The organism is Microbacterium sp. bgisy189 (genome assembly GCF_965345345.1).
Lineage (GTDB): Bacteria > Actinomycetota > Actinomycetes > Actinomycetales > Microbacteriaceae > Microbacterium.
This window is the reverse complement of sequence record NZ_CBDRMZ010000003.1, coordinates 55,620-110,935: the sequence shown is the minus strand read 5'-3', so window position 1 is coordinate 110,935 and position 55,316 is coordinate 55,620. Positions and strand designations below refer to the sequence as shown.

The following is a 55,316-nucleotide window of genomic DNA, read 5'->3' as shown; positions in this document are numbered from 1 at the left end:
CGAGGTCATCGGTCGTGAACGCTTTGTAGACGAAGTTCAGGCCGAGCTCGTCATAGAGGAAATTGTGGAACCGCGTGCCGATGTTCGACGGCCTCGCCGCCAACGAGATGCAGAGGGTCATGTCTTTGTTGAGAATCGGCATACCCACATCCTCCCGCACGGGTCGCCGCGCGCTGTCAAGCCCCCTGCTCGCGCTGCGGAGCGGCGCTAGGTTCGCGGCATGGGCAAGTTCATCTACGAGGGGTCGATCAAGGTCGACTTCGACGACCGCGTGCTCGCGCATCTGCAGGTGGTCATGCTCGACAAGCTGCGACGCGGCGAGCCGTTTCCGTTCAGTTGGAAAGACGATCGCAGCATCGGCAACGGGCGCACGACAGTGTGGGTGCACCCGCACGCGTCGCTCGTGTTCAAGTTCTACGGTTCTCGGCCGCCATCGATGAACCGCGCCTGGGTGGATGCCATGAGCCAAGCGGCGAATTCTGCCCGCGGCCTGTGGATTCTGCCCGAGGCGACCGAGGACTCGGCAACGGAGGAGACGGCACGATGAAGCGGATCGACATCGAGTACGGCGGGCGGCTGTACAGCATCGGCGGGCGGGAACTGGTCGATGTGCTGAAGGAGGTCGAAGACGGCGTCGCCTCGGGCGGGGCGACGTGGATGAAGGTGAACGACGGCGAGGGTGAGCGCCGCGACGCGCTGCTGCTGATCACCCCCGGTGTGCCGTTCGCCGTCATCCCCGTCCCGGCGCCCGAAGAGGGCGACGACGAGGATTCCGTGCCACCTGGGCTCGCCTGAAGGCGGGCCGCCCAGACGCTCACGGGGAAGTCAACCCCTACCGGATGTCGCAGGGATGAGTAAGACTCTTATCCGGGGGTGAGTGCATGAACGGTGTACTCGGTGCGCAGACCACTTCTGCGCGGAACAGTCTCGTCATCGAGGCGCTCGGGCAGGACGACGCGTGGCGACTGTGCGACGGGCGGGTCGGCCCGCGCGACGCCGAACACGTCATTGGCTACGCCGAGCGCACGGCCGGCGGCTTCGACGTCGTGTGGTTGTGCGGCGCGGAACACCGCGGCCGCTACGACGTGTGGGAGTCGGTGATCGCGGCAGCCGAATGGCATCTGTCATCGCGCGGCACCTCTGGCGCCACCCGGCCCATCCCGATCGCGTCGAAGGCGCCGCGCCGCGCCTGACGGGCGCTCGGCCGGCAACGCGCGGCGCCTGACGGGCGCCCGGCCTGACGCACGAGAACGGCGCCCCACCCGAGGGTGGAGCGCCGTCACGACGGGTCAGTTGTTGAAGGCGTCCTTGACCTTCTCGCCGGCCTGCTTCAGGTCGGCTTTGGCCTGATCTGCCTTGCCTTCGGCTTCGAGGTTCTCGTTGCCGGTGACCTTGCCGGCGGCTTCCTTCGACTTGCCGCCGAGGTCCTCCGCCGTGTTCTTGATCTTGTCGTCGAGGCCCATGGCATCCGTCCTTTCGTCTGAGACCGCCCGGTGTGGCGGTGGCTTTCCACGCTAGGCACGTCCGGCCGGTGAGCCGAGGGGGTTGACCGGGGCCGGGTCGTCGGTTACGCGAGTACCGCGACGACGTCCCCGGGCCGCGCGTCGCAGATTCGGAGATTGTCGTCGGAATCGGATGCCGCGGGCCCTCGCATCCGAATCTGCGGTCATTCTCCGAATCTGCGACCGTAGGCTGGAGGTATGGCTGCCGGGGCGACGATCCACACGTTCGATGTGCAGTTGGCGAACGTGGATCGCGGCGTTTATGAAGACCTGACGCTGCGGGTCGCGCGGCATCCGTCCGAGACCGACCAGTTCATGTTGACGCGGCTGCTGGCGTACTGCCTCGAATACACCGAGGGCATCGCGTTCAGTGAAGGCATCTCGGCGACCGACGAGCCCGCCGTCTTCGTGCGTGACCTCACCGGCCGCCTCACCGCCTGGATCGAGGTGGGCGCGCCGGATGCCGAGAAGCTGCACCTCGGCAGTCGCCAGGCCGAGCGCACCGTGGTGTACACGCACCGCGACCCCGCCAAGGTCGCCGCGCGGTGGGAGGGTGCTCGCATCCACCGTGGCGAAGCCATTTTGCTGTACAGCTTCGACCCCGGCTTCATCGACAGCGCCGTCGGCTCGCTCGAACGCCGCAACACCCTGACGGTCTCGGTCACTGAACGCCAGCTCTACCTCGTCCTCAACGGCGTGACGACGTCATCTGCCGTGCACGAGCAGCCCGCGGCCTGACGCCGAGTCGCTGGGATTCGATGATGTGCGCGGGAGCGCCCGTGCATTACGCTGTGATCGCATCCAGCGGTCGACCGGGTTCGGGGTGGGGTCTGATCTCTCATCGGTGACGCTGACTCGTGCGGCGCGCGACCCGGCATCCGGGTGGCGGGCCGGGCAGATCAGCCCACCGAACGAGAGAGGCACCGTCATGCCCAACCCCCGAAAACTCACGACCATGTTCAGCGCCGCGATGGTCGCAGTCGCGCTGACCATCACCCCGGCGCTCGGCGCATCGGCCGCGACGAACCCCCCGTACGTCACGAAGACCGAGTTCGGACAACTGAAGTTCGGCATGACGCGTAGTGCGGTCGCGAGTCTTTTCGGCACATCCGGCCGCACCTACGCCGAGAACGAGGACTACATTCTGAAGGAGTACCGGATCGCGTACGGCAAACGTTCGTACAGCGTAGACCTCACCTTCTGGGTGGATGACCGCGGTGTCTACCGCATGGTGGACTACAGCGCGATCTGGACCTACAAGCCCAACCGCACGCAGGACCCGGCAACGAAGACCGAGTACAGCAAGATCAAACTCGGCCACTCCCTCGCTCAGGTGCGAGCGACGATCGGGTCAGCGGGCACGATCTGGTTCGACAATCACGCCGACCTCGAGTCGCAGGAGGACTTGCATATCAAGTCCTTCCTCTGGCCGGTCTCGTACAACAGCTACGGCGAGGTGCAGATCACCTTCGAACGCAACGCCTCAGGAACGTACGTCGTGACCGACAAATGGGCGTTCTGGAGCTGACCGGAGGGTCCGAGACGCCCGCGGCCTGACCGTTCGCACCGTCACCGGATTCGGAGATTGTCGCCGGATTCGGGGCGGATCAGGCTCCCGGGTCCGAATCCACGACCTTCGTCCGAATCTGCGACACCTCGGGCCGCACGAACAGCGCGACCGCAACGGCAGCGCCCACCGCGGCGCCCACGAGCTGTGCGGCGATGAACGGCAGGACGGATGCCGGGGCGATGCCGGCGAACGTGTCGGTGAACGCGCGGCCGATCGTGATCGCAGGGTTCGCAAAGCTCGTCGACGACGTGAACCAGTAGGCGGCGCCGATGTAGGCGCCGACCGCCGGCGCGACCCATGTCGAGCGCCCGGCCCGCACGAGGCCGAAGATCACGAGCACGAGGCCGGCGGTAGCGACGACCTCGGCGAGCAGCGTCGTGCCGGACGCGCGCTCGGTCGTGCTCCAGGCGACGGCCGGCAGGCCGAACATGGCGTTCGCGAGCATCGCGCCGGCGATGCACCCGGCGATCTGCGCGCCGATGAACGTCATCACCCGTGCGGGCTTCGGGGGCCCGCCCCGCACCGCGAGTGCCGCATCCACGAGCGTCACCGCAGGATTGAAGTGTGCGCCGCTCACCGGCTGGAACACCGCGATGAGGACTGCGAGTCCCAGGGTCGTCGCGAGCGAGTTCTGCAGCAGCTGCAGCCCGACGTCGCCGGGGGAGAGGGATGCCGCTGCGATGCCGGATCCGACGACGATGGCCGACAGCAGCAGTGCGCCGGTGAACTCGGCGCCGGCCGCACGGGCGAGACCGGTCACGTCGTGACGAACAGGCCGGACAGGCGCTCGAGCGCGCCGGGCACGATCGCGTAGTACGCCCAGGTGCCGCGCTTGCTGCGGGTGAGGAACCCGGCCTCCGTGAGGATCTTGAGGTGGTGCGACACGGTCGGCTGGCTGAGGCCCACCGGGTCGGTCAGATCGCACACGCACGCTTCGCCGTTCTGGGTCGCGGCGACGATCGACAGCAGCCGAAGGCGCGTCGGATCGGCGAGCGCCTTGAGGGTGTGGGCGAGCTGCTCGGCATCCGCTGCCGTGAGCGTCTCCCGCACGAGCGGCGTGCAACAGGCGACTGTCGAGATGTCGGTGACGTCGAGCGTGGTCATGCATCGATGATAGTCGATATTGACAAACTTCGATACAAGGTGGAAGCTCGCTTGCATTGACGATCTTCGATATAGAGGAAGTTGGCATGACGCTTCTCGATCTCACCCCCACGCGACCGCACGTGGCGACCATCTCCCACCCGGTGGTGATCATCGGCGCCGGACCGGTCGGGCTCGCCGCGGCCGCGCACCTCGCGACACGCGAGATTCCCTTCGAACTGTTCGAGGCAGGCGACATCGCTGATGCCGTCGACCGGTGGGGGCACACACGACTGTTCTCACCGTGGCGCTATCTTGTGGATCCGGTGGCGGTCGAACTGCTGGAGACGACGTCGTGGGCGATGCCTCCGGCAGATATCGCCCCCATCGGCACCGAGTTGCGCGAGGCGTACCTGCGCCCGCTCGCCGAGCTCCCACAGCTTGCCACTCACCTCCACACCGGCGCTCGCGTGACGGGGGTATCGCGACAGGGGATGGATCGCACGCGAACCCGCGGCCGCGCTGCCGCACCGTTCGTCCTCAGAGTTCAGCGGGGAGATCGCGAAGAAACGGTGCTCGCGAGCGCCGTCATCGACGCGTCGGGCACGTTCGACCAGCCGAGTCCGCTTGCATCCGACGGACTGCCGTTGCGCGGTGCCGATGACATCGGCGATGCGCTCGTCGGGCCGCTCCCCGATGTGCTCGGTAGTGATCGGCACCGCTTCGAAGGACGGCGCGTCAGCGTGGTCGGCGCTGGACACTCCGCCGCGAACACACTGTTGGCACTCGTCGCGCTCGCCGACGAAGCGCCCGCGACCCGGATCGCGTGGGTCATCCGCACCGCCGACGCCGTGCGGGTGTCGAGTTCGAGCGACGATGAGCTTCCCGACCGCGCCGCGCTCGGGCGACGCCTCGATGCGCATATCGCCGCCGGCAGGATCGACGTGGTCGACCGGTTCGAGACGGATGCGGTGCGACGTGTCGACGGCGGGATTGAGCTCATCGGACGAAGCGGGCCGGTGTCCTCGGTGCACGCCACCGATGTGGTTGTCGCGTCGACCGGCTTCCGACCCGACCTGGGCATGCTGCGCGAGCTCCGTCTCGACTTCGACGAGATCGTCGAGGCGCCGCGTCGACTCGCGCCGCTGATCGACCCCAATGTGCACAGTTGCGGCACCGTCGAACCGCACGGTTTCCGAGAGCTCGCACATCCCGAGGAGCACTTCTTCGTCGTGGGAATGAAGTCGTATGGGCGAGCTCCGACCTTCCTCCTCGCGACCGGTTACGAGCAGGTGAGGTCGGTGGTTGCGGCGATCGCAGGCGACCTCGAGGCCGCCTCGCACGTGCAGCTCGAACTGCCCGCGACCGGTGTGTGCTCGACGGGTGGGGTGGGCGAGGGGTGTTGCGGGTGAGTGTCACGACGAGGTCGATGGATGCGGGGGATTGGCCGGCCGTCGAGCAGATCTTCGCACAGGGGATTGAGGACGGAGAGGCGACGTTCGAGTCGTCGACACCCGAATGGGAGGCGTTCGATGCGGCGCGCCGATCCGACCTCAGGCTCGTCGCGGTCGATGCCGACGGCGCGGTCGTCGGCTGGGTTGCGGCATCCCCCGTCTCATCGAGGGCGGCGTACCGCGGCATCATTGAGCATTCGGTCTACGTCGCGCGCGGCGCGCGGGGCCGAGGGATCGGTGGCATATTGCTCGCTGCATTCATCGATGCCGCTGAGGCTTCGGGGGTGTGGACGATCCAGTCGTCGATCTTCCCCGAGAACGCGGGAAGTGCTGCGTTGCACGAGCGAGCGGGCTTTCGTGTCGTGGGCCGGCGAGAGCGTATCGGCAGGTCGGAGCGCGGCGTGCACGCCGGGCGGTGGCGCGACACGCTGCTCATCGAGCGACGCAGCCGGACCAACGGGGTTGATGGTCAATAGACTGTGATCTATGCGTCAAGCGCAGGATCTTTCGGTGCTCGCCGATCCCAGGCGCGCCGGCATCCTGCGGATGATCCGCGACGCTCCGGATGGCCGGGTGCTCGTCGGTGATGTCGCCGAGCGCCTCGGACTTCGGCAGCCGACCGTCAGTCATCACATGCGCGTTCTGCTCGACGACGGGATCGTGACGCGGACGCCGGACGGGCGGCGTGCCTGGTATGCACTGGCACCAGCGCATGCGGCGCGGGTCAGTGCCCTGCTCGAACCCGGTGATGAGCCGCTTGCGCCGAGCCGTGACCGTGCCGTTGCAGACCTCGCGAGACGCTACGCCGGTGTGTACGGTGCTGAGACCGTCGCCGAACAGTTCGCCGACAGCATCGAACAACTGCGTGGCCTCGGGCTGGACGACGCGACGTTGCTCGCGCGGGCTGCAGCGTTCACGGTCGGGCGGCTCGATATCGCGGCCGACAGTGCGAAGCCCGAGGTGCTGACCGTGCTGTTCGTGTGCGTGCAGAACGCCGGGCGTTCGCAGCTGGCGGCTGCGATCTTGCGGCGGCTCGCCGGTGATCGGTTGGTTGTGGCGACGGCAGGGTCGAACCCAGCGTCCGAAGTGCGTCCGGTTGTCTTGCAGGCGCTGACCGAAATCGGTATCGCGGCCGAGGGGGAGTTTCCCAAGCCGCTCACCGATGACGTCGTGCGGGGCGCCGATGTCATCGTCACGATGGGATGCGGCGATGCGTGCCCGGTCTATCCGGGGCGACGCTACCTCGACTGGGAGGTCGACGACCCCGCAGGGCTGCCGCTGCCACAGGTGCGCGCGATCCGCGACGACATCGATCGTCGGGTGCAGGCGTTGGTCGACGAGCTGGTCGGGTGAGCGTTCACCGCTCGTTCATCGACAAATAGATAGATCTGCATCTATGCTTTTGGAAACACCAGAAGGGATGCCCCGATGTCTCACACCCCCACCGTCCTCTTCGTCTGCGTGCACAACGCGGGCCGATCGCAGATGGCCGCAGGGTTCCTGCGCGAACTCGGCGGCGATCGCGTCGAGGTGCTGTCGGCGGGCTCGGCACCGAAGGATGAGATTAACCCCGTCGCGGTCGCCGCGATGGCTGAGGAGGGCATCGACATCGCCGGTGAGCAGCCGAAGGTGCTCACGGTCGACACGGTGCGCGAGTCCGACGTCGTCATCACCATGGGATGCGGTGACGCGTGCCCGATCTTCCCCGGCAAACGCTACGAGGACTGGCAGCTCGACGACCCCGCAGGACAGGGCATCGAGGCGGTGCGGCCGATCCGCGACGAGATCCGCGCCCGCGTCGAGGGCCTGCTGGCAGAACTCGTCAATGGGCGGGCGGCATCATGAGCGGGAGTGATGGGCAAGGGTCGCTCCTCGCGCCCGAGCAGTTGCTGCATCGCGCGGCCGAGCGTCTCGCCGACGCCTTCGACGGATCGATCTCGGCCGAGACCGTCGAACGCGTCGTGTTCGAGTCGTATACGGCGCTCGGACGCACGGCGACGGTCCGCACCCACCTGCCGAGTCTCACCGAGCGGTTCGCCAAGGACCGGCTGACCGCGCTTGCGCAGTCGCGCGGGCTGAGCGCGAAGCCGGTGCCCGAGGTGCTGTACATCTGCGTGCACAACGCCGGCCGCTCACAGATGGCGGCGGCACTCACCGAGCACCTCGCGCGCGGGCGAGTCCATGTGCGATCGGCGGGTTCGCAGCCGTCGGGCACCGGCATCCTGCCTGCAGTCGTCACCGCGCTCGCCGAGATCGGCATCGACGTGACAGAGCAGTACCCCAAGCCGCTCACGGACGACGTCGTGCGAGCGGCGGATGCCGTCGTCACCATGGGGTGCGGCGACGCGTGCCCGGTCTACCCGGGCAAGCGGTACCTCGACTGGCAGATCCCCGACCCCTCCGAGCTGGATTTGGGCGGGGTGCGCCGGATCCGCGACGAGATCCGCGCCCGCGTCGAGACGCTCCTGGCAGAACTCATCGGCTGACATCGCCCCAAGGTCGTCGGTCGGGACTACCGTGACGTCATGACCGACGCGTTCACCCCGGCCCAGCGCCTCACGCTGACGGTCGCGGTGCTGGCGTCGTTCGTGTCGTTCCTCGACGGCACGATCGTCAACGTCGCACTCCCCGCGATCAGCACCGAGCTCGGCGGCGGGCTCACGACGCAGCAATGGGTCGTGGATGCCTATCTGATCACGCTCGGCGCCCTCATCCTCGTCGCGGGTTCGGCCAGCGACGCGTTCGGCCGACTGCTGGTGATGCGCATCGGGCTGGTCGGATTCGGGGTCGCCTCGGTCGCGATCGCGCTCGCTCCCGACCCGGTGTTCCTCATCGTCGCGCGCGCCGTGCAGGGCGCGGCCGCCGCCTTCTTGGTGCCGAGTTCGCTCGCCCTCATCACCTCCACCTTCCGCGATGCGGCGCAGTCGCGCGCGATCGGCATCTGGACGGCCATGACCACCGCCGCGATGCTCGTCGGCCCCCTGCTGGGTGGCGCACTCATCGACCTCGCATCGTGGCGGTGGGCCTTCCTCATCAACGTGGTCCCGATCGCCGGGACGCTCGCGCTCATCCCGCGCACCGGACTGCGCGACGTGCGCACACCGGATGCCGCGGTCGACGTGCTCGGCGCCGTGGTGTGCACGCTCGGGCTCGGCGCGACGGTCTTCGCGCTCATCGAACAGCCGAACCTTGGGTGGGCGCACCCGGCGGTGTGGGGGTCGCTCCTCGGCGGTATCGCATTGCTCGCCGTCTTCCTCGCTCGACAGCGCCGCGTGCGGGCGCCGATGCTGCCGCTGTCGCTGTTCCGGGTGCGCAACTTCTCGGCGGGCAACCTGGCCACACTGTTCATCTACGCCGCACTGTCACTTGTGATGCTCGTGCTCACGGTCTATCTGCAGCAGACCCAGGGGTTCTCGGCGACCCTCGCCGGGCTCGCGAGCCTGCCCGCGACGGTCCTCGTCGCGATGCTGAGCTCACGCGCCGGCGCGCTGGCTGGCCGTTACGGGCCGCGGGTGTTCATGACGGCCGGGCCGCTCATCATGGCCGGGGGACTGCTGTTGCTGCTGACCGTCGGCGAACCGTTCTCGTATTGGTGGCAGGTGCTGCCCGGCATGCTCGTGTTCGGCGTCGGACTCGCCGCGACCGTCTCGCCCCTCACCTCCACGATCCTCGGTGCGATCGGGCCGGAGCGGGCCGGCACCGCCTCGGCCGTGAACAACGCGATCTCGCGCATCGCCGGCCTGCTGGCCGTCGCGGCGCTGGCGTTCATCGTCGGCGGCGCGCTCGATCTCGAAGGCCTGCACCGGGCCGTCATCGCGTGTGTGCTCCTGCTCGTCGCCGGTGGCGTGACGTCGTGGTTCGGCATCCGGATGCCCGTCACTTCACCTGGCGCTTGACGCGGCTTCGCCCTCGTTCGCCTGTCGCGTTGTGCGCCATGCGGGCGCCGAAGCGACCAGACGCGCCAGGCGAACTGAATGCAGGGCGCGTGCGCGCGCCGAAACGACAACACGCGCCAGGCGAACGGCGCGCGCAGATGCAGGACGCGTGTGGCCGCCTCGACACGCGCGACGCGACCACACGCGTCCTGCAGAGACCGATGCCGGGGTCAGCGCACCTCGAAGCCCGCGACGAGCAGTGCCTCTTCGCGCGAGGACGGGCCGACGAGCATCTCGAACGCGCCGGGTTCGACGATGCGGTCACCGGCGGTATCCACGATCGTGCACGCGGCGACCGGCACCTCGAACGTCACCGTCTCGGCGGTGCCGGGCGCGACCTCGTCCCGACGTCGCGGTCTGACGCCGCGCGTTCGCTGGGCGCGTGTGGTCGCTTCGGCGCGGTTTACAGGACGCATCTTGTCGCCTCGGGCGTGCTGAGCCGACAAAACGCGCCCTGTAAACGAGGGGATTGGGGCCCGTCGCGCCTCGTCGGGCATACCCCCAGGGGGTACCATGGCGGCATGGAGACGACGCAGCGCACGCGGGCCGGGTGGGCCGTCGCGCTGCTGCTGGCCGTTGCCGTCATCGCGGGCCTGCTGGGCATGCACGTGCTTTCGCCGCCTGGTGGGCACGATGCCCACGGAGCGACCACCGTGGCCGCGCCAGCCCATCACGCCGCTGACCCCGCCATCGAGGATGCGGTGGGGGCGCCCATGGGCGCCGACGCGGCGGCCGTGCTGTGCCTGTTGGCGCTCCTGGCGCTCGTCGCGTTGGGTGCACGTCGCGTCGCACGACTGCGGGTGCGGATGCCGGTGCGCAGACCCGCGGCATCCACGCGACCGGCGGGCGTGATCGGTGCCCCTGCGCCGGATCTCGCGCTGCTCTGCATCAGTCGTACGTGAGGCCGTGCCGCGCAGCGGCCTTTCGACGCGTCCCGTTCCGGGCGCGTTCCTTCGCGCGCCCGCGAAACGTCGGCGCGCCACGACGACACCACGAAAGCAGAACCCATGAAGATGAAGACCCAGATCCGTGCCGCACTGGCGGCGACCATTCCCCTCGTGCTCGCCATGACCCTGGCGGGCTGCTCGGATGCGTCGACCACGCCGGCCGACCCGTCGGCGACCGGCGAAGCGCAGAGCCCCGGCATGGCCGACATCATGTTCACCACGATGATGATCCCGCACCACGAGCAGGCCATCGAGATGAGCGACGTCGTGCTCGACAAGGACGGCATCGACCCGCGCGTGGCCGACTTGGCGGAGCGTATCAAGGCGGCCCAAGGCCCCGAGATCGACATGCTCCGCGGGTGGCTCGACGCGTGGGGCGTCGACGAGGCCGGCGACATGTCGGGTATGGGGCACGGCGACGGAATGATGTCGGATGCCGACATGACCGCGCTCGCGGATGCCCCAGCCGACGAGGCGTCGCGACTGTTCCTGGAGCAGATGATCGTGCACCACGAAGGTGCCGTCGAGATGGCCGAAGTGCAGGTCGCCGAAGGACAGGATGCCGGCGCCATCGCGCTCGCCCAGGCGGTGATAGACGCGCAGACCGCGGAGATCGCCGAGATGCGGGAGTTGCTCGAAGACCTGTGATCCGGCGCTGGGGGTGGGGGTGCACGGGTGCTCCCACCCTTGGCCGGGAATACCCCCGGGGGGTATTCTGGTTGTTGCGGAGAGACGACATCGGAAGGATTGCACCATGAGCGCTCACGACCACCACGGCACCCACACGCCGGCCGAGCCCGCATCCCCGAACGCGCACGCGTCGCAGGATCACTCTGCGCACGACCACGCCGGTCACTCCGGTCACGCCGGTCACGCCGGTCACGCCGCTCACGACCACGCCAGTAGCCACGCGGCGCACGCCGGGCACGACCACGCTGGGCACGAGAGCCACGGAGGTCACGAGAGCCACGGAGGTCACGACATGGCGGGCGGCCACGGCGGCCACGGCGGGCACGGGGGCCACGCAGGACACGGCGACCACGTCGGCCAGTTCCGGCGCCTCTTCTGGATCAACCTCCTCCTCGCCGTCCCGGTCGTCGCGTTCTCGGGCATGTTCGGCATGCTGCTGGGCTACCAGATTCCGGCGTGGGCGACGTTCGTGTCTCCCGTCATCGGCACCGTCATGTACGTGTGGGGCGGGCGCCCGTTCCTCACCGGCGCCGTGTCCGAACTGCGCTCCCGCAAGCCCGGCATGATGCTGCTGATCGCCCTCGCGATCACCGTCGCGTTCTTCGCGTCGTGGGGAGCGAGCCTCGGCATCCTGCACCACGAACTCGAGTTCTGGTGGGAGCTGGCGCTGCTGATCGTCATCATGCTGCTCGGCCACTGGATCGAGATGCGCTCGCTCGCGCAGACCACCTCGGCGCTCGACTCGCTCGCGGCCCTCCTGCCCGATGAGGCCGAGCGGGTCGAGGGCGACACCATCGTCACGGTCTCGCCCACCGACCTGCGGGTCGGGGACGTCGTCGTCGTCCGCCCCGGCGGCAGTGTGCCCGCCGACGGTCGTGTCGTCGACGGTGCCGCCGATATGGACGAGTCGATGGTCACCGGCGAATCCCGCCCGGTCGCCCGCACCGTGGGGGACACGGTGACGGCCGGCACCGTGGCGACCGACTCCGGCATCCGCGTCGAGGTCACCGCGATCGGCGATGACACGGCGCTCGCAGGGATCTCGCGCCTCGTCGCCGACGCGCAGGCGTCGTCGTCGCGCGCCCAACGCCTCGCCGACCGCGCCGCCGGGTGGCTGTTCTGGTTCGCACTCGGCGCCGCCGTGATCACCGCGGTCCTGTGGTCGGTGCTGGGCGATCCGGATGCCGCCGTCGTCCGCACCGTCACGGTGCTCGTGATCGCCTGCCCCCACGCGCTGGGCCTCGCGATCCCGCTCGTCGTCTCCATCGCGACCGAGCGCGCGGCGCGCGGCGGCGTGCTCGTGAAGGACCGCCTGGCCCTCGAGAGCATGCGCACCGTCGACACCGTGCTGTTCGACAAGACCGGCACCCTCACCAAGGGTGAGCCGACGGTCACCGGGGTCGACGCCGATGGCGATGAAGACCGGATGCTGGCGCTCGCCGCATCCGCAGAGGCCGACAGCGAGCACCCGCTGGCCCGCGCCATCGTGCGCGCCGCGACCGAGCGCGGCCTCGATCTGCCGCGGGCGACAGGGTTCACGTCGTCGCCCGCGGTCGGCGTGACCGCGACCGTCGACGGCGCCGAGATCCGGGTCGGCGGCCCGAAGATGATCGAAGAGATCGGGGCGTCCGAGCGCGCGATCGCCGACACGTGGCGTGCGGACGGGGCGATCATCCTGCACGTCGCCCGCGACGGGGTCGTGATCGGTGCCCTGGCCCTCGCCGACGAGATCCGGCCCGAGTCGCGTGAGGCGATCGAGGCGCTGCACCGCGTCGGGGTGCAGGTCGTGATGATCACCGGTGATGCCGAGGCCGTCGCGCGCGCGGTCGGCACCGAACTCGGCATCGACCGGGTCTTCGCCGGGGTGCGCCCGGAGGACAAGGCCGCGAAGGTCGCCGAGCTGCAGCGCGAAGGCCGCAAGGTCGCGATGGTGGGTGACGGCGTCAACGACGCACCCGCGCTCGCGCAGGCCGACGTCGGCATCGCGATCGGCGCCGGCACCGATGTCGCGATCGGCTCGGCCGGTGTCATCCTCGCCGGGGACGACCCGCGCGCGGTCCTGTCGATCATCGAACTTTCGAAGGCGAGCTACCGCAAGATGCAGCAGAACCTGTGGTGGGCGGCGGGGTACAACCTCATCTCGGTGCCGCTGGCCGCCGGCATCCTCGCCCCCATCGGGTTCGTCATGCCGATGTCGATCGGCGCCATGCTGATGTCGCTGTCGACCGTCGTCGTCGCTGTCAACGCCCAGTTGCTGCGCCGCCTCGACCTCGCCCCCGCCGCCGTGGTCGGCCGCATCCTGCGGGGCTGACCGCCCCGCCCCGTTCAACATTCAGTCTCCGCGACGCCCGCCCCGCGCCGCACCCGCGGAATTCCGCGGGCCGGGGTGCGGCACGTCGCGCAGAGCCTGAATGTTGCACGCCATCGCGCGCCTCGGGGTCTTGTGCCCCGGCGCGGGCGGCCTTACCCTGGCGGCACGCACCACCGGACGACCCGACGACCGGACGACCCGACGTGAGCGACATGGGGACGCACGCACGCAGAGCGACATCGACCACGGCGCGCGCACTCCGCGCGCTGGTCGTGGTCGTGTTCGCGCTCGCCGTGGTCGTGGCGCCCGCGTGGACAGCCTCCGCTGCGACCACGCAGCCGGTCACGTGCGACGACCTGGTCGACCAGCAGCTGCGCGCCGAGCTCGCCGAGGCGCAGTACACCTTCTTCGACACGTCCGGCGCCGACACCGGCGGTGTGGAAAACCACCCCGACGCCGAGGACTGGACGGCCTGGGGACACCTCGGCGAAGGCGGCGGACTGACGTGCTGGTGGTTCCAGATGGACGGCTCCGAGGCCGCAGCCATCGGCTACGCCCTGCTCGACGACGAGACGGACCTCGTCACCCGCCTGACGGATGCCGGCTACGCACCGTCGCAGACACCCGACGGCGCCGTGTTCTCGCGCTACGAACCGCTCGACCTGACCCAACCCGAAGTGTCGTATCCGGCGCAGGAGGTGCTGATCGGCGAGGGTGTCGTCATGGCCGGACGGGGGTTCGCGCCCGAGCTGCTCGCGCAGATCCGCGCGAGAATCCTCCCGCTGCTCGACATTCCCGAACCGTCGACGCCGACACCGCTGCCGACCGAGGAGCCCGTCACCGAACCGGTCGCCATCGAACTCGCCGAGGAGGAGCCGGTCGTCGCCGAACCGATCGCGGGCGGGCGGCTCGCAGAGGGTCCCGGGGCGCCGTCGACCTATGACGGGCTCAGGACCGGCGCGCAGCTCGATCTGCGTCCGGTGGTGCTGGCGTGCACGGTCGCGCTCGTGCTGGTGTTCGCGGCAATCCTCGCCTTTCCGGGCAAGCTGCTCGAGTCGGCTGTGCAGGAGCACTACGACCGGGTCTCACGGCTGTGGGCACCGGCATCCCGACTGATCGGACGTATCGGACGCGGCCTGCATCGGGGTGGCCAGTCGCTGCCGATCTGGATGCCGGTTGCCTTCGGTCTCGTGGCGGCGGCCGTGATCGCGGGCTTCGTGGATCCGTCGTTCGGCTTCAACGCCGGATCGGTGCGGATGGTCGCGTCGAGCCTGGTCTCGTTCATCGTCGAAGGCGTCGTCGCGGCGCTTGTGGTCGGCGCTGTCGCCGTGCGGTGGGGCGTCGCCGAGCGGCCTCGCGTGCGACTGCTCGGCGGTGCGCTGGTCCTGCTGGTCGTGACGGTCGTGCTCTCCAGGGTGACTGGGTTCGTGCCGGGCGTCGTGTTCGGCGTGCTGCTCGGCGCGGTGCTGCCGGCGACCGTTTCGCAACGGGACACGCTGCGCCTCGCCCTCGTCGAGGTCGGGTACGTCGCGACGCTCGCGATCGTCGCGTTCGCCGGCTACTCGGCGCTCGCCGAACCGCTCGGCGAGACCGGCGGCGTGCTCGACACCTTCGCCGTCGAAGCCCTCGCCGCCACGGCGGTGGTGGGGTTCTCTGCGCTGCCGGTCATGCTGCTGCCGTTCGCCGGGATGCCGGGAGGTGTGCTGTTCGCGCGCAGCCGCTGGTGGTGGCTGGCGACGTGGACGGCTGCAACGATCGCGTTCATGATCGTGCTGCTGCCGTTCCCGGCGAGCTGGGAAGAGACGAGCACGCCGTTCTGGCTGTGGATCTCACTGTTCGCGGTGTACGCCGCGGTGGCGGTCGGCGTGTGGTGGTGGCTCACGGCGACGGCGACGGCGAAGACGGTGGCGGCGAAGCAGGAGTCGAAGCGGCCGTCGCGCTGAAACGTGGGAGACCCGTGCCGGTTCGTCGGATCGCTGTGGCTGGTGTCATCCGGTGAGGAGCCGGCGACGGTCGCGGGTGCCGTGCGGGAAGTGCTCGCCCTGCTGCGCGCGATCGACACTCTCGAGAAGCCTGAATGTTGAACCGGAACCCGGGTCAGACCTCGATGCCGACGGTGGCCGTGCAGCGTGCGAGCTCGTCGTCGGTGAGGCTGAGATCGGCGGCTCGTGCCGAGTCGCTGATGGATGCCGCGCGTCGCGCGCCCGGGATCGGCACGACGTGGGGGCTCAGCGACAGCTCCCAGGCCAGCACGACCTGCTGCGGGCTGACACCGTGCGCGTCGCCGATCTCGCGGAATACGCCGAAGCGTTCGCCGACCGACCGCCCGCCGCCACCGGTGCCGCCGAGCGGGCTCCACGGCAGGAAAGCGATGCCGTGGTCGTGGCAGTAGCGCAGTTCGCCGTAGCTGCCGGGGTGGCGGGGCGAGAACTCGTTCTGCACGCTCACCAGGCCGCCCTCGCCGAGCACCTCCTGGGCGATCGCGATCTCCTCGACGCTCGCGTTGGAGATGCCGATCTCGCGCACGTGGCCTTCGTCTCGGAGCGTCCGCAGGTTCTCGATGATGTGTCCGTAGACCATCCAGCGGTCGGGGCGGTGGTACTGGTAGAGGTCGATGACGTCGACGCCGAGATTGCGCTTCGATGCCTCGACGGCACGGCGCAGATAGTCGAGCGAACCGTCGCGGCCGAAGTCCTTGTGCTCGTCGCGTGTGATGCCGCCCTTGGTCGCCACGAGGACCTTCGAGGTGTCGCCGTGCCACGATGCGAGTGCGTCGCGGACGATCTGCTCGTTGTGGCCCATCGTGTCCCACGAGGGCGCGTAGATGTCGGCGGTATCGATGAAGGTCAAGCCGGCGTCGAGGGCGGCGTGCACCGTCGCAATCGCGTCGTCGCGGTCGGGCAGCACGCCGTCGCCATTCATCGAAACGGGCATCGCGCCCAGTCCGATCGCCGAGACGCTGAAGGGGCCGATTGTTCTGGTCTGCATGCGATTCCTCCGGTGTGTCAGCGGGTCGTCACCCAGCCGGCCAGTGCGGCGATGAGCGCGCGGTGGCCGGGGGACTCGTATGAGCGTACGTCGTGGCCGAGGACGTCGACCGCGACCCGCGCGGCCCCGTACTCGCGCACCCACGCGGTGGGCTCGGCTGCGGGCGCGTCGTCGGCCCCGTCGTGCCGGGCCACGATGTGCCGCCTCCCGATCTGCTGCAAACGGCAGTAGCGCTCGTCGAAGAGTTCGAAGTCGTCGATGGGCGTGCCGTCCGGCAGTGCGCCGCCGCGGATCGTCGTCACCCCGGCATCCGGATGCATCGACAGCGACGGCACCCACATGGCGCCGACCGCCGCGGCCCAGTCGGGGTAGTCGCGCAGGGTTGCCGTCGCGCAGTGGAACGCGAGGATGCCGATGCCGCGGTCGATCGCGGCGGCGAACCCGTCGAGCGAGCCCTGCGCCACCTGCACCGGCTCGGCGTCGCGCCACGGGTCGCCGGCGTTGACGACGATCAGGTCGACGCCGTCGAGTCGGGTCATCGCGCCGTCGATGTCGTCGTCGATGCGCACCGTGAAGCCGGCGTCTTCGAGCACGTCCGCGATCAGGGGACTCGTGTCGGGGAACGGATGCCACGGGTCCGCGTAGCGGCCTGCACCACTCGCGATGACGGCGGTGGGCTGCGGCGTCGTCGACATGCCCCCAGCCTACCGGGGAGAGCGCTTACCGGGGTCGGCTCAATTGTGGGGGAAGTCGATCTCGATGCTCGCGAACCGTGTGCCGTCGACGAGATTGATCTCGACGTCGGCACCCTTCAGCGCACCGGCCTCGAGGCCGAGGCGGCTCTCGAGCTGCGCCGTGCTGAGCGCCGCGAGGTTCGCGATCTCAGACGCCGGTGCGAGGAACTTCATGTCCTGTCCTGGTGCCTTCTCGCCGTAGGCGTCGGGCTTTCCCTGACCGATCGCGTCTTCGTAGAGCTCTTCGATGAACTGCTGGGGCACCTTCTTCGGTGCGCCCTTGATCTCATCGAGGATGTCGCCGGGAACGGCGCGGATCTCTTTCGCGATGGATGCGCCGAGGTCGCGGGCGGCGTCGTAGTCGGGATCGGCGTGCTTGCCGGTGCGCCCGATCTGTTCGCGCCCCTTCGTGACGTCGGTGAGGATGTCGTATTTCTTCGCGTGCGACGTCGGCTTGTCGGCCCGGTGCTTGGGCTTCGCATCCTTGGCGTTCTTGCGGTCGAGCTCTCGGATGGCATCCGCGTCGGCGCGGTGCTTGCCGCCGCGTGCGCGGAAGGCGCCCGAGAACCCCTTCTTGAATTCGTGCCCCGCGCTGTCCATCGTGTCGATGATGTCGCGGATGACCTTCTTCATCGTCATGGAGTCACTCCCCGGAGATCTGCAGGTTGGCCAAGTCGGCGATGAGGCGTTCGGTCAGCTCTTCGACGTCGTCGGCGTGGGCGTCCATGTCTTCGGCGGCCTGATCGAGCGCCATGAGGTCGGCGTAGAACTCGTCGGCATCGCCGATGTTGTCTTCGACCACCGGCGCGTCGAGCATCGCCTGCACGAGACCCGGCACCTTCTCGGCGAGCGGCTCGACCGCCAGCGGCAGCACCTCGTTGATGACCTTCTCGAGGGTCGCCTCCATCATGAACGAGAACATCTTCTTGCGCGCGAGGATGAGCAGCGCCGCACCGCCCGCGCCGAAGGGACCGGCGGCCAGCAGCGGGACGAGTTGGATGAGGGTCAGCGTGACCTCGGCGATCACCTTGATCTTGAGCGCCAGCACGATGTCGGCGGCGATGTCCATGCCCTGGGATGCCGGGCCCAGCAGGTCGATGAGCTGCTGCACGTTCTCGGACCGGTTGCGGTTCCATGCCTCGACGTGAGCCGGGCCCAATTGGCCGCGCATGGCGTTCGCGATGTCGCCGTTGATCTTGCGGTCGGCGGTCTGCACGAGTGTCTCGAGGTCGTCGCGATAGGTGCGGACGTAGTCGGCGCCCTTGCGCACCTCATCTTCATCGATGTCGGGCCACTCCAAGCCGAGCTTGTCCATCACCCACACGAGATCGTTCGGCAGCATCATGCCCATGTCGACCACCTCCGCCGACGACGCTATCGGCGGGCATGCCGCCACGGCGATGGGGAGAACACCCCACCCGTGGTCAGCGGGGCTGGTCTCCGGGCACGAAGTACCGTGCGGGGGAGAGCCCGGTGCGAACGATCGCATCGTCACCGGCGTCGAGGAACTGATCCATCGTCGCGACGCTCAGCGTGCCCGACGGATCGGCGATCATGACGTTGTCGACCACCGGCAGCAGCGTTGCGGTGCCCTTCGGCCACGCCGCGAAGGTGAGCGTGACGCCGTCTTCGCGCACGTGGATCTTCGGGTCGGCGATGTGCACGTCGGGTCGGGCGAGGGCGACAGACTGCGCCTCGTAGGCGCGAACGCTGAACAGGCGAAGCGCGCGCTGGATGCGCAGGTCGAGCGCGGGAAAGCGCTCGTGCCACGCGAACGGGGCCCACGCGCCGTCGGTCAGCACGATCGGGTGGGCGCTGACGAGGGGCCCACCGGCTTCGAAGAGCTGATCGATGAGGTCGAGCACCGTGGCTACGCCCGCTTCGTCGTCGGATCCGACGACGACGACCTGCTCACGCGAGAGGGCGAACACGACGGGGTCGCCCTCCAGTGCCGGCCACTGCACGTTCGCGGGCGTCAGCAGCACCGCCGCTGCCTGCGTCTCGTCGGTGACGGTCGCGAGACCGTCACGCGTCTCGAAGGTCGTCTGCTGGGGAAGCGCTGCTGCGACGGTGTCGTCGAACGGAGCGGCTGCCTGCGCCGCGTCGCCCTGCGTGATCGCGCCGCCGGTCGAACGGTCGAGACCGACGAACAGTTCGCCGCCGACGTAGACCACCCGCGGGTGTGCGTCTCCCGGTGCGGTGAGCGACAGCACGCCGAGCTCGCTCGCGCCGTAGATGCGCGGGGTGATGTCGATCTCGACGTCTCCGAAAACAGCGGTCATCGTCTGGTGCCTTCCTGTGGCGATCGGTTCAAGCGTATCCGGCGGGATCGGTGCCGATGTCAGAGATCGACCACCGCAGATCATCGGCGGCGGGGGCGGCCGCGCCGCCGATGCCCGCCCACGCGGGCGGCACGACCTGCAGTGACAGTGAGAGGTCGCCGTCGGCGGCGTCTCCGGTCGTCACCAGCACGAGCGCATGACGTCCACCGAACGCCCAGTACTCGGCGGCGGTGGCGCCCGCACCGCGCAATGCGTGCGCGTACACGGCGGCCGCGTCCGTGCCCGTCGCCGCGAGGTCGAGACCGATCGCCTGCCCCTCACGGTGCTCGCAGGCATCGCGGACGTCGTCGTGCAGCGCCGTGATGCGCCGCCGTTCCTCGCGCGGGTCCCGTCCGCTCGAGGGCGGTGCCTGCACTGCGAGCGGGATGATCTGTGCGGCGCCGCGTTCGATGACGGGCACCGCGGTGACCGGTGATCCGGCGGCGACCAGCAGATCGACGGCATCCATGATGTCGCGCGATCCGCCCGCGATCCGCCACCCGCCGTCGGTCGGCACCTCGCCACTCGCATACGCTTCGACGGCCGCGAGGGCGGCGTCGATCGCATCGAGGCCGAAGCGCTCCGACTCGCCTGGCGCCGAGGGGGCCACGACGCCGTCCCACTCCCCGAACGGCGGGAGCGCCGTGCGAACGTGGGCGAGATCGACCGCGCCCTCGACGACCGTGTCATGCTCGATCGGCGACGAGAGGACGGAACGGACGATGCCGTCGGCCCCGATCTCATGCGTCACCGAGAACACCTGACTGAACGGCACTCGCCGGCCGGGGTCGCCGTCCGGGTAGAAGAGATCGATCAGGCGACGGCACAGCAGCCCGTCACCGTCGCGCTCCCACGTTGCATCGCGCAGCGGCGTGCCGGTCGGCGCATAGAAGGTGACCGAGAAGCGGTGGTGATCCGGCGCGACGAGCAGGAACCACGCCGGCGGCTCGCCCTCGGGCACGACGTGCAGGCTGTTGCCGGCCGCATAGCGCTGCTGCGCTTCGGTGACCTCGAGGTGCGGGGGTGTGCCCACCGCCACGAGCCGCGCGATGTCGAACTTGTTGGGGTACCGCACGCCCGCCGCGCCGGGTGACTGACTACTTGACATAGAAGTGCGTGAAGGTGCCGCCCGAGCCGTCCGAGACGTTGAAGACCGCCTCGGGGATGCCCTCCGGCAGGTAGCCGCCGGGGATCCACTGCGCGTTCGCGCCGCCCTCGGTGCCGCGCGGCATGCGGATGTTGCCGTTCATGAGCTGCTCAGGGTCGAAGTCGGCGCGGATGATGTCGACCGCGTTGCCATCGGCATCCACAAAGAAGTTCTCGCCGAGCCCGAGCATCGTGCCGAGCTTCTTCGGGTCGCCGTCGGCCTTCTTGATGATGTCGTCGATCTCAGACGTCGGGAACACGAAGGTCGTGCCGTTGTTGCCGGGACCGTACTTGTCGAGGCTGTCGGCACGATAGAACCGGGTCGCGCCATCGTCGAACCGGGCGATGTGCTGCTGGATGTAGTCGTTGTCGAGGTATTCGGCCGGGTAGGGGCGGTTCTGCTTGCCGCCCGCGACGACGCGGTCGGGGGTGTGCCAGCTGTCCTTCTTCCAGCCGTCGCGCAGTTCCTGCGGCACACCGGTGTTGTCGAGATCGGTGACTTCGCTGTCGTTGCGCTTCTGCTTCTTGCCGTGCTTGCGGAACATGTCGGCGAGCTGGCGCACGTGCACGGGCATGTCGTCGAGCGAATTCTTGAGCGGGCGGATGATCGCCTCGCCGATGTCTTTGCCCACGTCAGTTCTCCGGGTTCGGTCGTGTCTGGTCTGCTGCTTCGACCACGTCGGCCCATGTCCACGCGAGATCCACGTCGACCGCGGGTCGCTTGCGCGTGTCCGTGACCCAGGCCAGCGGAACCACCTGCACAGCCGTCGCGGACTTCGGTGCAGGGATCCCTTCACCGTAGACGACGAGTACGACAGCCGCATCGCCGAACGTCCAGCGGTCCGCGCGTCGCGCACCGGAACGTCGCAGCGCGATCGCATACGGGTCGGTCGTGTCCGCATCGAGGCCGATCGAGATCGGCGCGCCATGTCGGTACTGGCAGGCACCCGAGACCTCGGTCCACAGCTCGGTGGCACGTCGGCGCAGGGAGTCGACCTGCTTCGCATCGCTGCCGGCATCCACCGGCTCCCACGACAGCGGCACGATCGTCGCCTGCCCGCGGTGCAGCGTGACGACCTCGGGCAGCAGCCACGCGCCGTCGGTGCTGCCGGCGTCGATCGCCTCGACGATGCTCGCGCCGCTCGTCACGAGATGGTCGCCGCGGTACGTGACGACGGCGCCCGTGCCGACCGACTGCGGGTCGTACGGCGACACGTCAGCTGTTGCCATTGTTCGTCAGCGTCAGGCCCTGGCCGGTGCCCGGCCACAGTCCGTGGTTGTAATCGGTGCCGCCGTTGTCGAGATTGCCGTACCCTGTGGCCGACTCGGGCACGTCGATGACGGCCTCGGGGATGCCTGTGGGCAGATAGCCGCCGGGAATCCACTTCGGATTCGCCCCGCCCTCGTTGCCGGAAGGCATGCGCAGCCCGGACAGCTCGTCGGGTGTGAAGTTGCGGATCTCGACGGGCAGCGGGTTGCCGTCGGAATCGAGGTAGAAGTCGGCATCCATGCCGAGTCGCAGCGCGAGCTGCTGGGCGTCGCCGCCGGTCTCGTCGAGGATGGTCTGCAGTTCGTCGGTCGGGAAGACGAACGTCGTGTGGTCGGCTTGTCCCGGTCCCCACTGGTGCAGAGATCCCGACACGTAGATGCGGCTCGCACCGTTCTCGAACCGCGCCAGGTGCTGATCGATGTAGGACTGGTCGAGATACTCCGACGGATCGGGCCGGGTACCGTGACGATCGCCCACGACGCTGTTCGGGGTGTCGCCGTCGCGTCGCCACCCGTCGCGCAGCGGCTGGGGCACCTCGGTGTTGTCGAGATCGGTGATCTCGCTGTCGTTGTCCTTCTGCTTCTTGCCGTGCTTGCGGAACATCTCGGCGAGCTGGCGCACGTGCACCGGCATGTCGTCGAGCGAATTCTTGAGGGGGCGGATGATCGCCTCGCCGATGTCCTTCCCCACGTCAGTCTCCCGAGATGTTGAGGCTCGACAGGTCCGCCATGAGGCGCTCCGTCAGCGTCTCGACGTCGGCGGCGTGCTGCTCCATCTCGCCCTCCGCAGCCTCGAGCGCCTGCAGGTCTGCATAGAACTCGTCGGGGTCACCCGCGACGGCCTCGACGATCGGCGAGTCGAGCGCGGCCATAATGACGGTCGGCAGCTCTTCGGCGAGCGGCTCGATGACCATCGGAAGGATCTGGTTCAACAGCTGCTCGATGACGATGTCGACGGCAGCGCTGAGGAGCTTCTTCTTGATGATCAGCATCGGGCCGGCACCCGCCGCGGTGATCGGGTTGGTGAGCATGCCCACCAGTGTGATCATCGTCGTGGTGACGTCGGCGATGACCTTGATCTTGAGCCCGAACACCACGTCCGCGGCGATCTCCATGCCGGTCGGTGCGGGGCCGAGCAGATCGAGCAGCTTCTGCAGGTTCTGCGAGCGGTTCTGGTTCCACGCACCCACGTACGCGGGCCCTGCCTGGCCCCGCATGGCGGCGGCCAGGTCGCCGTTGACCTTGTTGTCCATCGCCTGGATCTTCGACTCGAGGTCGTCACGGAACACCCGGACCATGCCGGCGCCACGGCGCAGCTCGTCCTCATCGACATCCGGCCAGTCGAAACCGAGCTTCTCCATCACCCAGATGAGCTCGTTCGGCAACATCATTCCCACGCGCAAACCTCCGATGATGACGATAACCGCTGGCGCGAATCCGCTGCGATGGGGAGAACACCCCATGCCCCGATCACGGGACCGCCGCCCATTGCGCCGCCCCGTACGTCCACGGCGCGACCGACCCGCTTCTCGGCGCGATGCCGGTCACGTCGCGGTCGATGACACTCACCCGAGGGTTGACGGCCAGCGGACGAACGACCGCGGCGCGCACGATCGTGGCCTCGATCTGCGCGAGCACTTCGCGGGCCTGATAGACATCGCTCGTGTGCGCGTACTGTGCGATCAGCTCGTCGCGCTCGGGATCGGATTGGCGGGCGATCGATGTCTCCGACCCGCTGCCCCATTGCGCCGCGATGTCGGCAGGGGTGCGCGGCACCGCGATGCGGGTGATCACGGCATCCCACCCGCGCGCCTTCAGCGAGGCGCCGAAGTCGTCGGTGCTGCAGTCCGTGACGTCCCAACCGCCCTCGCGGGCGCCCTCACGGAGCGCTGCGAAGGCGCCGGTCGCGAATTCGCTGCGGCGGTCGTACAGCACGCACACGCGTGTGCCGTCGGACGCACCCGCGTCCTGCCGGTCGACGGCCGGGTCGTCGGCCGGCGAGCCCAGTTGCTCCGTGAAGCCGGAGTCCTCGTTCACGATGTCGTACGCGCGCGCACCGGGGGCTGAGACCACAGACGTCGATGCGGCGTACGCCGACGCCCACTGGCCGCCGCCGCGCTCGACCATCGCGCCGGCGGGGATCGCGCGGATGAACGCCGCACGCACCTGGGGCCGCGCGAACGTTCCCGTCGGCTTGAGGACGACCGCCCACGTCGTGCCGTCATGCGAGGTGTCGACGATGAAGTCGGTGCGTTCGAGGTCGCGCACGGCGGTACGTGTGGATGCCACCGGACTCACGCGCGCGAGATCGAGGGTGTCGCCGAGCGCTGCGACGGCATCGTCACCGGGCGGCACGAGCGAGACGCGCGCGATCTGTGGCGATACGAGCCCGCGGTACGCTCCGTTCGGCACGAGCTCGACGGACTGCCCGTCGCCGGACTCGGTGGCCTCGTCGATCGAGAACGGGCCGCTCGACAGTCGCAGCGCTGCCGGGATGTCGGCGCCTTCGACGATCTCGAAGCCGGTGTGCCAGACGTCGGTGATCGAGGCCAGCGCCGTCTTGTCACCCGACTGCACCGCCTCGATGACCGCCTGCTTGGCCTCCATGGGGTCGTCGATGCCGAACGCCTTCTGGCCCACGATGTGGGCGGGCACCGGCACCGTGACCGCCTGCTGCCACAGCACGCTCGGCTCGGAGAATGCGATGTCGACGGAGCGCGCGAACTCGTCAACGCCGACGAGCGACTGCTCCGTCGACGTCGATGTCGCGTCGGTCGCTTCGGGCTCGAGGGCGAACGCGCCGGCGGCACCGGCCCAGCCGAGCACCAGATCGGCGGCGTCGAGCGGGATGCCGTCGGACCACGACGGCTCGGCGAGGTCGAAGCGGACCGTGAACGGGTCGTCGGCGACGATCTCGACGGTGCCGAAGCCCTCGTCGGGGACGAACTCGCCGTCGATGACGTCGCCGAAGTCGCCGCGGATCATCTCGGCGACGTCGAGGTTGCCTGCGGTCGGCGAAGCTGCGGCGTTCACCGACGTGAACGTCCCGGTCCAGCCGACCGTCACCTGCGTGCCCGGAACGACCGACTCCGGCACGCTTGGACCGCACGCGACCAGTGTTGCGGCCAGCAGCACGACGACCGGCGCCGCGGCGCGGCGATACCCGGTCACCACGTCGGCGTCACAGGTAGTCGGCGGGGGTTTCGCCCTCGGCCTCGGCCTCGGCCATTTCGCGGAAGGGCTCGCTCTCTTCGCTTTCGAGCCACGCGCGCGCGTGCTCGAGCAGCACGGCGGGCGACTCCTCCGCTTCGGCGGCCGTCGCGAACGGGCCGAGCGTGTCCTCAGACGGACGCTCGTCCGCGCGCAGCACGGACTGGGTGGTCAGGTTGTACCAATAGCTCTGCGACCCGCTCATCAGCTCGACGCTCCGTTCATGTCCCCGATTGTATGTGGCGCGGGAATCCTCCCCGCAAAAGGAGAGAGGCCGCGGCGGCGGTCTTTCGACCGGCGCCACGACCTCCCTTGCTGCAGCGCGACGGATCAGCCGCCGGCGAGCTCCGAGTCCTTGTCGCGGATCTGGTCCGCCATGCGGTCGAGCGCCTGCGCCATGTCGTTGACGGCCTCAGCGGCGTCGTCGAGCGACGTGGTCAGCTCCGAGTACGCGGTGGAGTAGGCTTCCGACGCGTTCTCGGTCTTGAAGCCGTCCTGCACGAGGTCGTCGATGACGCCCTGCAGTTCCTTCAGGGTGTCGGTGACGGTGCTGCGACCGTCGCGCAGGCGCGATGCCGCGCTTTCCATCTCGCTGTATGTTGCTCCGAAATCGTGGGCCATGAGAACCGCCTCCTAAGCGTTCGTTCTGATCAGGCCGCTTCGGCCTCTTGCGTCGAGAGTATCCAAACTTCCCAATTCATCGAATGGGGAGATGTACCCATCCCTAGGACGTCGCCGCCTCATCGGCCACGAAGGGCATCTGCATCGTGATGGCACGCCCGGCCTGTACGAAGATGCCTCGACCGACGGGGAAGTCTGCACGCTTGATGCGACCGAACGGCGTCTTGAAGATCGACTCGCCGTCGTACGTGTCGGGTTTGAGCACGATGCCCTGCCGGCCCGTCTTCCACTCGCCCAGCACGCCGATGCTGCCGCTGGCGCGTGTGATCTCGGCCTCGCCGATCAGCAGGTGATCGCTGTTGTTCATCGCCTGCAGCAGTGCGCGCATCGGCCGGTCGGCGGGGCCGTCGGCCAGGTGCGGCATGTCTTCGATCACGATCATGATGCGGCCTTCGGTCGTGTCGCTCGTCACGAGCTCGGCCAGCTCCGCAGCCAAGTCCTTCTCGTCCTCGGGGCGGGTGGCGCTGGCCACCCACGGACGGAAATCCTTGAGCTCGGCGCGGCGACTGCCGAAGTGATACATGCGCACCTTCGGATCGAACCGTTCCACGGCCACGACGAGCGCCTTCAGCGCGTTGGTCTTGCCCGACGCGGGCGGGCCCGAGATGACGAACGAGCCGATCGGTTCGAAGCCGTGCGGCGCGAGCGTGTCGTCTGCGACGCCGAAGACCGGGAACTCGCCAACGGTGCGCGGCATCTCTTCGACCGGAACCATCGTCGGCAGCGCGCCGATCTCGGGCAGATCCCGCACGCCCTCTGCGCGCAGCCGTTCGCCGAGCACGCCCAGCGCCTTCGTCTGCTCGACGACGTTCGTGGTGCCGCCCAGCACGGCGATCTGCGCCTCGTGGCCGTCGATGACGGCCCGGCCCGGCTCGGACTGCTCGTCGAGCACGTCGCGGGGCACGCCCAGCAGCATGTACTGGCTCGCGTCACCCATGCGCAGCACGATGCGGCGGGGGATGTTCGATGCGACGGCGCTCGGCACCGCGTTGCCGCGGTCGGCCGTGATGACCGTGTGCAGCCCCAGCGTGCGGCCTTCGCCGAGCATCCGCATGAAGATGCGGTAGAACGGGCCGCGGCCCGGTGCCATCTCCCAGTCCTTCTTGAACTCGGGATAGTTGTCGATCAGCACCAGGATGCGGGGCATGTTCGGGTCGGCGATGTCGCGGTACTCCTGCACCGACGCGGCGCTCGCGGCCGAGAACGCGGCGGCGCGCCGATCCATCTCGCCGTCGAGGGTGCGAAGCAGGCGCTGGATGCGCTCGGCATCCGAACTGTCGACGACTGACCCGACGTGCGGCAGTGCGGCGAGCGGGCCGAGGGCACCCGAGGCGAAGTCGAGGCAGTACACCTGTACGCGGCCGAGGTCTGGGCGCATGCCGGCAGAGGTCGCGATCGTCTTCAGCAGCGTCGACTTGCCCGAGCCCGACGTGCCGTACACGACGAGCGAACCGTCGCGGTCGGGCGAGAACACGCCGGCCTGCTGCAGCTGCTTCTCGGGAACGTCCATCATGGCGATCGGGATGCGGGTGTCGCCCTCGTGCGGCAGCGCGTTGAGATCGACCAGCGGAGAGAGATCGTCGAGCCACGGGCGGCGCGGAGCGGGCAACGCCGCCGTCTCGCTCGCGCGGATCAGCGTGCGCACGATGCGCTTCTGGTCGTTCGGGCCGAGATCCTCCTCGTGCGAGTCCGACTCCGCGGGCCGGTCGGGCTCCCATTCGCTGACCGCACCGAAGCGCAGTTCGCCGACGCGCACCTCGGCGGTGCCCGACTCGTCGTCGGTGGTCCAACCGCCCGCATACGCGGACTGGAACGGCACGAGGCGGCCGGGGCCCGTCTTCGCGATCGCGCGGCCGGGGAGGGTCGCCGGGAACGAGGCGGCGATGTCGTCGTCGACGACGTCGCGCGAGTCGGACTCGTCGGCCATGCGCAGCGCGATGCGCAGGTTCGTGTTGGCGCGCAGGTTGTCTTTGATGACACCGGCGGGCCGCTGCGTCGCCATGATCAGATGGATGCCGAGCGAGCGACCGCGCTGGGCGATGTCGACGACGCCGTCGACGAACTCGGGCATCTCCGAGGCGAGCGCCGCGAACTCGTCGATGACGAGCACGAGCGCGGGCGGTGTCTCGGGATCTTGGCGCTTCTCGAGTTCGAGCAGGTCCTTCGCCTTCTTGCGGTTGAGCAGGTGCTCGCGGTGGTGCAGCTCGGCGCGCAGGCTCGTGAGCGCGCGGCGCACGAGATGCGGGCTGAGGTCGGTGACCAGCCCCACGCAGTGCGGCAGCTCGACACAGTCGGCGAACGCCGACCCGCCTTTGTAGTCGACGAACAGGAACGTCACGCGGTCGGGGCTGTGCGCGGCGGCCATACCCAGCACCCACGCCTGCAGGAACTCCGACTTGCCCGCGCCGGTGGTGCCGCCGACGAGGGCGTGCGGGCCGTGCGTGCGCAGGTCGAGGGTCATCGCGTCGCTCGCGCCCTGGCCGATGATCGCGCGCAGCGTCCCCGACTTCTTCAGACGCGGACGCGGATTGGGGGAGCGGTCGACGATCGTGTTGTTCTGCCGCCAGCGTTCGATGACCACCTGCGGGTCCTCGGCGATCGCGGGGTCGACGAGCTGCAGGAACATCACCGAACTGGGGATGTCGGACGAGTCGTGCACGACGGTGCTCGCGTCGACAACCGGCGCCAGACGGCGTGCCAGCATCTGCATGTAGGCGTTCGAGACGCCCTCCACGCGCACGTGCTCGAAGTTCTCGCCCGCGCGGACGAGACCCACAGTGGCGTCGTTCAGCCCCGTCGTGACGTCGATGTAACTGCGACAGGCGGCCGGCAGTGACTCGACGGTGGGCGCGACGAACACCGCGTGCACGCCGTAGTCCGCCCCGCGCTCGAGCACGTCGGTGAGGCGGCCGCGATCGACGGGTGCGTCGCCGCTGACGAAGACGAGCACCGAGACCGGCGGCGTCTTGAGGTGCTCACCGGCCGCTCGCGAGACGTCGGTGCCGTACAGCTGCGGGTTCCAGTCCTCCTTGAATGGACCGCGAGGGTCGCCGGCGGGGGCGTTGCCCGCGGCCTGCTTCACGTACTCTTCGAGCGAACTGAGCAGGGCTGCCGCCGTCGGGGCGGAGTCGGCCAGCGGTGCGTGACGGAACGGGCTGCGCTCGCTGGAGGTGTGCGGCATCCACTTGAGCCAGTCGAGCTCGGGTGTCCACGACGAATCGGCGAACGCGACCGCGACGACGTCGTTGGGGGCGTGGAGGCCGAACAGCTGCACCGCGATCCCGCGCATCGCATCGGCGACCGGTCCCTGGGGGCCTGCGATGCCGATGGAGCCCGCGTCGGCCATCGTGTCGAAGATCGGCACGTCGTCGACGTACTTGTAGCGTTCACGCAACCGCTCGACGCGGTCGATGAACTCGGGCAGGCCTTCGGGGGTCTCGGTGTCATCGATCGAATTGCGCGCCGGCAGCCGGCAGCTGCCGAGCCGCAGACCGAGGAAGTTCCAGTGCTCGGGGCGTCTCGTCCACAGCAGCGGGCCGAGTCGGAGGGCATGGTCGAAGACCTCGGCGACCGGGGGCGCCTCGGCGTTGCGGACGGCCTCTTCTTCGGGCTTGCCGCGGAAGAAGTCTTCTTCGAGCTGCTCGTACTGCCGCTCGAACAGCAGGAACTCATGGTTCTGGCTCTTCTTGCTCTGCGCGCTCTGGTTGATGATGTTGCCGAACATCATCAGCGGCGTCATCACGATCATGAGCAGCGCGCGAGGGTTGCCGTTCATGAGATACAGCGCGACACCCATCAGAATGGGCGCGATCAGAATCGGCCACGGGAACATCTTGCCGATCTTCTCGGTGGGCAGCCGCGGCGGCTTGAACGTCGTGCCCGGGTAGCGCACCTCGACGCGGGGGCTGCGGTTGAACAGCAGCCCGCCGCCGCGCTCGATGACCGGTTCGTCGGCCGTCGACCCGTCGAACGACCGCGCCAGGCGCAGCACCAGGGTCGTGCCGCCGATGACGAACGGCTCGCCCTCTTCGACGCGCACACGCTGGATCGCCACACCGTCGACGAGCACGCCGTTCGCGGAGTTGAGGTCGACGACCTCGATGTGCGCGCCCACTTCGAGTCGCGCGTGGCGCTTCGAGACCATCGGGTCGGCGAGGACGACATCGTTGCCGCTCTCACGGCCGAGGATCACGTGGCCGGCGGCGATGGGAAACTCCTGCCCGGCAAGGGTTCCGGCGATCGCGTGCAGGGTGCCGACGACGCGGCGCTGGTCGGAACGCGAGAACTCCGGCCCGTAGTTGACGATCGACGCGGCGAAGCCCGATCCGATGGGTGCTTCGCCGATCGGCACGTCGGGCTGCAGGGGCACGAGGCGCTCGCCCGACGGCGGCGCGACGGCGAGGGTGACGACGTCGCCGTCTGCGACCGGCGTCGACCTGCTCGGGTCAGCCTCGGCGACGTGCCGGGCGACATCGCCCGTGGTCGCGGTCGAATCCGTCGTGATGACGATGTCGACGGGGTCTTCTGCGGGGCGGTGGAGGGTCAGCTTCAGCCTCATGCGTGCGACTCGGTCCCGTTCATCAGTTCAGCGGTCAACGTGTTTCTTCCACTTCTCGGCTGTGGCGCACCGGTCACACCCGCACGACGTCGGCCGTGCGGTCGCCGATGCGGATGATGTCGCCCTCGATCGTGGCCACCGCGGCGCCGGCCTCGACGGTGTGCTCGACGCCCTCGCGCACGAGCGCGGAGCCGTTCGTCGAGCGGCAGTCGGTGATTTCGAGGCCGCCGGCGATCGGGCGCACCAGCAGGTGGGTCTTCGACAGCGAGCGGCTCTCATCGGGGAGTGGAACGGCGCGCGCACCGGGGTGCCCGCTGGCATCCGGGTTGCGTCCGAGCAGGACCGGGCCGGAGATGAGGATGCTCTCGCCCGTGTCGAGTCGCAGTCCGAACCGCGCCGCGGGCTGCTGCGCGGAGGGCTTCGCGGCGGCGGGCTGTGGTGCCGCGGGGGTGGGTGCGGGTGCCGGTGCGGCGGCGGGCGCCGGCGTCTGCACTGCCGGTGTTTGCGGGGAAGGGGCGGATGCGGTCGGCTGGGGCCCCGGAGCTGCGGCCGGGAGGGTGGCCGGCGGCGTCCACGCGGGCGGCGCGGGCTGTACCGGCGTGCCGTCGACTGCCGGTGCGGCGCTTGCGTCGGGGGCACGGTAGCCGCCCAGCACCGGCTTGCCTGCTTCGGCGGGCGCGGCTTCGGTGCGCGGCGCCGACTGCGAGAGGCCGATTGACGGACGCTCGCGGGACTCGTGCGGGCGGGCGACGCCGAGCACCCCCGCGCTGACCCGCGATCCGGGGCGATACTCGGGCTGCGCGCCGGGGTCGAGCGGCGTGGCGAGCGAGGGCAGTGCGGAGCGCTCCATCGTGGGCTCGGCTTTGACGACCTTGCGGGCCACCCGCATCCGCTTCTCGTCGTACGGATGCAGGCCCTGGCGCACATCGACGAGCCAGACGCCGGTCGCCTTGTCGTGCCAGCCTCGGCCACGCCCGCTCGGATCGAAGGTGGGGGAGAGGATGAAGAGTGCTGGACCGATCGCCGGAACGAGGCCCGAGCCGACGATGATCAAGAACCGCAGCAGCACCGGCCCGGCTCCGGGCCGCTCGAGGGTGCGCACGTTCACCGAGCGGATGCCGGAGATCGCCTTGCCGATCGTCACACCCTTGCGGCCGTGCAGCACGAGCTGCACGATCGAGAACGCCAGCGTGAGGAGCACCGTGACGCCGGCCATGACGGCGGCGAGTACGAAACTCGGATGGTTGACGAAGCCGTAGGTCGAGACCGAGCCGGTCATGAGCTTGGCGAGAAGCGGCATCGCACCGATCCACAGGGGCAGCTGCAGCAGCAGGAACACGGCGTAGTCGCAGGCCACGGCAAGGGCGCGGCGGCCGAACGGGGCATTGAGCAGACCGAGGGCCGCTGCGTACGCGGGGTCCGGGCGTCCCTCTGCGTCGAGTCCCTCGATCGTCCGCTTCTTCTCGTCGATCTCCCAGATCATGCCGTGTGCTGTCTCCCTCCGCGCCCGTCACGCCGACAGCGGCTCCGGTCAACTGTACGGGGTCGGGACGCACCCCTGGCAATGGGGCGAACTGCCCGTTTTCACGGTGTGTCGAATGCACACGACGACGGCCGACGGGAGCCCCCACCCGTCGGCCGTCGTCGTGTTCGTGCGTGTCTACAGGCGCGTCCAGGCCTCCGTGAGGACGCTGCGGAGGATCTGCTCGATCTCGTCGAACTCGCTCGGCCCGATCGTGAGCGGCGGTGCGAGCTGGATGACGGGGTCGCCGCGGTCGTCGGCGCGGCAGTACAGTCCCGCGTCGAACAGCGCCTTGGAGAGGAATCCGCGCAGCAGGCGCTCCGACTCGTCGTCGTCGAAGGTCTCCTTCGTGGCCTTGTCCTTGACGAGTTCGATGCCGAAGAAGTAGCCGTCGCCGCGCACGTCGCCGACGATCGGCAGGTCGGTGAGGCGCTCGAGGGCCGCGCGGAACAACGGTGAGTTCTCACGCACCCGTTCGTTGAGCCCCTCCTCCTCGAAGATGTCGAGGTTCTCCATCGCGACCGCCGTCGAGACGGGGTGCCCGCCGAAGGTGTAGCCGTGATAGAACGCGCGGTCGCCGTGGGCGAACGGCTCGTAGATCTTGTCGCTGACGACCGTGCCGCCCAGCGGTGCGTAGCCGCTCGTGACGGCCTTCGCGAACGTGATCATGTCGGGCTGGTAGCCGTACGCGTCGCACGCGAAGGTGTGGCCGATGCGGCCGAAGGCGCAGATGACCTCGTCCGAGACGAGGAGGACGTCGTACTTGTCGCAGATCTCTCGCACGCGCTGGAAGTACCCGGGCGGGGGAGGGAAGCATCCACCCGAGTTCTGCACCGGCTCGAGGAACACTGCCGCGACCGTCTCTGGCCCCTCGAACTGGATCATCTCTTCGATGCGGTCGGCCGCCCACACTCCGAACTGCTCGAGGCTGTCGGACGGCGCGCCCATCTCGGCGGCGCGGTAGAAATTCGTGTTCGGCACGCGGAACCCGCCCGGGGTGACCGGTTCGAACATCGCCTTCATCGCAGGGATGCCGGTGATCGCGAGCGCCCCTTGCGGGGTGCCGTGGTAGGCGACCGAGCGCGAGATGACCTTGTGCTTGGTGGGCTGACCCTGCAGCTTCCAGTAGTACTTCGCGAGCTTGAACGCCGTCTCGACGGCCTCACCGCCGCCGGTGGAGAAGAACACCTTGTTGAGGTCGCCGGGCGCCGCGTCGGCGATGCGGTCGGCGAGCTGGATGGCCGGCGGATGCGCGTACGACCAGATCGGGAAGAATGCGAGCTCTTCGGCCTGCTTGGCCGCCGCCTGAGCCAGCCGCTTGCGGCCGTGGCCAGCCGCGACGACGAACAGGCCGGCGAGGCCGTCGATGTACTTCTTGCCCTTGTCGTCCCAGATGTGGTGGCCCTCGCCCTTGACGATGATCGGCACGCCCGGCCCGTCGGTCATGACGGACTGGCGTGCGAAATGCATCCAGAGGTGGTCGCGGGCCTTTTCCTGCAGGTCTGCGGAGTCGTATTCGGTCATGGGGTCCCCCAGTTGTAGAGCTGACGGTGGAGCTTGAGGTACACGAAGGTCTCGGTCTCGCGCACGTTCGGGTGCGCGCGGATGCTGTCGTTGAGGATGCCGATGAGGTCGTCGTCGCTCTCGCACACGACCTCGACGAGCACGTCGAACGAGCCGGCAGTGGCGACGACGTACGAGACGCCCGGGAGCTTCGCGAGGTCTTCCGCCGCCACCCGGATGTCGCCGATGACCTTAACGCCGATCATCGCCTGGCGTGCGAAGCCGAGCTGCAGCGGGTCGGTGACGGCGACGATCTGCATGACGCCGGCATCCGTCAGCTTCTGCACGCGCTGTCGCGTCGCGGCCTCGCTCAGCCCGACCGCTTTGCCGATGTCGGCGTACGAGCGGCGGCCGTCTTCTTGCAGCTGCTCGATGATGGCCTTCGAGGTCTCATCCAGTGGTGTCGCGGTGGTTTTCGGCATCGTTATCGTCCTGCCGCAACGGTATCAGTCGCGGTTCATGCCGTCCACGGTGCTTTTCGTCAGCCGGTCGCTCGGCGGCCCCGGCATCCCGGCATGCACCGGATTCGGATCGTGCACGCAGATTCGGGCCACACGGCCGGGTCCGATCCGAATCCGGCGTCATTGTCCGAATCCGGTGCACCGTGCGGACGGCGGATGGTGGCGTCCGCGGGCGCCCGGAACTCAGGCCATGGTGTCGAGGATGCCGGTGAGGTCTTCGAACGTGGTGCGCGGGTTGAGGATCGCGAAGCGGGCGTTCGTGCGGCCGGCGTGGCTCGACGGGGTGACGAAGGCGTGCTGGTCGTCCAGGAGTTTCGACGACCAGGCGTTGTAGTCGGCCTTCTCCCACCCGCGACGCTCGAAGACGACGACGCCGAGCTGCGGGCGGCGAACGAGTTCCAGTTCGGGACGCGTCTCGATCTCGTCGGCGATGCGGCGGGCGAGCTCGATCGACGACGTGATCGCGTCGCGGTAGACGCCGGCGCCGTACGTGGCGAGCGAGAACCACAGCGGCAGGCCGCGGGCGCGCCGGGTGAGGTGCGCGGCGAAATCCGACGGGCTCCAGTCGCTCGTCTCGGTGAGCGTGTCGAGATACTCGGCGTGCTGCGTGTGCGCGCGGCGGCCGAGTTCGGGGTCGCGGTAGATGAGCGCGCACGCGTCGAACGGTGCGAACAGCCACTTGTGCGGGTCGACGATGAGCGAGTCGGCGTGCTCGACGCCCGCGAAGAACGAACGCGCCGCCGGCGACAGCATCCCGGCCAGCCCGTAGGCGCCGTCGACGTGCAGCCAGACACCCTTCTCGCGGGTCACCGAAGAGATGGATGCCAGGTCGTCCACGATCCCGAAATTCGTCGACCCGGCGGTCGCGACGACCGCGAACACGCTGTCGCCGTGCTCGTCGAGCGCTGCACGCACCGCGTCGCCGCGCAGCACGCCACCGGCATCCGGCGCGACCGGCACGACCTCGATGTCCATGACCCGCGCGGCCGACTTGATCGACGAGTGCGCCTCGGCCGAGCACACGACCCGCCAGCGGTCGGGGCGGATGCCGCGGTCACGCGCCGTCTCCCGCGCAGCCACGAGCGCCGACAGGTTGCCGAGTGTGCCGCCCTGCACAAAGACGCCGCCCGCACCGGCCGGCAGTCCGAACTCGGCTGACAGCCATCGCAGCACCTCGTTCTCGGCGTGTACCGCCCCCGCCCCCTCGAGCCAGGACCCGCCGTACAGTGCGCTCGCCGAGACGACCAGGTCGAACGCGGCCGCCGCTTTCGACGGCGCGCTCGGGATGAACGACAGATACCGGGGGTCGTCGATCGTGAGGCACGCGGGCGCCAGCACGTGCTCGAACACGCCCATCGCCTTGCGCGCGCCGATGCCCGCCTCGCTGATCGTCGTGCCGGCGAGCCGGGCGAGTTCGACCGGCGGCAGCGGCTTGTCGAGCGGGTTGTCGTCGGTGAGCAGCCGGTTGCGCGAATAATCGAGCACCAGGTCGACGATCTGACGGGTCTCGTCGGTCACGTCGTGCATGCGCGCGGGCTGCGGGCGCTGGGTCATCGGGTCTCCTTGGGTCACGTCCATTGTGTGGTGCGGGGGGCGTTTCGTCTCGCTTCGCTCGCTCAACGACCGGGGCTTCGCTCGCGAGGCGACCGGCAACGGTTCTGGTCGTTGAGCGAGGAGCGACGCGACGAGACGAAACGCAGACGAGATGGAACGCACACGAAGCGGGTCAGCCGAGTGGCGGAGTTCGCGGCGGGGTGGTGCGGCGGGGACGGAGGGCCTCGAAGGCGGCGGCCAGGCGCAACAGGGCGGTGTCGTCGTAGGCGCGGCCGGCGAAGGTGAGCCCGACCGGCATCCGGATGTCGGCCATCGTGCCCATCGGCACCGTCACGGTCGGGATGCCGAGGTGTCGGATCGCCAGGTTGCCGTTGGCGACCCAGGTGCCGTTGCGCCAGCCGAGGTCGGCGGAGGCTTCGTTCACGTCCATGTCGGCAGGGCCGACGTCGGCGACGGCGGGGAAGACGACGGCATCCAGGCCGAGGCCGTCCATCCACTCCTCCAGGTCGACGCGGCGGGTCTGCTCCAGGCCGCGCAGGCCGTCGGCGAGCTCGGGCATGTCGTCGAGCGCGGCATCCGGATGCCGTCGCACCCACGCCGGGTAGTCGGCGATGTCGTCGTCGAATCCCGTGTAGCGGTCGGGGAGGGCGCCGGGTGGATGCGGGAAGATCGTCGCACCATCGACGTCTGCGAGCGTGCGCAGCGCGGGGTCGCCGTTGGCGGCGAGGAAGTCCTCCCACCCCCACGCCGACAGGTCGACGATCTCGCGGTGCAGGTACTCGGGGCTGACGAACCCGCGGGTCGCGATCGTCGGCGCGCCGGCGCGGTCGCCCTCGTAGTTGCTGATCACCGGAAAGTCGACCTCGACCACTTCGGCGCCTGCGGCTTCGAGGTCGGCGCGGGCCGCCCGCCACAGGTCGACGACGGATGCCCGGGTCTCGATGCGCTCGCCCGTCGGGCCGCCGATGCCGGTGCCCGTGCCGGCATCCGCGTCGTCATTGAGGTACATGCGGGGGATGCCGATGCGTGTGCCGGCGAGCGTCGCGCCCTCGGCCACGGTCGGGTATGACGCCGGTCGAATCGCGGATGCCGCGGGAATCTCGACCCACGGCTGCACACGCCAGAAGTCTCCGCGGGTCTCGGCGTCGTCCGCGACGATCACGTCGAGCACCTCGAGCAGGTCCGCCATCGTGCGGGTGTGCGGCACGACGACATCCATCGTCGGCACGAGCGGCCAATTGCCGCGCACGGAGATGACTCCGCGCGACGGCGTGTAGGCGCAGAGTGCGTTGTTCGAGGCGGGGCCGCGGCCGGACGACCACGTCTCCTCGCCGAGTCCGAACGCCGCGAAGCTCGCCGCCGTCGCGGTGCCCGAGCCGTTGGACGATCCCGAGCCGAACGGTGCCGTGAGGAACTCGGCGTTGTACGGGCTCTCGGCGCGGCCGTAGACGCCGCGCTGCATGCCGCCGTTGGCCATCGGTGGCATGTTGGTGAGGCCGAGGCAGATCGCACCGGCATCCCGCAGCCGTTCAATCGTGAACGCGTCGCGCTGCGCGACGAGGTCGGCGAACGCGGGGGAGCCTGCCGCGGCGGTCAGTCCGCGGACGAGGTAGCTGTCCTTCGCGGTGTAGGGGATGCCGTCGAGCGGCCCCCGCACCTGCCCGCGCGCCCGGCGCTCATCGGATGCGGCCGCTTCTGCTCTGGCATCCGGATTGCGCACGACGACCGCGTTCAGCGCGGTGTCGGTGCCGAGGTCGTCGTATGCGTCGATGCGCGCGAGATACGCGTCGACGAGCTCGACCGCCGTCGTCGTGCCCGCTTCCAGCGCCGCCCGCAACTCGGCGATGGACGCCTCAGTCACCTCGATCATCGCCCTGACTCCCTACCCGCCACCTGCTCACCTGTCACGATCCCCGGCGCGCAACGCCGTTTCGTGACAGGTGAGCGGCCGGCGGTCGTGCTCGCCTGTCGCAATCGTCGGGCGGTGACCCTCGTTCGTGACAGGTGAGCGGTGGGCGGGGTTGACCGGGGCGCGGGGGCGCGGGCGATCACGACGCCACCGCCGGCTGCTGCTGGGTGATGCAGTGGATGCCGCCGCCGCGGGCGAACAGGCCCCTCGCGTCGACGGTGACGACCTCGCGGCCGGGGTAGGCATCGGCGAGGATGCTGCGGGCGGTCGCGTCGGCCTGCTCCTCACCGAACCCGCATGCGATGACGCCGCCGTTGACGACGAGGTGGTTGACGTAGCTCCAGTCCACGGGCCCGTGGGCGTCGGTGAGGGTCGCGGGGGCGGGCAAGTCGATGATCTCGAAGGTGCGGCCCGCGGCATCCGTCTGCCCGGCGAGCTCTGCCCGCAGCTGTGCGGAGACGGCGTGGTCGGGGTGGTCGGCATCCCGCTGGTCGTGCAGCAGCAGACGCCCGGGTGAGGGGATCGTCGCGACGATGTCGACATGCCCGTTCGTGCCGAAGTCGTCGTAATCGCGGGTGAGTCCGCGGCTGAGCCAGACCGCGCGGGTCGTGCCGAGCGTGCGCGCCATCTCTGCCTCGACGCGCGCCCGGTCGACGAACCGATTGCGCCGTGGGTCGAGCTGCACGGTCTCGGTCAGCAGCACCGTGCCCTCGCCGTCGACGTGGATGCCGCCGCCCTCGTTCACGAGCACCGACGAGACGACCTCGGCGCCGACCTCGGCCGCGATGAGCCGCGCGTGGGCCGCCGAGTCCTGCCACTGCGCCCAGTCGGGCGCGCCCCAGCCGTTGAAGATCCAATCGACGCCGCCGAGCGCGCCCGGCCGTTCGTCGTCGACGACGAAGGTGGGGCCGTGGTCGCGCATCCAGAACTCGTCGACGGGCGCTTCGAGCAGCGTGATCTCGCCCGGCAGCATCCGCCGCGCGCGATCGAGCTCGCTCGGATCGACGACCATCGACACCGGCTCGAACCGGGCGACGACGGCGGCGACCGCTGCCCAGGTCGCATAGCCCTCTTCGCGCTCGGCGTCGGTCTCGCCGAGAGTGAACCCCTCGCGCGGGAACGCCATCCAGGTGCGCTCGTGCGGGTCGGTTTCGCTCGGCATCCGCCAGCCCATGGCGTTCTCCCTCGGTCTGCGATAGGTTATTGATCACGCGATCAATACGAGGAGCGTACCGACCAGATGAGCGACACGTCAACCACCCGCCGCGTGCGCAAGAGCCCCGAGCAGCGCCGCACCGAGGTCTCGGCCGCCGCGATCGAACTCGCCCTCGAGTCGGGACTCGACGCCGTCACGCTGCGCGCTGTCGCCGCGCGAGTGGGCGTCGCACCGGGGCTCGTCGCCCACTACATCCCCAGCATGGACGTGCTCGTCGCCGAGACCTTCGGCGAGATCGTCGCAGGAGAGTTGCGCGGTGTCGTCGGTCTTCTCGAGGGTGTGGATGCCGCGCCGCAACGTCTCGGCATGCTCATCGACACGGTGCTCGACGGGTCGCGCCGCGACGTCACGCTCGTGTGGGTGCAGGGGTGGGCGCTCGGTTCGCGCAACGACGCCCTTGCTGCGAGGGTGCGAGGCGAGATGGATGCCTGGCAGCAGATGATCGCGGCCGAGATCGAGCGCGGCAAGCAGGCCGGAGCATTCGGCGAGGTCGACGCCGACGCGATCGCCTGGCACCTGCTCGCGATGATCGACGGCCTTGGCGCCCACGGTCTCGTGCGCTGGCGCGAACACCCCGAGCGCGCCGACCTCACCCGGCGAGTGCTTGCCGGGCTGCTGGGCGTCGCGCCCGAGGCGCTCGCCTAGGTGAACGCGGGTCGAAGCTCGTCGCTCACCGTGTCGATGTTCTCGGGAGTCACCTTCCAGCGCGTGGCATCCGCATCTTCATAGGTGATCTCGAACTGTCCGGAGTCACGATTGAACTGCACAAGCAGCTTGAGCGGCAGCTTCTGATCCGGCGTGTACTTGTCTGCCAGGTACGCCTGTACTGCAGGCAGGATGCCGGAGGGGCGGGAGGCGACGGCCGAAACCGCACCGTCGGGCGAGTAGGTGTAGCCGAACGTGTTGCCCACACGGCCGTCGCGCAACTCCACGACGATCGACAGCGTGCGCCAGCCCTCTGCCGCTCCGCGCATGTGCTCGATCAGCGCTCGGACAAGGTCAGTCGTCGGATCGCTGGGCCGCGACGTCACTCTTCGTCGGGTGTGGGGTTGAAGAACGGATCCCACTGTCCGAAGGCGGGCACCGCGAACCAGTTCACCGACACGTCGACGTCGTTGTACTCCCGCTCCTCGGTCGACGCGGGCTCGCCGGGACCGCGCTTGGTGGTGCGGACTTCTTTGCCGTACCCCTGCGGCGTGAACTCCATGCGCACGTTGCCCAGAGACTCGAATCGATCCAAAAAGCGATCAGCCTCGGGATAGACGTACCAGACGATCTGGTTCAAGAAGAGTCGAGGTGCGCCTTCGCCCGCGTCGGCATCATCGCCGGTCGCGTACGCGCCCCACGAGTACGACGCAGCCACGCTGCCGTTCCGGTCGAGCGTGTGCAGCACCACCCCGTTCGCCTGAGGGCACATTTGGAGGTACGCAGACGGAGCTTCGTCGTCGACAGTTCGGACGATTCCGAACCAGTCGTCACGTCGTGAAACCGGAAGCGCATACCGCTGCATCGCCTCCTCCGGCGACAACTCTTCGGTGAACAGCCCCCAGCGCTTCGCGGGATGCTCCGGCCCAGCACCGACCTTGTCCGTGTAGATGTATCGCTCAGTCATGACACTCTCAGTTGTACACGTTGCCGAGGACGTCTCGGATCACGACCCGGGGATCCTTGCTGTTCGCATGATCGATGATCGTCTGCGACACAGGCGAGTTCTGGACGGGCACCTCGAGGATCGGGGTGCCGTCGAGCACCTCGGTGTCGTTGATCTTCGTACCGGGGGCGTACTTGTTCAGCACTTCGTTGATGTAGTTGATCGCGGTCTCCGGGCGAACATCGTCAAGCTGCGTGTTCTTGCGCGAGACGATCGCCTCGCCCGGGTCGTACGAGTCCACTCGTTTGCCGTTCGCGAGGGTGACCTCGTTCTGCGGGTACCGGTGGTGGTTCTGGTAGTTGAACTGGTCGCCCTCGGCCATGCGCCTGCGCCAGAACGGCAGGTCGGTATCGGCGAGGCGATCGTTGAGCCAATCCGGATTGCGGCTCGGGTCGATCGGCGGATTGCGGCTCGGGTCGATCGGCGGGTTCTGGCCGGGGTTGTTCGGCGTGTTGGGGGCGTTCGGTGTGTTCGGGGCGTCGTTGAACTCATCGAGACTGTGCACACCCTGGCGCGAGGTCACGACATGGTTGTCGATCTTCTTGGCGACCCCGTCCGGGAGCCGCACGTTCATGTCGTCGGCGCTCTTGCGAATCGCTTCCAGTCCATCCTTGAGGATGCGTCCGGCGGTCGTCATCAGGCGTCCCCTCCGAAGTCGAGGGCGGCGACGTCGGCGACGAACGTCGACGTCAGGGTTTGGATGTCTGCACCGTGGATGCCCAGCGAGGCTTGGGCGTCGTCGAGCGCTTGCAGATCCGCGTAGAACTCGTCGGTGTCGCCGACGGTGTTCTCGACGACCGGTGCATCCAAGATCGCGTCGAGCACGGCAGGAAGCTGCTCGGCCATCGGTTCGATGACCATCGGGGCGATCTGGATGATCAGCTGTTCGACGACGATGTCGACGGCGGCGTTGAGCAGCTTCTTCTTGATGAGCAACATCGGACCCGCGCCTGCCGCCGTGAACGGGTTGGTCAGCATCGCGACAAGCGTGATCAGGGTGCTCGTGACGTCGGCGATGACCTTGATCTTCAGGCCGAAGATGACATCCGCACCGACATCCATCGCCGTCGAGGCCGGGGGCATGATGTCGATCAGTTTCTGCAGGTTGGTCGACCGGTTCGCGTTCCAAGCGGCGACGGTCGCGGGGCCGGTCTTGCCGCGCATCGCGTTCGCGAGATCGTTGTTGACGACCCGGTCGACCGCCTGGATGACGCTCTCGAGGTCGTTGCCGTAGTTGCGCACGAGCACGGCCGCCTTGCGGACTTCGTCCTCGTCGATGTCGGGCCACTCGAACCCGAGCTTCTCCATCACCCAGATGAGCTCGTTCGGCAACATCATTCCCATGGCGCGACCCCCCTTTGGATCGACCGTAGATGCATGTCGGCGGAATGAACATGGGGAGTGCTCCCCATGCCCTGCAGCGCGACCGAAGGCTCCGTTCCGCGCATGAGAACTGCAAGCTATTGTCATGATATGAGCACGCTGCAGGTGAGGAACCTTCCCGACGAGCTGCACGCCAGGCTCGGCGAGCGAGCGCAACGGCTGGGCATGTCGATGTCCGAGTACGTGACGCGTGTGCTGCGCGACGACCTCGCGCGCCCGCTCGTGGAGGACTGGGCGGCATCCGCCCGGGCTGCCGGTCAGGGGCGTCCGATCGACGTCGTCGGTGCGCTCGATGGCGTGCGAGTCGAGTACGACCCGAACGCATGAGCAGGCGGGTCGTCGATGCGAGTGCGTTCCTCGACGCGGTGTTGCCGACGGATCGGCAGGACGCGGCCCTCCGCGCACTTTCGGGGCATGAGCTCTGGGCGCCCGCGATCCTCGATCTGGAGGTGACGTCGGCGCTCTGGCGTCTCGCGCGGACGTCGGCGATCTCGCTCGAAGAAGCGGAGCGGGGGCTCGCCCGGCTCCACGATGCGCCGATCCGACGCGTGGACCATGTGGGGCTGGCGGGGGCGGCATGGCGGTCGCGGGAGGCGATCCGGATCAGTGACGGCTTCTATGTCGCAGCGGCGCACGCGCTCGCCGCTGACCTGCTCACCTCTGACGCGCGACTCTCGCGCGCTCCGAGTCTCGGAGTCACCGTCACACTCCTGCGCTGACGTTTCGTCTCGCTGCGCTCGCTCAACGACCGAGAGCGGCGTGCTCCGGTCGTCGAGCGAGGAGCGCAGCAACGAGACGAAACGCTGCGCCGGTCAGCGGCCGGCGACGACGTTCGCGGCGTGCGCGATCCACGAGGTGCGCTCGCCGCCGCGGGCCTCGATGCGGTCGGCGATACCGTAGGCGGTGTAGAGCCCGTGGGTCGCGAGCCAGCGCAGCGGCTCCACCTCCCAGCGGCGGGCGCGGTGTCCGACCCACGGCAGGCGCACGAGGTCGGTGTCGCGGCGCAGCACGAGGTCGGCAAGCGTGCGGCCGGCGAGGTTCGTTGTCGCGACCCCGGTGCCGACGTAGCCGCCGGCCGAGCCCAGGCCGGATGCCGGGTCGAACCGCACCGACGGTGACCAGTCGCGGGGCACACCGAGCACCCCCGACCACGCGTGCGCGATCGGCACGTCGGCCGCTGCGGGAAAGAAGTCGCGCAGGAGCGCCGTGAGCGAGGCGATCGTGCGCTGCTGCGTGCGGCCGTCGGTGTCGACCCGTGACCCGTACCGGTATGGCACACCCCGTCCGCCGAACGCGATGCGGTCGTCGGCTGTGCGCTGTGCATACATGTAGACGTGCGCAGCGTCGCCGAGGGTCGCGGCATCCGCCCAGCCGACGGCCTGCCAGAAGGATGCCGGCAGCGGGTCGGTGACGATCATCGACGAGTTCATGGGCAGCCACGTGCGGTGCTCGCCGGCGAGATCGGCGGTGAAGCCCTCGGTCGCGCGGATGACGGCATCCGCCCGCACCGTGCCGCGATCGGTCACCGCGCGACCCGGCTCGATCGCGTCGACCCGGGTGTCTTCGTAGATCGTCACGCCGAGGCCTTCGACGGTCTCGGCGAGCCCCCGCACGAGCTTGGCGGGGTGGATGCGGGCCCCGTGCGGGTGCCACGCCCCGCCCAGCGCCCCGGCGATCTGCAGCCGCTCGCCGAGCCCTGCGGCATCCCACAGTTCGACGTCGGTGTGCGGCCAGGTCTGCTCGGCGCGGGCGTCGGCCCGCGTGCGCGCCCACTGGGCGGCGTTGCGGGCGACGACGAGCTCACCGCCCTTGCGGATATCGGCGTCGATGCCCTCGGCATCCGCCACCCGGATCACCTCGTCGACGGTGTCGTTCATCGCGACCTGCTGCGCGATCGCGGCATCCCGCCCGTGCGTCTTGACGTACTGACCGCGGCCGCCGGTGACCGAGTTCACGAGCCAGCCGCCGTTGCGGCCCGACGCGCCGAACCCGGCGAAGCGCTGTTCGACCACCGCGATGCGGAGGTCGGGCTGCAGCGTCTTCAGGTAATACGCCGTCCACAGCCCGGTGTAGCCGGCGCCGACGATGCAGACGTCGACGTCGAGGTCACCCGGCAGTGGCGCCCTGGCCGGTGCGACCCCGACCTGCCGCCACCAGAACGAGACCTCGCCGTTGCGCGTCACGCGAGGCTCGACATGACGTGCTTGATGCGCGTGTAGTCCTCGAAGCCGTAGACCGAGAGGTCTTTGCCGTAGCCCGAGTGCTTGAACCCGCCGTGCGGCATGTCGGAGACGAACGGGATGTGCGCGTTGATCCACACGCACCCGAAGTCGAGGTCGCGGCTGAAGCGCATCGCGCGGCCGTGGTCGCGGGTCCAGATCGAGGATGCCAGGGCGTACGGTACGCCGTTGGCGAGCGCGAGGGCCTCTTCGTCGGTGTCGAACGGCTGCACCGTCAGCACCGGGCCGAAGACCTCCTGCTGGACGACCTCATCGTCCTGGTTCACGCCGGTGACGATCGTCGGTGCGAAGAAGAAGCCGCGGTCGCCGACGCGGGCGCCGCCGGTCGCGACGGTCGCGTGCGCGGGCAGTCGGTCGATGAATCCCTGCACCCGGGCCAGTTGGTCGGCGTTGTTGACGGGCCCGAAGAAGACGCCATCCTCGTGCGGTGCTCCCGTCTTCGCGTGCGCCTCGGTGTGCGCGACGAGGCGGCTGACGAGCTCGTCGTGCACTGAGCGGTGCACGAGCACGCGGGTCGCGGCGGTGCAGTCCTGCCCGGCGTTGAAGTACGCGGCCTCCACGATGCCGGGGACGACGGCGTCGAGGTCGGCGTCGTCGAACACGATCGCCGGCGCCTTGCCGCCGAGTTCGAGGTGCACCCGCTTGAGCTGCTTCGACGCGGCCTCGGCGACCGCCATGCCGGCGCGTACCGACCCGGTGATCGCGACGAGCTGAGGGGTCGGGTGCTCGATCAGCAGCTGGCCGGTCGAGCGGTCACCGAGGACGACGTTGAAGACACCGGGCGGGAGGATGTGCGAGGCGAGCTCGGCCAGACGCACCGTCGTCTGCGGGGTCGTCTCGCTCGGCTTCAGCACGATCGTGTTGCCCGCCGCGAGGGCGGGAGCGATCTTCCAGATCGCCATGTTCAGCGGATAGTTCCACGGCGTCACCTGCGCGACGACGCCGATCGGCTCGCGCCGCACGAACGACGTGAACCCCTCGGCGTACTCCGCGGCGGCCCGCCCGTCGAGGTCACGGGCGGCACCCGCGAAGAACCGCAGCTGGTCGACCGACTGGTCGATCTCGTCGGCGACGAGGCTCGCCCGCGGCTTGCCGGTGTCCTGCGATTCGAGGTCAGCGAATTCCTCCGCCGCGTCTTCCAGGGCGTCGGCGAGGCGGAACAGCATGAGCTGCCGCTGCGCCGGCGTCGTCTCGCGCCACGCGGGGAAGGCTCGCTCGGCCGCGGCGAACGCGGCATCCACCTCGTCGGCGGTGGAGATCGGCGCCCGCCCGTACACTTCCTCGGTGACCGGGTCGATGAGGTCCATCAGCTCGCCCGACGACGGCGACAGCGCCCCGTCGATGACGTTGTGCAGGGTGGTCATGTCGTCCTCCTCGGTGAGAGCGGATGCGGACGTGGGTCCGTCTCGTGTCTACAGGGCGGCGTCGGCCTCGTCGAGCACCCGGTCGATGATGTCAAGCCCGCGCACCAGGTCGTCCTCGCTGATCACGAGCGGCGGTGCGACGTGCACGCGGTTGAAGTGCGTGAACGGCCACAGCCCCGCCTTCTTGCACGCGGCGGCGACGGCGGCGACCGGGGCGGCATCGGCGCCGGCGGCGTTGAACGGCACGAGCGGCTCACGCGTCTGCTGGTCGCGCACGAGCTCGATCGCCCAGAACAGTCCGCGCCCGCGCACCTCACCGACCGACGGGTGACGCTGCGCCAGCTCACGCAGGCGCGGGCCGACGACCCGCTCGCCGAGGTCGCGCACACGCTCCAGGATGCCGTCGCGACGGAATACCTCGAACGTCGCCACGCCCGCGGCGCACGCGAGCGGGTGGCCCGAATAGGTGAGGCCGCCGGGGAAGGAGACGGTGTCGAAGTGGCTCGCCACGGCATCCGAGATGACGACGCCGCCCAGCGGCACGTACCCCGAGTTCACGCCCTTCGCGAAGGTGATGAGGTCGGGCACGACGTCGAACGCGTCGATCGCGAACCATTCCCCGATGCGGCCGAAACCGACCATGACCTCGTCGGCGATGTAGAGGATGCCGTACTTGTCGCACAGGGCGCGCACACCCGGCAGGTAGCCGGGCGGCGGGATGAGGACGCCGTTGGTGCCGACGACGGTCTCGAGGATGATCGCGCCGATCGTCGACGCGCCCTCCAGGATGATCGTCTGCTCGAGGTGCTCCAGCGCGCGAGCCGTCTCCTCCTCAGGGCTCGAGGCGTGGAACGGCGAGCGGTACGGGTAGGGGCCGAAGAAGTGCGCGACCGAACCGTCGCCGGGCTCGTTCGGCCAGCGGCGGGGGTCACCGGTCAGCGTGATCGCCGTGGAGGTGTTGCCGTGGTAGCTGCGGTACATCGACAGCACCTTGCGCTTGCCGGTGACCAGCCGTGCCATGCGCACCGCGTTCTCGTTCGCGTCGGCGCCACCGTTCGTGAAGAACACCTTTGAGAACCCGTCGGGCGCCACCTCGGAGATCAGTCGGGCAAGCTCGCCGCGCACGTCATTCGCCATCGACGGCTGGATCGTCGCCAGCCGCCCCGCCTGCTCCTGGATCGCCGCGACGAGATCGGGATGCTGGTGCCCGAGGTTCAGGTTCACCAGTTGCGACGAGAAGTCGAGGTAGGTGTTTCCGGCGTAGTCCCAGAACATCGCGCCGTCACCGCCCGCGACCGGCAACGGATCGATGAGGGCCTGTGCGCTCCACGAGTGGAAGACGTGCCCGCGGTCATCGGCGCGCACGCGCGCGTCGGCGTCGAGGTCGACGGTGGGGGAGACGGTGGTCATGGTGTCCTTCTTCCGGTGGTGCGAAACCGTCAGTGGTTGCTGGGGAAGCCGAGGCTGATCTGGCTCTCGGACGGTTCGGGCCAGCGAGTGGTGACGACCTTGCTGCGGGTGTAGAAGTGGATCGATTCGGGGCCGTAGATGTGCGAGTCGCCGAACAGCGAGTTCTTCCAGCCGCCGAACGAGAACGCACCGACCGGCACCGGGATCGGCACATTGATGCCGACCATGCCGACCTCGATGTCGAACTCGAACTGGCGGGCCGTGCCGCCGTCACGGGTGAAGACGGCCGTGCCGTTGGCGAACGGCGAGTCGTTGACGAGCGCGACGGCCTCGTCGTAGTCGGCGACGCGGGCGACCGACAGCACCGGACCGAAGATCTCGTCGTCGTACACCTTCATGCCGGGCTTCACGTGGTCGACGAGCGAGACGCCGATGAAGAAGCCGTCTCCGTCGAAGGACTGCGTCGTGCCGTCGACGACGACCGTCGCACCCTCGGCGGCGGCGCCGGTGACGTACGAGGCCACCTTGTCGCGGTGCTCGCCGGTGATGAGCGGACCCATCTCGCTCGCGGCATCCGTGCCGGCGCCGATCGTGAGGCCGGCGATGCGCTCGGCGACCTTCGAGACGAGGGCGTCGGCGGTCTCATCGCCGACCGCGACCAGCACAGAGACGGCCATGCAGCGCTCGCCGGCGGAGCCGTAGGCAGCCGAGACGGCGGCGTCGGCGGCGGCGTCGAGGTCGGCGTCGGGCATGACGACCATGTGGTTCTTCGCGCCTCCGAGGGCCTGCACGCGCTTGCCGTGGTCGGCTGCGCGCGTGTAGATCGACTTCGCGATCGGGGTGGAGCCGACGAAGCTCACGGCCCGCACGGTGGGGGAGTCGAGGATCGCGTCGACGGCGACCTTGTCGCCCTGCACCACGTTGAGCACACCCGCGGGCAGGCCTGCCTCTTCGTAGAGCTGCGCGAGGAACAGGGCCGCCGACGGGTCCTTCTCGCTGGGCTTGAGCACGACGGTGTTGCCGCACGCGATGGCGGATGCCGTCATCCACAGCGGCACCATCACCGGGAAGTTGAACGGGGTGATGCAGCCGACGACGCCGACGGGCTGCTTGACGGAGTGCACGTCGACGCCGCGCGAGACCTGCTCGGCGCGCTCACCCTTCAGCAGGTGCACGAGGCCGGCGGCGAACTCGACGTTCTCGATGCCGCGGCTGATCTCGCCCTTCGCGTCGGAGAGCACCTTGCCGTGCTCACTCGTGATGATGGCGGCGAGGTCGTCGGCGCGCTCCACGAGCAGCTGGCGCAGTCGGAAGAACACGTCGGCACGCTTGATCAGGCTCGTCGCGCGCCACGCCGGGAGGGCTGCTGCGGCGGCGGCGATGGCGGCATCCGTCTCGTCCTTCGACGCGAACGCGACCTCGTGCTGCACGACGCCGGTCGCGGGGTCGTACACCTTGCCGGTGCGCTCGGCCGAACCGGACTCGGCGCCCGCGATGTGGTGGCGAATGAGGGCCATGGATGCTCCTGTGGGGGTCTTCGGGGCGACTGCGAGGGCCCGATCCGGACAGATCGACCGGCGCTCGCTAGGCTGTTCGCGTCCCAGTGTGTCAGAGCAGAAGTGGGTGGCCGAGTGGCTGAACGTCGCGAAGAACCGTCGATCCATACGGATCGTCCGGGTACGCACGAGAGTTCGCCGACGGTGCGCGAGATCATCGGTCTCGATGCCGTCGTGGCGGGGCATCCGCAACTGCTCGCGGGCGAGTCCGGGCTCGATGCGCGCGTGCGCTGGGTGCACGTCTCCGACAGCGCCGGGGTCGCCCGTCTGCTCGACGGCGGCGAGTTGCTGTTGTCGACAGGATCGGGCTGGCCCGAGCAGCCCGACGAGTTGCGCGCGTTCGTCGACGGGCTCGTCACGGCGGGCCTCGCCTGCCTCGTTGTCGAACTCGGCACCCACTACCGCTACATGCCGGCGGTGCTCATCGACGCGGCGCGCGCCGGCGGACTGCCGCTGGTCGCGCTGCACCGCGAAGTGAAGTTCGTGACCATCACCGAGGCGGTGCACCGTCGCATCATCGCCGAGCAGACGGCAGCCCTGCGTGCCCGCGACGACGTGCGCGCCCGGTTCACGGCGCTGGCGCTGCGCGGCTCACCGGCCGACTTCATCGTGCACCAGCTCGCCCAGACGCTCGGCGCTGCCGTCGTGCTCGAGAACCTCGCCCACGAAGTCGTCGTCGCCGATGTCGCCCCGAGCGTTGAAGAAGAGGTCCTCACCCGGTGGGAGGTGCGATCGCGCATCGCCCATCGTGACGGCGCCGCATCTGCCGAGGACTGGCTCATCGTGCCGGTCGAGGCACGCGGCATCCGGTGGGGGTACCTGGTCGCGTTGCCGGGCCCGCCACACCCTGCCGGTCGTGCCGGTGTGCTCGAACAGGGCGCGATCGCGCTCGCTCTGGGCAGACTCACCGACACCGACGGCGACGAATGGGCGCTGATCGGCAGGCGCCGACTGCTCGACGAGCTGCTCGCCGGCCGGTGGTCGACGGCCGGCGGCGCCACCGCGCGCGTCGAGGCGGCAGGCATGCCCGTCGACAGTGCCCAGCTCTACGGGCTCGTCGCCTCGGGAGTCGATGTGCGTCCCGAGACGGCGGATGTCGCGGCGGCCGAGCTCGGTGGCCGTGCGCTCACGGCAGGCGGCCCGAACACGGCGATCCTGCTCTCCCTGCCGGCACGCGTCCCCTTCGACGATGCGACGGCGCGCCGCTTCGCATCGGCGCTCACCCCCGTCGCCGATCGGCTCGTGCTCTCGATCGGCGCCGCCGGCGTCGGGCTCGAAGCGGGTCTGCGTTCCGTGCAGGAGGCCGCAGATCTTGCCCGTGCGGTGCGCCCCGTGGCAGCTCGCGGACCGCACATCCGGCGGGTCGACGAACGGCCGCTCGCGCGGCTCGTCTCAGCGTTGCGCGACGACCACCGCGTCCTGCAGCACGGCGAACGGATGCTCGCACCGCTCATCGAGTACGACATGACCCGCCACGGCGACCTGCTCGATGTGCTGGGGGCAATGCTCTCCCACCCGGGCAACCGCACGGCGGCGGCATCCGCCTCACATCTGTCGCGTTCGGTGTTCTACCAGCGCATCGCACTCATCCAAGAGCTGTTGGATGCCGACCTCGACGACGGCGAAGTGCAGGCGGCCCTCCACCTCGCCCTGCTCGTGCGGCGCAGCTCTGCCCGGTGAGGCGCCTCGCCTCGTCCGCGAACCCACACAGTTTTCGCCAACCCACATACTTTGCGCGCAGAGAACGTGTGGGTTCGTCGAAAGTCTGTGGGTTCGCGGGTCAGGGGCCGCTGACGGCGGAGAGTTTGTCGGGGTTGCGGGTCGCCCAGATGCGCTCGATCAGGCCGTCGCGCACGGCGACCTGGTAGATGCCGTCACCGTCGGATGCCGACAGCACCAGCAGCGCCGTCCGCCGGTTGACGTCGACCGCGTTGATCGCATCGACCTGCCACTTCGTGAGCGCCCCTAGCAGGAACCGCAGTACATTGTCGGCCCCGACGATCGGGCGTCGCGACGCGCGCGCCCGCCCGCCGCTGTCGGCGATGAACTCCACCGTCGGCGACAGCAGTGCGAGCGCCGCCTCCACGTCGCCGCGCTGCACGGCGTCGGCGAACGCGAGCGATGTGCGAGTGTGCGAGGCGGTATCGGCATCGTCGGGCGGGTCGTCCTTCAGGCGCGACCGCGCGCGGGAGACGAGCTTTCGCACCGCCTCGGGCGAGCGTTCGAGCGTGTCAGCCACGTCGGCCGTCGACACGTCGAACACGTCGCGCAGGATGAACGCGGCGCGCTCGAGCGGGGAGAGCCGTTCGAGCATGACGAGCATCGCGAACGACACCGAGTCGGCGATCTCCGCCGCCTCATCGGGCAGTCGCGCGCTGGAGACCGGTTCGGGCAGCCAGTCGCCGATGTAGTCCTCACGCCTGCGTGCCAGGGTGCGGATGCGGTTGAGGGCGCGGTGGGTCACCGCCTTCGCGAGGTAGGCGGCCGGATTGTCGACGGATGCGGCACCCACCTCGTTCCACGCGATCCAGGTCTCCTGCACGACGTCTTCGGCGTCGGCGAAACTGCCGAGCAGCCGGTACGCGATGCCGAGCAGCCGCGGCCGTTCGTCGTCGAACGTCGTCATCGCGCTCCGCTTCGTGCCGGCAGCGCGCATTGAGCCTTGAAGCCTTGGCTGGTGAGTCCCAGTGCGCTGTTGAACCGGGATCGCTGGTTCTCCACAGCAACCATCATGGCCAATTCCACCAGCGCAGGCTCGCCGAGTTCTTCGCGCAGGTGCGCCACGAGCCCGTCGGGCACGTCCTGCACCTCGCCGCTGACGAGCTCGGCGAACTCGAGCACCCGCCGCTGCGTCGGGGTGAACACGTCGCTCTCGCGCCACCGGGGGACGGCTTCGAGGAGTTCGACCGGCATCCCTTCAGCGTGCGCCGACCAGTAGCCGAAGTCGGTGCACCACGAGCATCCGATGCGATGGGCGCTGCCCATGACGGCGAGCACCTTCAGCTGCGGGTCGAGCGCGCGCCAGCCGCGCAGGCCCAACTCGAAGAATCCGTACGACCACATGACGCGGCCGTTGTGCGCCACCGCCGCCACAGGGTCGAGCTCAGCCTTGTTGACGCGGCGCGAGACCCATCTGAACAGCCGGTTCGACAGCGATGGTCGTGGGGTGAGCGAAATGCGGGCCATGGTTCCTCCTCGATCGGGGTTCACCAGGAAGACACCGCCCGCGCCCGGAGTGTGACATCCGGTCCGAGAAACCAATTCCGCGCCGAGAAGCCGCTGCTGGCGTAGTTTCTCGGGCAAGAGTGGTTTCTCAGGTCGGTGTCAGACCAGATACACCTTGCGAAGGGTTTCGCGGACGGTCCACACCGTCTTCATGCCGGCTTCGAGCGAGACGACGGCGCCGGGGGCGAGCTCGATCGTGGGGAGCTTCGGGTCGACGAACTCGACCGTGGCGGAGCCTGCGACGACGACGAACACCTCCTCGATCTCGGTGTCGCGCATGGCGCCGGGGGTCATCTCCCACACGCCGATGCCGAGGTCTTCTTCGAGGTCGACCGAACCGGTCGCGGGGGTGCCGGCGACGACCTGCGCGGCTGTGACGGGCTCGAGGGGCACCTCGACGGTGAGGGCGGAGACGACGCGGCCGGGATCGAGTTCGGTCATGAGTCGAATCCTAGGCCGAGGGCGTCGAGGGTCTTCAGCAGCAGGTTGCGGCGACCGCCGTTGTGGTCGGCGCGGTCGAGCGACCACCGTGTCGCGTTGATACCGATCGCCGCGGCCGGCTCTGGTGGGAATGGCAGCGGGCGCTTTCGCACCATCTCGAGCTCGGTCCGCTCGTTCTTCGTGCCCGCCAGCAGGTCGAGCATGACGTTGCCGGCGAAGCGGGTCGACCCGACGCCGAGGCCTGTGAATCCGGCGGCGTAGGCGACGCGGCCACCGCGGGCCGTGCCGAAGAACGCCGTGAACTGGGTGGACGTGTCGATCGCCCCGGCCCACTGGTGCGAGAAGCGCAGGCCCTCCAACTGCGGGAAGGTCGTGAAGAAATGACTCGCGAGCTTGCGCCACACGTCGGGGCGGTGCTCGTACGCCGGGTCGACGCGGCGCCCATAGTGGTAGAGCGCGTCGTACCCGCCGAACAGGATGCGGTTGTCGCGGCTGAGCCGGTAGTAGTGGAACTGGTTGGCCATGTCGCCGATGCCCTGCCTGTCCGCCCAGCCGATCGAGGCGAGCTGGTCGCCCGTGAGCGGCTCGGTCATGAGCGCGTAGTCGTACACCGGCACCGTCATGAGGCGGTTGCGCTTGAGCAGCGACGGAAACACGTTCGTGGCGAGCACGGCCTGCTCGGCATCCACCCGTCCCGACGCCGTCATGAGCGAGACGCGCCCGCCGCGGGTCTCCATGGCCGCGACGCGCGACCGCTCGAAGATCTCGACGCCGCGCTCCTCGGCCACGCGGGCGAGCTCGGCTGCCATGCGGGCCGGATGCACGAGCCCGCAGGTGCGCTGCTCCCACATCGCGGCGAGGTAGGTCGGCGAGGCGACGGATGCCTGCACCGCAGCCTCATCGAGGTAGACGACGTGCGGGTCGTCGGCGGCCTCGGCACGCCACTCGTCGAGCCACTCCAACTGGTGCGGTTCGATCGCCGGCGCGAGCTGCCCGGTGCGCTCGAAGTGGAAATCCATGCCGAACTGCGCCTCCGACGCCTCGATCTCGTCGAGGTTCTCGAGCCCCAGGCGGTGCAGCGTCGGCATTTCGCCCGGCCAGCGGTTCTGCCCGTTCTCGTCGCCGTGGGTGAGGCTCGATTCGCAGAATCCGCCGTTGCGGCCCGAGGCCGCCCATCCGACGCGGTTCGCCTCCAGCAGTACAATGCGCCTGCCGGGGTCGCGCTCCTTGGCGAGCAGTGCGGTCCACAGGCCGGTGTACCCGCCGCCGACGATGACGAGGTCGGCGCTGGTCGTACCGCGCAGCGACGGCCGGTCGGGTCGGAGGTCGGCGGGCAGGTCGTCGATCCAGAACGCGCCCTCACGGGTGTTCGTGAACGACTCGTCGATGACGGATGCCGAGGGCACACGTCTCTCGAAGACGGTGGTTCCCACGGGTATCACTTCCTTCTGTTGGGTGTCGGCGTCGGCGGGTACTCCGCAGTTTGACGCCTTCTCCGCAGGATTCTCGTCGGATTCTGCGGAGTTCGCGACAGTGTGCGGAGTTCGAGGGTGGATGCGGACGGTTCGGCGCGTCGCGGTCAGGCGTCGTCGGCGGCGTAGACGCGCTCGCCTTCGACGAAGGTCTGCAGCACGCGGGTCGCGCCGATCTCGTCGGCGGGGCCGGCGAACGGGTCGCGGTCCAGCAGGGCGAGGTCGGCGTACTTGCCGACCTCGATCGTGCCGGTCGACTCGTCGAGGTGGTTCACCCACGCAGAGCCGGCGGTGTAGGCGGTGAGGGAGGTCGCCAGGTCGATCGCCTGCTCGGGCAGGAACGGCTCGTAGTCGCCCTCCTCGTGACCGGGCGCGGCCTGTCGGTTGACGGCGGTGTGGATCGCGGCCATCGGATCGGGCGAGCTCACCGACCAGTCGCTTCCGGCCGCGAGCACCGCGCCCGAGCGCAGCAGGTCGCCGAACGGGTACTGCCAGGCATCCCGCGGCGACCCGAGGAACGGCAACGTGAGTTCGACCATCTGCGGCTCGAGCGTCGCCCACAGCGACTGCATGTTCGCAGCGACCCCCAGCGTGCGGAAGCGCGGGATGTCCTCGGGATGCACCACCTGGATGTGCGCGATGTGGTGGCGATTGTCGCCGCGCCCGTTGCGGGCGATCGCGTGCTCGACGGCGTCGAGGCACTCGCGCACGGCGCGGTCGCCGATCGCGTGGAAGTGCACCTGAAAGCCTTCGGCATCCAGCAGCGGCACCGCCTCGTTCAGGATCTCGGGCGGCACGAACGAGATGCCGCTGTTGTCGGTGGGGTGGCCGTGCCCGTCGCAGTAGGGCTCGAGCATGGATGCCGTGAAGTTCTCGGCCACGCCGTCCTGCATGACCTTGATCGAGGTCGCCGCGAACCGTCCGCCGCGGTAGCGGTCGCGACGCTCCAGAAGCGACGGGATCTGCTCCAGCCCCTGCGTGCGGTCCCACCAGATCGCGCCGACGACGCGGGCGGTGAGCGTGCCGTCGGCGGCTGCCTTCAGGTAGGCGGGGCCGGGGTCGCCGGCATCCCCGTATGCGCCGACGATCGCGTCCTGCCAGGCCGTGATGCCGAAGGAGTGCAGGTAGCGCTGCCCGACGAGGAGCGCTTCGGTGAGGCGCTCCAGTGGTTCTTCGGGCAGCAGGCGGTTCACGAGCGACATCGCACCCTCGTGCAGGGTGCCGCTCGGCGTGCCGTCGGCGTCGCGCTCGATGCGTCCGTCGGCCGGATCGGGGGTGTCGCGGTCGATGCCCGCCAGCCGCAGGGCGGCCGAGTTCACCCAGGCACCGTGTCCGTCGCGGTTCGGAAAGAATGCCGGACGGTCGCCGGTGACGGCATCCAACGCGGATGCCGTGGGCGTGCCGCCCGGGAATGCCGACATCTGCCAGCCACCCCCGAGGATCCACTCGTCATCGGGGTGCGAGGCGGCGTACGCGCCGATCGCCTCGAGGTATTCGGGCGCTGTCGAAAGCTCAGCCAGGTCGCACCGGAGCATATCGAGACCGCCCCACACCGGGTGCACGTGCGCGTCCTGGAAGCCGGGCACCAGCATCCGCCCGGCCAGGTCGACGACCTCTGTGCGCGGCCCGATGAGCTCACGCACCTCATCGCCGCCCACCGCGACGATCCGTCCACCGCTGACCGCCACCGCCGACGCCCGCGACCGCACCGTGTCGGCCGTGAACACCGCCCCGCCCGTGAACACCAGCTCCGCGTGCGTCACGATCAGCCGCCGGTCATGGTGCGGGCGATCTGCGTCGCCGAGTCGCCGGCGCGGCGCAGCACGAGTGCGACGATCGCGAGCGCCACGAGCGTCAGCAGCAGCATGACGGTCGACACCGCGGCGATCTCGGGGCGCAGGCCCGAGCGCACGGCGCTCAGCACGTACACCGGCCACGGGGTCGTGCCTG

General features: G+C 69.3%; 58 protein-coding genes (2 of these 58 cut by a window edge). 19 read left to right on the top strand and 39 right to left on the bottom strand.

What is annotated here, in order from left to right; all coding sequences use genetic code 11:
• A protein-coding gene (locus tag ACSF8R_RS05860) for a shikimate 5-dehydrogenase (protein ID WP_434810922.1) crosses the window boundary here: on the bottom strand, positions 1–142 show its beginning. It extends 677 nt beyond the left edge of the window; the window shows 142 of its 819 coding nt (coding positions 1–142); the start codon lies at positions 140–142; the stop codon falls past the left edge of the window.
• A 78-nt stretch (positions 143–220) separates the two neighbouring features.
• On the opposite strand from ACSF8R_RS05860, the gene ACSF8R_RS05855 reads away from it, so the two are divergent.
• From ACSF8R_RS05855 to ACSF8R_RS05845, 3 genes are all read left to right on the top strand, one after another.
• Positions 221–547 (top strand): ATP-dependent DNA ligase, encoded by a 327-nt coding sequence (locus tag ACSF8R_RS05855; protein WP_434810921.1) that lies wholly within the window; start codon positions 221–223, stop codon positions 545–547.
• Complete coding sequence (locus ACSF8R_RS05850) at positions 544–795, top strand: hypothetical protein (protein ID WP_434810920.1); 252 nt, start codon at positions 544–546, stop codon at positions 793–795. The genes ACSF8R_RS05855 and ACSF8R_RS05850 overlap by 4 nt, the downstream gene beginning before the upstream one ends.
• Before the next feature lie 86 nt (positions 796–881).
• Positions 882–1,193, top strand: a complete 312-nt coding sequence (locus tag ACSF8R_RS05845) for a hypothetical protein (protein ID WP_434810919.1) — start codon at positions 882–884, stop codon at positions 1,191–1,193.
• 96 nt (positions 1,194–1,289) lie between these two features.
• Here ACSF8R_RS05845 and ACSF8R_RS05840 read toward each other — a convergent pair whose 3' ends face one another.
• Entirely contained in the window at positions 1,290–1,463 is a 174-nt protein-coding gene (locus ACSF8R_RS05840; RefSeq protein WP_434810918.1) for a CsbD family protein, read from the bottom strand.
• A 237-nt stretch (positions 1,464–1,700) separates the two neighbouring features.
• Between ACSF8R_RS05840 and ACSF8R_RS05835 the strand changes: the two genes are divergently transcribed.
• The gene (locus ACSF8R_RS05835) at positions 1,701–2,240 is read left to right on the top strand and encodes a YaeQ family protein (RefSeq protein ID WP_434810917.1); all 540 of its coding nucleotides are present in this window, start codon (positions 1,701–1,703) and stop codon (positions 2,238–2,240) included.
• A gap of 106 nt (positions 2,241–2,346) precedes the next feature.
• Positions 2,347–3,030 (top strand): hypothetical protein, encoded by a 684-nt coding sequence (locus ACSF8R_RS05830; RefSeq protein WP_434810916.1) that lies wholly within the window; start codon positions 2,347–2,349, stop codon positions 3,028–3,030.
• Between the two features lie 79 nt (positions 3,031–3,109).
• Here the strand turns inward: ACSF8R_RS05830 and ACSF8R_RS05825 are convergent, their stop codons facing one another.
• Both ACSF8R_RS05825 and ACSF8R_RS05820 read right to left on the bottom strand, forming a co-directional pair.
• Positions 3,110–3,832 carry an aquaporin gene (locus ACSF8R_RS05825; protein ID WP_434810915.1) on the bottom strand — a complete coding sequence of 241 codons (723 nt, stop codon included), beginning with the start codon at positions 3,830–3,832 and terminating at the stop codon, positions 3,110–3,112.
• Entirely contained in the window at positions 3,829–4,176 is a 348-nt protein-coding gene (locus tag ACSF8R_RS05820) for an ArsR/SmtB family transcription factor (RefSeq protein ID WP_434810914.1), read from the bottom strand. Before ACSF8R_RS05820 ends, ACSF8R_RS05825 begins: the two co-directional genes overlap by 4 nt.
• An 86-nt stretch (positions 4,177–4,262) precedes the next feature.
• On the opposite strand from ACSF8R_RS05820, the gene ACSF8R_RS05815 reads away from it, so the two are divergent.
• The 6 genes from ACSF8R_RS05815 (at position 4,263) to ACSF8R_RS05790 (ending at position 9,505) form a co-directional block, all read left to right on the top strand.
• Positions 4,263–5,567, top strand: coding sequence for an NAD(P)-binding domain-containing protein (locus tag ACSF8R_RS05815; protein WP_434810913.1), 1,305 nt, complete (start codon positions 4,263–4,265; stop codon positions 5,565–5,567).
• Between the two features lie 17 nt (positions 5,568–5,584).
• Positions 5,585–6,085: a GNAT family N-acetyltransferase gene (locus ACSF8R_RS05810; protein ID WP_434811140.1), complete on the top strand. Its 501-nt coding sequence runs from the start codon at positions 5,585–5,587 to the stop codon at positions 6,083–6,085.
• A 10-nt stretch (positions 6,086–6,095) separates the two neighbouring features.
• Positions 6,096–6,962 carry a metalloregulator ArsR/SmtB family transcription factor gene (locus ACSF8R_RS05805; RefSeq protein ID WP_434810912.1) on the top strand — a complete coding sequence of 289 codons (867 nt, stop codon included), beginning with the start codon at positions 6,096–6,098 and terminating at the stop codon, positions 6,960–6,962.
• A 75-nt stretch (positions 6,963–7,037) separates the two neighbouring features.
• Entirely contained in the window at positions 7,038–7,454 is a 417-nt protein-coding gene (locus ACSF8R_RS05800; protein WP_434810911.1) for an arsenate reductase ArsC, read from the top strand.
• Positions 7,451–8,095, top strand: coding sequence for an arsenate reductase ArsC (locus ACSF8R_RS05795; protein ID WP_434810910.1), 645 nt, complete (start codon positions 7,451–7,453; stop codon positions 8,093–8,095). Before ACSF8R_RS05800 ends, ACSF8R_RS05795 begins: the two co-directional genes overlap by 4 nt.
• 39 nt (positions 8,096–8,134) lie before the next feature.
• Entirely contained in the window at positions 8,135–9,505 is a 1,371-nt protein-coding gene (locus tag ACSF8R_RS05790; RefSeq protein ID WP_434810909.1) for an MFS transporter, read from the top strand.
• 209 nt (positions 9,506–9,714) lie between these two features.
• On the opposite strand, the gene ACSF8R_RS05785 is transcribed toward ACSF8R_RS05790, so the two are convergent.
• Positions 9,715–9,960: a fibronectin type III-like domain-contianing protein gene (locus tag ACSF8R_RS05785; protein WP_434810908.1), complete on the bottom strand. Its 246-nt coding sequence runs from the start codon at positions 9,958–9,960 to the stop codon at positions 9,715–9,717.
• 105 nt (positions 9,961–10,065) lie between these two features.
• Here ACSF8R_RS05785 and ACSF8R_RS05780 point away from each other — a divergent pair, with 105 nt between their 5' ends.
• The 4 genes from ACSF8R_RS05780 to ACSF8R_RS05765 all read left to right on the top strand — a co-directional run bounded on the left by ACSF8R_RS05780 (position 10,066) and on the right by ACSF8R_RS05765 (position 15,435).
• A complete protein-coding gene (locus ACSF8R_RS05780) occupies positions 10,066–10,446 on the top strand; it encodes a DUF6153 family protein (RefSeq protein WP_434810907.1) in 381 nt (126 codons plus the stop codon).
• Between the two features lie 105 nt (positions 10,447–10,551).
• Positions 10,552–11,139, top strand: a complete 588-nt coding sequence (locus ACSF8R_RS05775) for a DUF305 domain-containing protein (RefSeq protein ID WP_434810906.1) — start codon at positions 10,552–10,554, stop codon at positions 11,137–11,139.
• Between the two features lie 106 nt (positions 11,140–11,245).
• Positions 11,246–13,492, top strand: coding sequence for a heavy metal translocating P-type ATPase (locus ACSF8R_RS05770; RefSeq protein WP_434810905.1), 2,247 nt, complete (start codon positions 11,246–11,248; stop codon positions 13,490–13,492).
• A 203-nt stretch (positions 13,493–13,695) separates the two neighbouring features.
• Entirely contained in the window at positions 13,696–15,435 is a 1,740-nt protein-coding gene (locus tag ACSF8R_RS05765) for a hypothetical protein (protein WP_434810904.1), read from the top strand.
• A 154-nt stretch (positions 15,436–15,589) separates the two neighbouring features.
• On the opposite strand, the gene ACSF8R_RS05760 is transcribed toward ACSF8R_RS05765, so the two are convergent.
• The 20 genes from ACSF8R_RS05760 to ACSF8R_RS05665 all read right to left on the bottom strand — a co-directional run bounded on the left by ACSF8R_RS05760 (position 15,590) and on the right by ACSF8R_RS05665 (position 38,582).
• Positions 15,590–16,480: an aldo/keto reductase gene (locus ACSF8R_RS05760; RefSeq protein WP_434810903.1), complete on the bottom strand. Its 891-nt coding sequence runs from the start codon at positions 16,478–16,480 to the stop codon at positions 15,590–15,592.
• Between the two features lie 17 nt (positions 16,481–16,497).
• Positions 16,498–17,175 (bottom strand): ThuA domain-containing protein, encoded by a 678-nt coding sequence (locus ACSF8R_RS05755; RefSeq protein WP_434810902.1) that lies wholly within the window; start codon positions 17,173–17,175, stop codon positions 16,498–16,500.
• Positions 17,176–17,214: 39 nt separating this feature from the next.
• Positions 17,215–17,853, bottom strand: coding sequence for a hypothetical protein (locus ACSF8R_RS05750; protein WP_434810901.1), 639 nt, complete (start codon positions 17,851–17,853; stop codon positions 17,215–17,217).
• A 4-nt stretch (positions 17,854–17,857) separates the two neighbouring features.
• Positions 17,858–18,565, bottom strand: coding sequence for a hypothetical protein (locus tag ACSF8R_RS05745; RefSeq protein WP_434810900.1), 708 nt, complete (start codon positions 18,563–18,565; stop codon positions 17,858–17,860).
• A gap of 73 nt (positions 18,566–18,638) precedes the next feature.
• A complete protein-coding gene (locus ACSF8R_RS05740; protein WP_434810899.1) occupies positions 18,639–19,496 on the bottom strand; it encodes a hypothetical protein in 858 nt (285 codons plus the stop codon).
• Positions 19,497–19,524: 28 nt separating this feature from the next.
• On the bottom strand, positions 19,525–20,610 hold the full coding sequence (locus tag ACSF8R_RS05735) for a hypothetical protein (protein ID WP_434810898.1): 1,086 nt from the start codon (positions 20,608–20,610) through the stop codon (positions 19,525–19,527).
• 22 nt (positions 20,611–20,632) lie between these two features.
• Positions 20,633–21,313, bottom strand: a complete 681-nt coding sequence (locus ACSF8R_RS05730) for a hypothetical protein (protein WP_434810897.1) — start codon at positions 21,311–21,313, stop codon at positions 20,633–20,635.
• Between the two features lies 1 nt (position 21,314).
• Positions 21,315–21,911, bottom strand: a complete 597-nt coding sequence (locus ACSF8R_RS05725) for a hypothetical protein (RefSeq protein ID WP_434810896.1) — start codon at positions 21,909–21,911, stop codon at positions 21,315–21,317.
• Positions 21,898–22,641: a hypothetical protein gene (locus tag ACSF8R_RS05720; protein ID WP_434810895.1), complete on the bottom strand. Its 744-nt coding sequence runs from the start codon at positions 22,639–22,641 to the stop codon at positions 21,898–21,900. The genes ACSF8R_RS05725 and ACSF8R_RS05720 overlap by 14 nt, the downstream gene beginning before the upstream one ends.
• Before the next feature lies 1 nt (position 22,642).
• Positions 22,643–23,341: a hypothetical protein gene (locus tag ACSF8R_RS05715; RefSeq protein ID WP_434811139.1), complete on the bottom strand. Its 699-nt coding sequence runs from the start codon at positions 23,339–23,341 to the stop codon at positions 22,643–22,645.
• 79 nt (positions 23,342–23,420) lie between these two features.
• Positions 23,421–25,121, bottom strand: coding sequence for an ABC transporter substrate-binding protein (locus ACSF8R_RS05710; protein ID WP_434810894.1), 1,701 nt, complete (start codon positions 25,119–25,121; stop codon positions 23,421–23,423).
• Positions 25,122–25,131: 10 nt separating this feature from the next.
• Positions 25,132–25,365 carry a hypothetical protein gene (locus tag ACSF8R_RS05705; protein ID WP_434810893.1) on the bottom strand — a complete coding sequence of 78 codons (234 nt, stop codon included), beginning with the start codon at positions 25,363–25,365 and terminating at the stop codon, positions 25,132–25,134.
• 125 nt (positions 25,366–25,490) lie between these two features.
• Positions 25,491–25,781, bottom strand: coding sequence for a WXG100 family type VII secretion target (locus ACSF8R_RS05700; RefSeq protein ID WP_434810892.1), 291 nt, complete (start codon positions 25,779–25,781; stop codon positions 25,491–25,493).
• Positions 25,782–25,884: 103 nt separating this feature from the next.
• Positions 25,885–30,399 (bottom strand): FtsK/SpoIIIE domain-containing protein, encoded by a 4,515-nt coding sequence (locus ACSF8R_RS05695; protein ID WP_434810891.1) that lies wholly within the window; start codon positions 30,397–30,399, stop codon positions 25,885–25,887.
• Positions 30,400–30,472: 73 nt separating this feature from the next.
• Positions 30,473–31,882: an RDD family protein gene (locus ACSF8R_RS05690; protein WP_434810890.1), complete on the bottom strand. Its 1,410-nt coding sequence runs from the start codon at positions 31,880–31,882 to the stop codon at positions 30,473–30,475.
• A gap of 177 nt (positions 31,883–32,059) precedes the next feature.
• Positions 32,060–33,445: an aspartate aminotransferase family protein gene (locus ACSF8R_RS05685; protein ID WP_434810889.1), complete on the bottom strand. Its 1,386-nt coding sequence runs from the start codon at positions 33,443–33,445 to the stop codon at positions 32,060–32,062.
• Complete coding sequence (locus ACSF8R_RS05680) at positions 33,442–33,906, bottom strand: Lrp/AsnC family transcriptional regulator (RefSeq protein ID WP_434810888.1); 465 nt, start codon at positions 33,904–33,906, stop codon at positions 33,442–33,444. Before ACSF8R_RS05680 ends, ACSF8R_RS05685 begins: the two co-directional genes overlap by 4 nt.
• A gap of 222 nt (positions 33,907–34,128) precedes the next feature.
• Positions 34,129–35,499 (bottom strand): pyridoxal phosphate-dependent decarboxylase family protein, encoded by a 1,371-nt coding sequence (locus ACSF8R_RS05675; RefSeq protein WP_434810887.1) that lies wholly within the window; start codon positions 35,497–35,499, stop codon positions 34,129–34,131.
• A 172-nt stretch (positions 35,500–35,671) separates the two neighbouring features.
• Positions 35,672–37,369 carry an amidase gene (locus tag ACSF8R_RS05670; protein ID WP_434810886.1) on the bottom strand — a complete coding sequence of 566 codons (1,698 nt, stop codon included), beginning with the start codon at positions 37,367–37,369 and terminating at the stop codon, positions 35,672–35,674.
• Positions 37,370–37,547: 178 nt separating this feature from the next.
• On the bottom strand, positions 37,548–38,582 hold the full coding sequence (locus tag ACSF8R_RS05665; protein ID WP_434810885.1) for an agmatine deiminase family protein: 1,035 nt from the start codon (positions 38,580–38,582) through the stop codon (positions 37,548–37,550).
• A gap of 66 nt (positions 38,583–38,648) precedes the next feature.
• Here ACSF8R_RS05665 and ACSF8R_RS05660 point away from each other — a divergent pair, with 66 nt between their 5' ends.
• Entirely contained in the window at positions 38,649–39,269 is a 621-nt protein-coding gene (locus ACSF8R_RS05660) for a TetR/AcrR family transcriptional regulator (protein ID WP_434810884.1), read from the top strand.
• Here the strand turns inward: ACSF8R_RS05660 and ACSF8R_RS05655 are convergent.
• The 4 genes from ACSF8R_RS05655 to ACSF8R_RS05640 are packed head-to-tail and all read right to left on the bottom strand — an operon-like array spanning position 39,266 to position 41,619.
• On the bottom strand, positions 39,266–39,598 hold the full coding sequence (locus tag ACSF8R_RS05655; RefSeq protein WP_434810883.1) for a hypothetical protein: 333 nt from the start codon (positions 39,596–39,598) through the stop codon (positions 39,266–39,268). The genes ACSF8R_RS05660 and ACSF8R_RS05655 overlap by 4 nt on opposite strands.
• A 53-nt stretch (positions 39,599–39,651) precedes the next feature.
• Positions 39,652–40,236 (bottom strand): hypothetical protein, encoded by a 585-nt coding sequence (locus tag ACSF8R_RS05650; protein ID WP_434810882.1) that lies wholly within the window; start codon positions 40,234–40,236, stop codon positions 39,652–39,654.
• Positions 40,237–40,243: 7 nt separating this feature from the next.
• Entirely contained in the window at positions 40,244–40,912 is a 669-nt protein-coding gene (locus ACSF8R_RS05645) for a hypothetical protein (RefSeq protein ID WP_434810881.1), read from the bottom strand.
• A complete protein-coding gene (locus ACSF8R_RS05640; RefSeq protein WP_434810880.1) occupies positions 40,912–41,619 on the bottom strand; it encodes a hypothetical protein in 708 nt (235 codons plus the stop codon). Before ACSF8R_RS05640 ends, ACSF8R_RS05645 begins: the two co-directional genes overlap by 1 nt.
• Before the next feature lie 129 nt (positions 41,620–41,748).
• Here ACSF8R_RS05640 and ACSF8R_RS05635 point away from each other — a divergent pair, with 129 nt between their 5' ends.
• Both ACSF8R_RS05635 and ACSF8R_RS05630 read left to right on the top strand, forming a co-directional pair.
• Entirely contained in the window at positions 41,749–41,985 is a 237-nt protein-coding gene (locus tag ACSF8R_RS05635; RefSeq protein WP_434810879.1) for a FitA-like ribbon-helix-helix domain-containing protein, read from the top strand.
• The gene (locus ACSF8R_RS05630; RefSeq protein WP_434810878.1) at positions 41,982–42,377 is read left to right on the top strand and encodes a type II toxin-antitoxin system VapC family toxin; all 396 of its coding nucleotides are present in this window, start codon (positions 41,982–41,984) and stop codon (positions 42,375–42,377) included. Before ACSF8R_RS05635 ends, ACSF8R_RS05630 begins: the two co-directional genes overlap by 4 nt.
• A gap of 93 nt (positions 42,378–42,470) precedes the next feature.
• Here the strand turns inward: ACSF8R_RS05630 and ACSF8R_RS05625 are convergent, their stop codons facing one another.
• The 4 genes from ACSF8R_RS05625 to ACSF8R_RS05610 are packed head-to-tail and all read right to left on the bottom strand — an operon-like array spanning position 42,471 to position 48,189.
• Positions 42,471–43,841 carry an NAD(P)/FAD-dependent oxidoreductase gene (locus ACSF8R_RS05625; protein ID WP_434810877.1) on the bottom strand — a complete coding sequence of 457 codons (1,371 nt, stop codon included), beginning with the start codon at positions 43,839–43,841 and terminating at the stop codon, positions 42,471–42,473.
• Entirely contained in the window at positions 43,838–45,262 is a 1,425-nt protein-coding gene (locus ACSF8R_RS05620) for a gamma-aminobutyraldehyde dehydrogenase (protein WP_434810876.1), read from the bottom strand. Before ACSF8R_RS05620 ends, ACSF8R_RS05625 begins: the two co-directional genes overlap by 4 nt.
• Before the next feature lie 48 nt (positions 45,263–45,310).
• Positions 45,311–46,672 (bottom strand): aspartate aminotransferase family protein, encoded by a 1,362-nt coding sequence (locus ACSF8R_RS05615; protein WP_434810875.1) that lies wholly within the window; start codon positions 46,670–46,672, stop codon positions 45,311–45,313.
• Positions 46,673–46,701: 29 nt separating this feature from the next.
• Positions 46,702–48,189, bottom strand: a complete 1,488-nt coding sequence (locus tag ACSF8R_RS05610) for a CoA-acylating methylmalonate-semialdehyde dehydrogenase (RefSeq protein WP_434810874.1) — start codon at positions 48,187–48,189, stop codon at positions 46,702–46,704.
• A 114-nt stretch (positions 48,190–48,303) separates the two neighbouring features.
• Between ACSF8R_RS05610 and ACSF8R_RS05605 the strand changes: the two genes are divergently transcribed.
• Entirely contained in the window at positions 48,304–49,908 is a 1,605-nt protein-coding gene (locus ACSF8R_RS05605) for a PucR family transcriptional regulator (RefSeq protein ID WP_434810873.1), read from the top strand.
• A gap of 100 nt (positions 49,909–50,008) precedes the next feature.
• On the opposite strand, the gene sigJ is transcribed toward ACSF8R_RS05605, so the two are convergent.
• From sigJ to ACSF8R_RS05575, 6 genes are all read right to left on the bottom strand, one after another.
• Complete coding sequence (gene sigJ, locus ACSF8R_RS05600; RefSeq protein ID WP_434810872.1) at positions 50,009–50,854, bottom strand: RNA polymerase sigma factor SigJ; 846 nt, start codon at positions 50,852–50,854, stop codon at positions 50,009–50,011.
• Positions 50,851–51,414, bottom strand: a complete 564-nt coding sequence (locus ACSF8R_RS05595; RefSeq protein WP_434810871.1) for a carboxymuconolactone decarboxylase family protein — start codon at positions 51,412–51,414, stop codon at positions 50,851–50,853. The genes sigJ and ACSF8R_RS05595 overlap by 4 nt, the downstream gene beginning before the upstream one ends.
• A 138-nt stretch (positions 51,415–51,552) precedes the next feature.
• Complete coding sequence (locus tag ACSF8R_RS05590; protein ID WP_434810870.1) at positions 51,553–51,894, bottom strand: cupin domain-containing protein; 342 nt, start codon at positions 51,892–51,894, stop codon at positions 51,553–51,555.
• The gene (locus tag ACSF8R_RS05585) at positions 51,891–53,327 is read right to left on the bottom strand and encodes an NAD(P)/FAD-dependent oxidoreductase (RefSeq protein ID WP_434810869.1); all 1,437 of its coding nucleotides are present in this window, start codon (positions 53,325–53,327) and stop codon (positions 51,891–51,893) included. The genes ACSF8R_RS05590 and ACSF8R_RS05585 overlap by 4 nt, the downstream gene beginning before the upstream one ends.
• A 146-nt stretch (positions 53,328–53,473) precedes the next feature.
• Entirely contained in the window at positions 53,474–55,129 is a 1,656-nt protein-coding gene (locus tag ACSF8R_RS05580) for an amidohydrolase (protein ID WP_434810868.1), read from the bottom strand.
• Between the two features lie 2 nt (positions 55,130–55,131).
• Positions 55,132–55,316 carry the 3' portion of an ABC transporter permease gene (locus tag ACSF8R_RS05575; protein ID WP_434810867.1) on the bottom strand. 718 nt of this gene lie beyond the right edge of the window, so 185 of the gene's 903 nt are visible here — the last part of the coding sequence; its start codon lies beyond the right edge, outside the window — the gene reads right to left on this strand; the stop codon is at positions 55,132–55,134.

Excerpts from the sequence above, each read along its gene's own strand:
- ACSF8R_RS05855 (WP_434810921.1), top strand. The coding sequence starts at position 221 with ATGGGCAAGTTCATCTACGAGGGGTCGATCAAGGTCGACTTCGACGAC.
- ACSF8R_RS05850 (WP_434810920.1), top strand. The coding sequence starts at position 544 with ATGAAGCGGATCGACATCGAGTACGGCGGGCGGCTGTACAGCATCGGC.
- ACSF8R_RS05845 (WP_434810919.1), top strand. The coding sequence starts at position 882 with ATGAACGGTGTACTCGGTGCGCAGACCACTTCTGCGCGGAACAGTCTC.
- ACSF8R_RS05840 (WP_434810918.1), bottom strand. The coding sequence starts at position 1,463 with ATGGGCCTCGACGACAAGATCAAGAACACGGCGGAGGACCTCGGCGGC.
- ACSF8R_RS05835 (WP_434810917.1), top strand. The coding sequence starts at position 1,701 with ATGGCTGCCGGGGCGACGATCCACACGTTCGATGTGCAGTTGGCGAAC.
- ACSF8R_RS05820 (WP_434810914.1), bottom strand. The coding sequence starts at position 4,176 with ATGACCACGCTCGACGTCACCGACATCTCGACAGTCGCCTGTTGCACG.
- ACSF8R_RS05815 (WP_434810913.1), top strand. The coding sequence starts at position 4,263 with ATGACGCTTCTCGATCTCACCCCCACGCGACCGCACGTGGCGACCATC.
- ACSF8R_RS05810 (WP_434811140.1), top strand. The coding sequence starts at position 5,585 with ATGGATGCGGGGGATTGGCCGGCCGTCGAGCAGATCTTCGCACAGGGG.
- ACSF8R_RS05805 (WP_434810912.1), top strand. The coding sequence starts at position 6,096 with ATGCGTCAAGCGCAGGATCTTTCGGTGCTCGCCGATCCCAGGCGCGCC.
- ACSF8R_RS05800 (WP_434810911.1), top strand. The coding sequence starts at position 7,038 with ATGTCTCACACCCCCACCGTCCTCTTCGTCTGCGTGCACAACGCGGGC.
- ACSF8R_RS05795 (WP_434810910.1), top strand. The coding sequence starts at position 7,451 with ATGAGCGGGAGTGATGGGCAAGGGTCGCTCCTCGCGCCCGAGCAGTTG.
- ACSF8R_RS05790 (WP_434810909.1), top strand. The coding sequence starts at position 8,135 with ATGACCGACGCGTTCACCCCGGCCCAGCGCCTCACGCTGACGGTCGCG.
- ACSF8R_RS05785 (WP_434810908.1), bottom strand. The coding sequence starts at position 9,960 with ATGCGTCCTGTAAACCGCGCCGAAGCGACCACACGCGCCCAGCGAACG.
- ACSF8R_RS05780 (WP_434810907.1), top strand. The coding sequence starts at position 10,066 with ATGGAGACGACGCAGCGCACGCGGGCCGGGTGGGCCGTCGCGCTGCTG.
- ACSF8R_RS05775 (WP_434810906.1), top strand. The coding sequence starts at position 10,552 with ATGAAGATGAAGACCCAGATCCGTGCCGCACTGGCGGCGACCATTCCC.
- ACSF8R_RS05770 (WP_434810905.1), top strand. The coding sequence starts at position 11,246 with ATGAGCGCTCACGACCACCACGGCACCCACACGCCGGCCGAGCCCGCA.
- ACSF8R_RS05760 (WP_434810903.1), bottom strand. The coding sequence starts at position 16,480 with ATGCAGACCAGAACAATCGGCCCCTTCAGCGTCTCGGCGATCGGACTG.
- ACSF8R_RS05755 (WP_434810902.1), bottom strand. The coding sequence starts at position 17,175 with ATGTCGACGACGCCGCAGCCCACCGCCGTCATCGCGAGTGGTGCAGGC.
- ACSF8R_RS05750 (WP_434810901.1), bottom strand. The coding sequence starts at position 17,853 with ATGACGATGAAGAAGGTCATCCGCGACATCATCGACACGATGGACAGC.
- ACSF8R_RS05745 (WP_434810900.1), bottom strand. The coding sequence starts at position 18,565 with ATGGGCATGATGCTGCCGAACGATCTCGTGTGGGTGATGGACAAGCTC.
- ACSF8R_RS05740 (WP_434810899.1), bottom strand. The coding sequence starts at position 19,496 with ATGACCGCTGTTTTCGGAGACGTCGAGATCGACATCACCCCGCGCATC.
- ACSF8R_RS05725 (WP_434810896.1), bottom strand. The coding sequence starts at position 21,911 with ATGGCAACAGCTGACGTGTCGCCGTACGACCCGCAGTCGGTCGGCACG.
- ACSF8R_RS05715 (WP_434811139.1), bottom strand. The coding sequence starts at position 23,341 with ATGATGTTGCCGAACGAGCTCATCTGGGTGATGGAGAAGCTCGGTTTC.
- ACSF8R_RS05705 (WP_434810893.1), bottom strand. The coding sequence starts at position 25,365 with ATGAGCGGGTCGCAGAGCTATTGGTACAACCTGACCACCCAGTCCGTG.
- ACSF8R_RS05700 (WP_434810892.1), bottom strand. The coding sequence starts at position 25,781 with ATGGCCCACGATTTCGGAGCAACATACAGCGAGATGGAAAGCGCGGCA.
- ACSF8R_RS05695 (WP_434810891.1), bottom strand. The coding sequence starts at position 30,399 with ATGAGGCTGAAGCTGACCCTCCACCGCCCCGCAGAAGACCCCGTCGAC.
- ACSF8R_RS05690 (WP_434810890.1), bottom strand. The coding sequence starts at position 31,882 with ATGATCTGGGAGATCGACGAGAAGAAGCGGACGATCGAGGGACTCGAC.
- ACSF8R_RS05685 (WP_434810889.1), bottom strand. The coding sequence starts at position 33,445 with ATGACCGAATACGACTCCGCAGACCTGCAGGAAAAGGCCCGCGACCAC.
- ACSF8R_RS05680 (WP_434810888.1), bottom strand. The coding sequence starts at position 33,906 with ATGCCGAAAACCACCGCGACACCACTGGATGAGACCTCGAAGGCCATC.
- ACSF8R_RS05675 (WP_434810887.1), bottom strand. The coding sequence starts at position 35,499 with ATGACCCAGCGCCCGCAGCCCGCGCGCATGCACGACGTGACCGACGAG.
- ACSF8R_RS05670 (WP_434810886.1), bottom strand. The coding sequence starts at position 37,369 with ATGATCGAGGTGACTGAGGCGTCCATCGCCGAGTTGCGGGCGGCGCTG.
- ACSF8R_RS05665 (WP_434810885.1), bottom strand. The coding sequence starts at position 38,582 with ATGGGCTGGCGGATGCCGAGCGAAACCGACCCGCACGAGCGCACCTGG.
- ACSF8R_RS05660 (WP_434810884.1), top strand. The coding sequence starts at position 38,649 with ATGAGCGACACGTCAACCACCCGCCGCGTGCGCAAGAGCCCCGAGCAG.
- ACSF8R_RS05655 (WP_434810883.1), bottom strand. The coding sequence starts at position 39,598 with ATGCGCGGAGCGGCAGAGGGCTGGCGCACGCTGTCGATCGTCGTGGAG.
- ACSF8R_RS05650 (WP_434810882.1), bottom strand. The coding sequence starts at position 40,236 with ATGACTGAGCGATACATCTACACGGACAAGGTCGGTGCTGGGCCGGAG.
- ACSF8R_RS05645 (WP_434810881.1), bottom strand. The coding sequence starts at position 40,912 with ATGACGACCGCCGGACGCATCCTCAAGGATGGACTGGAAGCGATTCGC.
- ACSF8R_RS05640 (WP_434810880.1), bottom strand. The coding sequence starts at position 41,619 with ATGGGAATGATGTTGCCGAACGAGCTCATCTGGGTGATGGAGAAGCTC.
- ACSF8R_RS05635 (WP_434810879.1), top strand. The coding sequence starts at position 41,749 with ATGAGCACGCTGCAGGTGAGGAACCTTCCCGACGAGCTGCACGCCAGG.
- ACSF8R_RS05630 (WP_434810878.1), top strand. The coding sequence starts at position 41,982 with ATGAGCAGGCGGGTCGTCGATGCGAGTGCGTTCCTCGACGCGGTGTTG.
- ACSF8R_RS05620 (WP_434810876.1), bottom strand. The coding sequence starts at position 45,262 with ATGACCACCCTGCACAACGTCATCGACGGGGCGCTGTCGCCGTCGTCG.
- ACSF8R_RS05615 (WP_434810875.1), bottom strand. The coding sequence starts at position 46,672 with ATGACCACCGTCTCCCCCACCGTCGACCTCGACGCCGACGCGCGCGTG.
- ACSF8R_RS05610 (WP_434810874.1), bottom strand. The coding sequence starts at position 48,189 with ATGGCCCTCATTCGCCACCACATCGCGGGCGCCGAGTCCGGTTCGGCC.
- sigJ (WP_434810872.1), bottom strand. The coding sequence starts at position 50,854 with ATGACGACGTTCGACGACGAACGGCCGCGGCTGCTCGGCATCGCGTAC.
- ACSF8R_RS05595 (WP_434810871.1), bottom strand. The coding sequence starts at position 51,414 with ATGGCCCGCATTTCGCTCACCCCACGACCATCGCTGTCGAACCGGCTG.
- ACSF8R_RS05590 (WP_434810870.1), bottom strand. The coding sequence starts at position 51,894 with ATGACCGAACTCGATCCCGGCCGCGTCGTCTCCGCCCTCACCGTCGAG.